A 47,906-nucleotide genomic window follows, 5' to 3' on the forward strand; every position below is an offset into this window, starting at 1 on the left:
ATTAGGCACGCCGCCAGCGTTCGTCCTGAGCCAGGATCAAACTCTCCATATAAGAGTAAGATTTAGCTCTGATAAAAATAAGATTAACGTTGACGTTTTTGTTCGTTCAGTTTTCAAAGAACAATCTGTTTTGCTTGCCGCTCATTAGGCGACTTAACTATCTTATCATAACCAAGTTAGTGAGTCAATAGTTTTTTTATTTCTTTTTTCTAGCTTGCTTGCTGTCTTGCAGCAACAGATATTAATATACCACCTATATGAGGGGTGCGCAATACATTTTCATTAAAAATATACACCGTTATTAAAGAAAAACTATTCTTATTTTTCCGCTTATGCTTAGCGTGTACACTTGCAGGCCAAGAGCTAATGTTTCTCTCTTAATAGTCCGCTCCTTCCCTTAAAACCCCACTTCCTTCTATAAATAAAAAAGGCTGGAGGCAGGCCCGGTTGATCGGGTCTGCCTCCAGCAGGAAAAAAATTTTCTCTATTAACGGTGGCGCATAAGCGGGAACAGCAGTACATCCCTGATGGAAGGGGAATTAGTCAGGAGCATGACAAGGCGGTCAATCCCGATTCCCAGTCCTCCTGTCGGCGGCATGCCGTATTCCAGTGCTTCAATGAAGTCATCATCCATCATATGTGCTTCATCATTTCCTTGCTCACGCTCTTTCAGCTGCGCTTCAAAGCGTTCGCGCTGGTCGATAGGATCATTCAGCTCTGTGAAGGCATTGGCATGCTCACGGGCAACAATGAACAATTCGAAGCGGTCAGTAAACCTCGGATCCTCTTCGTTCTTTTTCGCAAGAGGGGAGATTTCAACAGGATGTCCGTAGATGAATGTTGGCTGAATCAGCTTTTCTTCTACTTTCTGTTCAAAGAATTCATTGACGATATGGCCATATTCCATTGTGTCTTTGATTTCAACGTTATGTTCCTTCGCGAGGGCTTGGGCCTCTTCCTTGCTCATCTGTTTCCAAAAGTCTGCACCCGTATGCTCCTTGATCGCATCAACCATATGAAGTCTTGTCCATTCCGGCTTTAAATTCACTTCATAGTCACCGTACTGGACAGTCGTAGTACCAAGGACTTCTTCAGCTATATGGGCAACCAGGTTTTCGGTCAGGCTCATGATATCACGGTAATCTGCATATGCTTCGTAAAGCTCAATCATTGTGAACTCTGGATTATGCCTTGTAGAAACACCTTCATTACGGAATACGCGGCCGATTTCATACACTTTCTCCAGTCCGCCCACAATCAGGCGCTTTAAGTGCAGCTCGATTGCGATACGCATATAGAGTTCCATATCAAGAGCATTGTGATGGGTAATGAACGGACGGGCAGATGCTCCTCCGGCGATTGAGTGCATCATTGGCGTTTCCACTTCAAGATAGCCATGGCTGTCCAGGTAGCGGCGCATTGATTGGATGATGCGGCTTCTTGTAATGAAGGTCTTCTTGCTTTCCTGGCTCATGATCAGATCCAGGTAGCGCTGGCGGTATCTTTGCTCAACGTCCTTCAAACCATGGAATTTCTCAGGAAGCGGGCGCAATGACTTAGTCAGAAGCTCGAATGCTTCCACCTTAATGGAAAGCTCGCCAACCTTTGTCTTGAAAAGTGTGCCTGTTACGCCGACAAGGTCGCCAAGATCGGCACTGTTGAAGATTTCATAGCTTTCTTCCCCTACAGCATCCTGCCTTACATAAATCTGGATCTGGCCTTTAAGGTCCTGAATGTGCGCGAAGCCTGCCTTTCCTTTTCCGCGCTTTGTCATGATCCGCCCGGCAAGAGTGACAGAAATATTCTGTTCTTCAATTGCTTCTTTCTCCTGTTCGCCATACTCATCAATCAAATCCTGAGACTGGTGGGAACGGTCGAATCTTTTACCGAATGGATCCATTCCTTTTTCACGCAGGCTGTTCATTTTTTCCCTGCGGACTCTCATCAAGTCATTTAACTCTTCACGGCTTTCGCTCACGGAAATCATCTCCAATACTGATCTTTTTATGTAAACCCTCATACAGGAACATCAGGTTTGTTTTGTATACTTCTATTATTTTACACAATTGACGTGAAACAGACATCATAAATGCAGAAATAGCGAAAAACTGCCAGCAAACCACTGGCAGTTTCTAATTATAACAAAAGTGTTTCAGATAGAGAAGAAAATGATAGCATCTTAGCCTGCCTGTATTTCCTTGGCTTCTGCATCAAGAGCCAGCGCATTAAGAAGTGTTACAAGCTCTTCTCTTGTATTGCATTCATTGACGGCGTTGCGGGCCTTGCCGTTCCCTCTTATCCCCTTTAGATACCAGGCGGCATGCTTTCTCATTTCGCGCACAGCGATATACTCGCTCTTCAGGGCGATCAGGCGGTCGAGGTGAAGGATGCATACATCTATTTTTTCACGCACTGATGGTTCATCCATCAGCTGCCCCGTTTCCAGGTACTTAACGGTGCGGTAGATCATCCAGGGATTTCCGAGTGCAGCGCGTCCGATCATAACGCCGTCCACCCCTGTTTCGTCCAGCATTCTTTTCGCATCCTGCGGAGTCTGGACATCGCCGTTTCCAATCAGCGGTATGGAGATGTTCTGCTTCACTTCTTTAATGATATCCCAGTTTGCCTGGCCTTCATACATTTGTACACGTGTCCGGCCATGAAGCGCAACTGCCTTTCCTCCGGCACGCTCGACAGCCTGGGCATTGCGGACAGCATATATATGGTCATCATCCCAGCCCATCCGCATCTTGACGGTCACAGGCTTTGACACAGCTGCCGTTACAGCCGAAACCATTTCATAAATTTTATCAGGATCAAGCAGCCACTTGGCGCCGGCATCACATTTGGTGATCTTCGGAACCGGACAGCCCATATTGATATCAATGATATCAGCGTTTGTGTTTTCATCTACAAACTTGGCGGCTTCAACCAATGTATCTTTCTCTCCGCCAAAAATCTGCAGGCTTAAAGGCTTTTCCCGCTCATCTATATACAGCATGTTCATCGTCTTTTCATTTTTCATGACGATTCCTTTATCGCTGATCATTTCGGCACAGACGAGGCCTGCCCCGAATTCTTTAACGGTCAGGCGGAAGGCTGAGTTGCAGATTCCGGCCATCGGCGCCAGGACAACAGGATTCTTCATCTCAATGTCACCAATCTTAAGCATGTCGGTACCTCCTGTTTCTTTCAATCTCTATTAATCAATCTCCTGTGTCGGAGTTAATTCTTCAATGCTGATTTTCAATACATGCGCTACCTGGACGATGAAATCATCGGCGGGCATACGATTGCCCCTTTCAATTTCGCCAAGTACAGAGACTGAGACACCCAGCTCCTTCGCAAAGCTTTCCTGTGTAAAACCTTTTAATTTTCGAAAAGCCCGAATACGTCTTCCCCATTTTTCTGCTTCCATATTCGCACTCCTTCTTTATCAGGTATTTCCTCCAGCAATGCTTCAAGAGGCGTGTCCATCCCTGGAACATCCGTTCTCTCCCCGATTTCAGCAAGAGGAACAATGACAAATGCCCGTTCCTTCATTCGGGGATGGGGAATGATAAGGTCCTCTGTTATCATATTTTCGTGATTATACAGCAGAATGTCAAGGTCTATTGTGCGCGGTCCCCACCGGATTACCCTTTTTCTCCCAATATCCTGCTCGATGGACATGCATGCTTCCAGCAATTCATGCGGTGATCTGTCTGTATCTACAGCAATGACCATATTCAGGAATTCCCCTTGGTCTTTGTAGCCGACCGGATCTGTTTCATAAATAGATGAATAACTCGCCAATTCGATTCCGGAATGCTCTGAAAGCATTTGGATGGCTTCCTTGAGGTTTGCTGCTCTATCCCCCATATTGGAGCCCAATGCGATAAATGCCCTATTTTCCACGCTTATCGTCCCCTTGTGATTTCGACTGCTACAGAGTCATAGTGGCCAGGGATCGGAGGATCCGGCTTGATGACTTTGACGGTTACTATGCTGATTGCAGGAAACTGCCCCAGCATTTCAGCAGCTATTTTTTCAGCCAGCGCTTCTACGAGTTTGAATGGCTTTCCCTCAACAACCTCTTTGCAGACATGATAGATCTCTCCATAATTGATGGAATCCGCAAGATTATCGCTTTTACCCGCTTTCTCTAAATCTGTCTCTACAATTACATCAACAGCAAAACGCTGCCCAAGCTTTGTTTCTTCGGGAAAAACTCCATGATAGCCATAGAATTTCATATTATTTAAATATATTTTATCCATGCAGCTCTCCCTTTCCCATTAAGGCATCCATCATTTTCGCCATGCGGCTCATTTCCTTTACATCATGGATTCTGATGATCTGGCAGCCTTTTTGGATGCCATAGCAGACGGTTGCCCCTGTGCCTTCCACCCTTTCCTCCACAGGAAGGTCAAGGATGGTGCCAATAAAAGATTTCCTCGAAGTACCCAGGAGCACCGGATAACCGAGACTGGTGATGGTGTCAAGATTCCTCATCATCTCAAGATTGCAGGGCAGATTCTTCGCAAAACCGATTCCCGGGTCAAGAATGATGTTTTCCTCTTTGACGCCGGCATTCCTGGCAATCTGAATGCTTTCATACAGATCATTGAGCACATCTCGGACAAATACGGAATAATCCCTGTTTTCCCGGTTGTGCATCAAGATGATTGGGACCTCGAGCCCTGCTGCCGTTTCTGCCATCTTAGGATCCTTCTTCGCTCCCCACACATCGTTGATGATGTGGGCGCCCGCCTTGATGGCTTCTTCTGCCACAGCCGCCTTATAGGTATCGATCGAGATTGGCAGAGGCACTTCTTTCGCCACAGCCCTGATCACCGGAATTACCCGCTCAAGCTCTTCTTCTGCCGGAACCTCGTCAAAGCCCGGCCTTGTCGATTCCCCGCCAATATCAATGATATCAGCTCCATTAGCAGCCATCTCCAGGGCATGCTTTACTGCCTTGTCAGCATCAAAGTATTTTCCTCCATCAGAAAAAGAGTCGGGGGTGGCGTTCAAGATCCCCATCACTAGTGTTTTTTTGCCATAGTCCAGCTCATATGGCCCGCAATTTATGATTTGTCTGTTCATCTTTGTCCCTCCATTAGAAGTCCTTCTCGTCCCCATAGATGACTGCAGTATTTTCTGTATTCTTTATGGAGCATTCCGGCAAGCCTGCCGGCACCCCCTGGAAAAGGAACACCGGCAAAGCCTGCGGCAGGTGCAATCTCCTGAATTGAGTTAGTGACAAACACTTCGTCCGCTCGCATCATTTCCTCCGGCTGATAAAAGCCTTCCTGGACCTGCAGGCCGTTTTTTTCGGCAAGCAGCAGCACAAATTGCCTGGTGATGCCATTCAGGATGCCCGTTTCCAGGGATGGGGTATATAAGATATCCCCTTTCGTCCAGAAAAGATTGGAGACAACCCCTTCAGCCAGAAATCCTTCCTTCGTCAGGAAGACTCCTTCCTGTCCAGGTACATTCCCAAGCTCTCTTTTTGCAAGGATGTTGTTCATATAGTGGTGGGATTTCAGCCGTTCATCCCCCTCTGGCGTATTGCGCCTCATTTTGAGGAGCACCAGCTCTTTTTCCGCCATTTCCCCCGCTGGCGGCAGCGGCCGTGCAAAAAGGATTGTCTGGGGACTGCTGTAAACATCAGGGGGGAGGCCCAGTTCTTCAATGCCGGCAGATACATTCAGCCTTACATTGGCATTCCGGAAGCCATTCTGTTCCAGCACCATGCTGATTTTCCCGGCTATTTCTTCTCTTGAAAAAGCAGCCTCGATATGGAGGGTGCCGAGCCCCCGGTTCAGCCTTTCCAGATGATCATCCAGCAGAAACGGATGGCCATCATATACCCTGAATGTTTCGAAAAGCCCCATTCCGTAGAGAAAGCCATGGTCAAAAGGCGAAATCACCGCTTCTTCAGCGGAAACAAGCCGGTCGTTTATTAAAATGTACATACTTAAGCCCCAACCATCTTAGCCTTTTTATAATGGGCGATGAAATTGCTTAACAATATTTTTCCCGACTGTGTCATGATGGATTCGGGATGGAACTGGACACCTTCTGCACTCATGGTTTTATGGCGGATGGCCATGATTTCGCCTTCCTCCGTCCATGCTGAAATTTCAAAGCAGTCTGGCAGAGTTTCCTTTTTGACGATCAAAGAGTGATATCTGGTCGCCGGAAAAGGATTCGGCAAACCTGCAAAGATCGTTTTGCCATCATGGTAGATCTCCGAGGTTTTCCCATGCATCAGCCTTTCTGCCTGTACAACATCCCCGCCGAATGATTGGGCAAGAGACTGGTGGCCGAGACAGACGCCGAAAATTGGGACCTTCCCTGCAAAATGGGAGATTGCTTCCAGGCTGATCCCTGCTTCATTCGGACTGCAGGGACCAGGGGAAATCATTAGAAAAGAAGGACGGGCTGCTGCGATATCCTCAAGTGCCGCCTCATCATTTCTTTTGACAACAAGCTCTTCTCCCAGCTCCCCCAGATATTGAACTAGATTATAGGTAAACGAATCAAAGTTATCAATCATATAGATCATGTCACATGCTCCCCGCCATTCTCGGCCAGCTCCTTCGCCTTCCAGAGGGCCATCGCTTTTTTGAGTGATTCTTTATATTCATGCTTCGGGCTGGAGTCGATGACAATGCCGGCTCCTGCCTGTACATGGGCCTTCCCGTCTTTTACGAGCATCGTGCGGATGACGATATTCAGCTCCATATCCCCGTTGAAGCCGATCCATCCGATTGAACCTGTATACAATCCCCTTCTGACAGGCTCCAGCTCTTCAATGATCTCCATCGTCCTGATCTTCGGAGCCCCGGTAATCGTTCCGCCGGGAAAAACAGCATCTATGACATCATAGGGAGATTTGCCTTGTGCGAGGATTCCCCTGACATTGGAAACGATATGCATCACATGGGAGTACTTTTCAATGACCATGAATTCATTCACTTCCACTGAGCCGTATTCAGCAACACGGCCGAGGTCATTCCGCTCCAGGTCTACAAGCATGACATGCTCTGCCCGCTCCTTCTCGTTCTGGATCAGTTCCTCGGCAAGCCGCAGGTCCTCCGCTTCATCAGCCCCTCTTGATCTAGTACCCGCTATCGGCCGCGTGCTGATCTCCCGCCCTTTCTTCTTAACCAGCAGCTCAGGCGAACCGCTGACAATCTGGTAATCAGGCGTATGGATATAAGCCATATAAGGCGACGGGTTGAGCTGGCGGAGCTGATCGTACACATCAATCGCTTCGACGCCGATCGGCCTTGTCTGCCTTACCGACAGATTGACCTGGAATACATCCCCCTTGGAAATGTAATCCTGGATCCTGCTTACCGCTTCCTTGAATTCTTCTTCTTTCATTGATACTTCAAGATCTTCGCCAATCCGTGCCTTTTTCGGGACTTGGGGAGCAGGAACAGGGCCTGTCCAGCGGCTCGCCCAGTCATCCGCCCTTTTTTCAATAAGGCCGGCGTCAACAGAGGAATCATATAAAAACAGAAGCCAGAGTTCCTCCTCTTTATGATCAAAGACAAACCATTCCCTGAACAGGAAAAAATGGACATCAGGAAGTACAAGGTCGTCTTCTGACCAAACCGGGAGCTTTTCAACATATCTTGCATAGTCATAGCTGATATATCCGATAGCCCCTCCCTGGAAATCAGGCAGCTCTTCCAGCCTGTCAGCTTCATAGCGGCCCATATATTCCTTAAGGCAATGAAGCGGATTGCCTTCGAACAGCTCCGTGCCTGCTTGGGTTACAGCCTTAAGCTGCATGCCCCTGCCAGTCAAAATCACTTCCGGATCAAAGGCTGCCATGCTGTACCTTCCGCCCCGTCCGCTCTCCAAAAGGACATGATTCTCCTTGCCTGCAGATAAATGCCGGTAATGCTGATAAAACTCTGTATATGTATAAGCAGTTCTCCTGCTGCAGATTGACAGCTTCTTCAAACTGAACACTCCCATCCCAATAACTACTTTTCATCATACATGATTTGGAGCCGGCGGGACAGGTCCTCTGCTCTCTGCACAGGCAGGAACAAAAGCGCAAGCGCCTTGATCACCCCCGACAAGCATAAGACGAACCTCCCGGAAAGGCGTTCTTTGCCTTTTTGGGAGGTTTGGCTTATGACCTCGAGGGGGTAGGCGCAGAGCTGGACGCGGATCAAGAATTGATAATGATCCACAAGACTTACAATTTATAAATACCTAAAAAGAAAAAAAACAGCAGCCGGACGGCTGCTGCTCTTTGCATTCTCTATTCTTCGAACTGGTACAGCGGGGTGCTCAAATAGCGTTCCCCATTGCTTGGGATGATGGCAAGGACCTTTTTGCCTTTTCCGAGCTCTTTGGCAACCTTGAGGGCCGCATAGATGGCTGCGCCTGATGAGATTCCTCCCAGGATTCCCTCTTCCTTTGCCGCACGGCGGGCATATTCAAAGGCATCATCATTCGTCACCTTGATCACCCCGTCATATACTTCTGTATCGAGGATATCCGGAACAAACCCGGCGCCGATGCCCTGGATTTTATGAGGGCCCGGCTTCCCGCCGGAAAGGACCGGTGAATCTGCCGGCTCTACCGCGTAAATTTTAACAGAGCCAAACTTCTCCTTAAGCACCTCGCCGGCGCCTGTGATCGTTCCGCCTGTGCCGATCCCGGAGATAAAAGCATCCACCTGATCCATCTGTTCAGCAATTTCCTTTCCAGTTGTCCTTCTGTGGACCTCAGGATTGGCTTCGTTCTTGAATTGCTGAGGCATGAAATAGCCATGCTCCTTCGCCAGCTCTTCAGCCTTGCGAATCGCTCCTCCCATTCCCTCAGGCCCTGGAGTGAGTACAAGCTCTGCTCCATAAGCTCTAAGAAGGTTGCGGCGCTCCATACTCATTGTTTCAGGCATAACGAGGATGGCTTTATAGCCTTTGGCTGCTGCGACCATTGCCAGCCCGATCCCTGTGTTTCCGGATGTCGGCTCGATGAGCGTATCACCCGCTTTCAGGTTCCCGTCCTGTTCTGCGGCTTCAATCATGGCAAGGGCAATCCGGTCCTTTACGCTGCTGCCCGGATTCATATATTCAAGCTTCAAGTAAACATCAGCACTATTTTCATCTGTCAGGCGATTCAATTTGACGATCGGAGTCTGCCCGACTAATTCTGTAATTGAGTTTGCTACACGCACCATTTGCATCCGCTCCCTAATCCGAGTATTTTTATTGGTTTTATAAAAAACTTAACAGTGCAACAGGAAATTGTCAATCAATATGCAGTCAAATTGACCCTATTTTTTAGAATTTTCTTTTAATAGAGAAACCCTCAGATTCGCTATGTAGTATTATATACCCTCGTGCCTGCCTTTATGTTGAGGATAAACAAAAACGGACAGGCTGCCTGTCCGCTTTCATGCTATTGCTTTTCTTCCTGTTTATCATAGAAAGAGTCGACTTTGATTTCATTCCAGAAAGGTTTGGCCGAAGCAGGGGTGTCCATCTGCTCAAGAGCGAGCTGCCGGCGGATCTGGTTTTTCACATCCTTGAAAGCATAATTACGGCCATCCAGATGCTCATGCAGCAGAATTACTGCATACCCGTCCTCCACTTCAACCGGCTCACTCCATTCCCCTTCTTTCAGCTTTGCCGCTTCATCAATGAAATCCTGTGAAAAGCGCTCATCTTCTTCGCTGATGAATCCTGTTTCCCCGCCCTGGTTGGCGGTGAACTCATCGATCGACCTCTCCATGGCCAGCACCGGAAAGCTGGAGCCATTTTTAAGCTCTTTTATCGTCTGTTCAGCTTCTTTTTTTGTTTTGACAACAATTTGGGAAATATGATAGGAATCAGGAACCTGGAAAAGACTCTTGTTTTGGTCATAATAGTCCTTCATTTCCTCTTCGGTCACCACAACATCCCTTGTCAGCAGTTCCTCCAGGAGCAGGCTGTATCTAATCTGCTCCTTCCACTTGCTTTCATCAAGCTGCTGCAGCCGGTTGCCCTGATACATGGTTTTGACAAGTGTGAGCTCCCTTTCGACCGCTTCCTTTGAGACTTCAACATTGTATTTTTCCGCCATGGCCGCGATCACCTTCTGGTCGATCAGGTCATTCAGCACTTCCTTGCCATAGCGCTGCTCCATTTCGTTCAGCCATTCTTCTCTCGTAATTTTATCTTTTCCGACCTCAGCCACTGTTTCCCCGCTGCCGGCAAACAGCACAGCAGGCCTGATAGTCAATAACAGGATAAAAATGATGTTCAAAACGAACAGGCTGGCAATAATCAGCCAAAGATGCTTTTTTTTCACAGTTTCCTCCCCCAGAAAACAGCTTTATACCGCTTCGCTTTTTAATGCCTCCAGCTCTTCTTTTGAGTAATGATATTTTTCATTGCAGAAATGGCATTGGGCTTCTGCTTCGCCGTCTGTATCGATCATATCCTGGATTTCATCCCTGCCAAGGCTGATGATGCTCGTTGCAAACCGCTCCTTGGAGCAGGTGCATTCAAAGGATACTGGCATCTTCTCCAGAATCTTGACATTTTCCTCTCCAAGAATTTCATTCAAGAGCTCTTCCGGTGTAAGGCCTTTTTCAATCAGCTTAGACACAGGAGGAATTTCCTTCAGCCTGTTCTCAATTCTTGTAATTGTCTCTTCATCTGTTCCTGGAAGAAGCTGCAGGATGAATCCGCCCGAAGCAAGGATCGTATTGTCCGGATTTACAAGAACGCCGACCCCGACAGAGGAAGGAAGCTGCTCAGACATAGCAAAATAATAAGTGAAATCTTCTCCAAGCTCACCCGAAACAATTGGCACCTGTCCTGTGAAATGCTCTCTCATCCCGATGTCCTTAACGACAGTCAGCATGCCATCAGTGCCGACAGCCCTGCGGACGTCCAGCTTTCCCTGCTCATTCAAGTCAAAATGGGTCTGCGGGTGCGTCACATAGCCGCGCACCTCTCCCTTAGAATTGCTGTCCACAAGGATCGGGCCAAGCGGGCCGCCGCCTTCAATCTTGATGGTCAGCTTTTCCTCGCCTTTAAGCATCGCTCCCATCATCACACCAGCGGTCATTGCCCTGCCAAGAGCGGCAGAGGCCGTCGGCCATGTGTAATGCCTTCTTTGCGCCTCTCCCACCGTATCTGTACTCCGCGCAGCGTACGCACGCACCTGTCCATTAAAGGCAAGCGCCTTAATTAAATAATCTTCCATCTTGTACTCCTTTCAAAGCTGTATTTCCTATTTCTTTATACTTTCCCTATTTCGTTTATAAATTAACTGTAATCCTTTTAATGTTAAAAACGGGTCGACAATGTCAATCATATTTGATTCCTGGGCAATCAGATTGGCAAGCCCTCCTGTGGCAATGACCAGCGGATTTTCATCGCTCTGGTCCTTCATCCTCTTCACGATGCCCTCTACTTGTCCAACATATCCGTAGACAATGCCGGACTGCATGGCAGCCACCGTATTCTTGCCGACAATATGTTCAGGACGGGCAATTTCTATCCTCGGAAGCTTGGCTGCCTTTGAATACAATGCCTCAGTCGAAATATTGACGCCTGGTGCAATTGCTCCTCCCATATACTGCTTATCAGCATTAATATAGCAGTAGGTTGTCGCAGTCCCAAAATCGACGATGATAAGCGGCCCGCCATACTCGTGAATGGCTGCAACTGCATTGACGATCCTGTCAGCGCCCACCTCGCGCGGATTTTCATACTTGATATTAAGTCCGGTCTTAATGCCAGGGCCAACGACAAGCGGCTTATGCTGAAAGTACTTCTGGCACATTCTCTCAAGCGCAAACATGATCGGCGGCACAACCGAAGAAATAATGATGCCATCTATGTTAGAAAACGAGAGATTCACATGCTCAAAAAGAGATTTCACGATCATCCCATATTCATCTTCTGTTTTATTCCGGTTCGTCTCTATTCTCCAATGGTGCTTTAGCTCTTCGCCATCATATACACCAAGCACAATATTTGTATTTCCCACGTCAAATACAAAGATCAACATTCTCACCACTTTTATAATTTTTCTAACACAAACACACTGCCAACATCATATCACAACTCCTGCCGAATCGTAATAGAAAAAGACCTGCACCCTGTCCTTGCCCGCCAGGAGATCCTGTATGCCTGAAAACAGACGCTGCTGCTGAGCCTGTGCCCAATTAAAGATGCCCTTATTGTTTCCCAAAAAGCAAAAAGCTGACTCAGGCGGCCAGATTAGGGCTTTCCTGAGTCAGCTTCTTTGTCGATTAGAGGTCGCGCTTTTCGTCAGCGCTGCCGGTTGAGCCGGCATCATCCTTCGGTGCAACCGGATCGTTTGAATCTGCCGGATGGATTTCCTTCACGGCATCTTCATCTTTCTTGATGTTGATATTAACCTTCACATCATCTGTGCTTGCGTCGATCACTTTGCGGTCAGGCAGCTTGCCATTGTCCACAAGGCTCTTGATTTGTTCAGCATCAAGAGTTTCAACTTCCAGAAGTGTGTTGGCAATCAAGTCAAGCTTATCGCGATTTTCTGTAAGGACTTTTCTTGCTTTTTCATAACACTCTTTAATGATACGCTGGATTTCCAGGTCGATTTCGTAGGCAATCGCATCAGAGTAATTCTGCTCGTTGTTGAAATCCCTGCCAAGGAAAACTTGGCCCTGGGACTGTCCGAACTGAAGCGGTCCGAGCTTATCGCTCATTCCGAATTCAGTCACCATTCTCCTGGCAATGCCGGTTGCGCGCTGGAAGTCATTGTGCGCGCCTGTGCTGACTTCGCCAAAGACAATCTCTTCGGCAACACGTCCGCCCAGGAGGCCGACGATCTTATCCAGAAGCTCCGGCTTCGTCATGAAGTATCGGTCTTCCTTCGGCAGCATGACGGCATATCCGCCAGCCTGGCCGCGTGGAACGATGGTTACCTTATGGACCATTTCAGCCTCATCCAGCATGACACCGATCACAGTATGCCCAGCTTCATGGAATGCCACGATATTTCTTTCCTTCTTGGAAATGACGCGGCTTTTCTTGGCAGGACCGGCTATGACTCTGTCCGTTGCCTCATCAATATCGGTCATATCGACTTTTTTCTTATTCTGGCGTGCCGCGACAAGGGCAGCCTCGTTCAATAAGTTTTCAAGGTCGGCGCCTGAGAAGCCTGGCGTCCTTGCTGCAATGGCCTTCAGATTGACAGACTCATCAAGAGGCTTATTGCGGGCGTGTACCTTCAGTACTGCTTCACGTCCATTAACGTCCGGACGGTCAACAGTGATCTGGCGGTCAAATCGTCCCGGACGCAGAAGGGCCGGGTCAAGAATATCCGGACGGTTCGTTGCGGCTACGATGATGATTCCTTCGTTAGCCCCGAATCCATCCATTTCAACAAGCAACTGGTTCAGCGTCTGTTCACGCTCGTCATGGCCTCCGCCAAGTCCGGCGCCGCGCTGGCGTCCAACTGCATCAATCTCATCAATAAATATAATACACGGTGCATTTTTCTTAGCGTTCTCAAACAGGTCACGCACACGGGATGCACCGACACCGACAAACATCTCAACGAAATCGGAACCGCTGATCGAGAAGAACGGTACGCCCGCTTCACCGGCAACAGCACGCGCCAGCAGGGTTTTACCGGTACCCGGAGGTCCGACCAGAAGCACCCCTTTAGGGATTCGGGCCCCAAGATCCGCGAATTTGCGTGGATCCTTCAGGAACTCGACGACTTCTACAAGTTCTTGCTTTTCTTCATCCGCACCAGCAACATCCTTGAAGCGGACTTTCTTTTTCTCTTCACTGTAAAGCTTGGCTTTGCTCTTGCCGAAGTTCATTACCCGGCTGCCGCCGCCCTGTGCTTGATTAAGCAGGAAGAAGAACAGGATGAAAATGATGATGAACGGAATGATGCTAGTGAAGAATGTCACCCAGCCGCTTGTTTCCTTGGCAGGCTGTACATCCACCTTCGCATTGGCTGCCGCCTCATCTATGCGGTCCAGCAGATTGTCGCTGTTCCAGACATAAGTGATAAAGAATTTATCTTCATCATAGCCTTCCAGCTTGCCCCGCACCTCAAACACTCCGCGCTCAGGCTGCATCGAAAGCTCTGTTACCTCGCCGCTGTCCAGGTAACCGACGAATTCGTCATAGGATATATGGTCTGTCGGCTCATTGTTGCCATTAAAGAAGCTGACAACGCCTATAATGACTAAAAAGATTAATAAATAAAAGATGGTATTCCGGAAGATCCGATTCATCCCTTACCTCCTCCCACGGTAAACAAACTATATTGTATAGTATCATAGTAAATCATGCCAATTCAAGAAATTACACTTTTGAAAACCGGGCTGGTCCATGCATTTAGCAAGGCTTGTCATAAACCTCTCACATATAGGATTGCTTAATCGTTGTTTGTGTATACTTCAGGCTTCAAAACCCCTATATATGGAAGGTTGCGGTATCTTTCCGCATAGTCAAGGCCATAGCCAACCACGAATTCATCCGGAACGATGAAACCTACATAATCAGCTTTGATGTCTGCCTTTCTGCCGGTCGGTTTGTCCAGAAGAGTGACAATCTTGATGCTTTTTGCTTTCCTGTAGCGGAACAGTTCAACCAGATAGCTTAGCGTCAGGCCGCTGTCGATGATGTCTTCAATGATCAGGATGTCCCTGCCTTCCACTGAAGTATCCAGGTCTTTCAGGATCTTGACTTCTCCGGAAGAAACTGTTGAATTGCCGTAGCTGGAAACGTCCATAAAGTCCATCTCAAGATACGTATCGATGCGCTTCAAAAGGTCTCCCATGAAAGGCATTGCCCCTTTCAGCACGCCGATTGCCAAAGGATAGCGGTCCATATATTCCTCAGTCAGCTGCTGGGCAAGCTCTTTGGTCTTTGCCTGGAGTTCCTCTTCGGAAATTAGTACTTTTTCAATATCGTTTTTCATGAATAGTGTGCCCCCTAGAAGATCAATGCTTTATATATGTTAAAAAAATATTCCTGGTGTCAGGACCTGCAGGCAGTTCATAAGCGGATTTGCTCAATCCGGGGATCCAGAGGATTTCCCCGCTGCTGTCAGTCACGATGGGCCAGCTGTCCCGTTCATGCAAAGGGATTTTCCTGTCGATAAAAATAGATTTCACTTTTTTCGTCCCGTTCATTCCTTTTATCGTCATTCTGTCACCGGCTTCGCGGGTGCGGACAATAAGCGGAAAACGCACATTATCCCTGCTGATTTCAAAGCAATTCAGATCTGCCGTTCCCCTATCATCTCCGCTCTCTCCTGCCAGTAGGGCACCGGCGCTCGGAAGCTCGATTTTTCCGGGCTGATTTATCTCAAAACGATAGGCTTGCACCTCAGAGTGGCTGTACCTGAAATGGCAAAAGCCGTATGATCGCACAATTTTTAAGCCGTTTGGGAAATCAAGTGAACCGGAAGGATGAGGATTGTTCAATATTGAAAATATCTTCTCAATATGTAAGGCGGATAATGATGCAGGCCTCTCTTGATAGAGATAGTTTAATATTAGTTGAATACCTCTCCTTTGTAAAGGCATTGGCATTAGCAGGAAGCGTTCTGCATCAATCGTGATTTCAGCATCTTCCTTCTTCTTCATTACTGTATTCATTTCCCGGGCCGTTAATTCCTGAAGGAGCTGTTCATCACCGCGCAGCTCTTCGCTGAAACGCTGAAAATGAACATGGGCCTGAGGGTTTTCCGATTTCAGGAATGGCAGGACGTTGTTCCTGAACCGGTTTCGGCTGTAAACGTCCTTTTCATTGCTCGGATCTCTTCGGGGGTCCAGCTCATTTCTTAAACAATACTCTTCAATCTCTCCTCGCTCAAGGCACAGGAAAGGACGGATGATCTCCCCTCCGCCAAACGGACGGGAGAAAGGGATCCCTGATCTTGCTTCCCCTGTACTGCCTCTTGTCAGCCGCATCAGGATGGTTTCCACCTGATCATCCCCATGATGGCCGAGTGCCAGGTATGATGCCCCTGATGCCTTCATGGCCTCTTCAAAAAAGCGGTACCGGCATTCGCGCGCCGCAGTCTGGGAGCTTTTACCGGATTCCTTCATATAAGCCGATACATCCTGCCTCCTCATCTCAAACGGAATGTTCCGCTCTTCACAAAAGGACTGGACAAATCGGGCTTCCTGATAGGATTCCTCCCCCCTGAACATATGGTCAAAATGAATGGCCGCAGGTTCAATCCCCCACACCTCCCGCTTTTTCCACAGCAAGTGGAGCAGCGCCAGGGAATCGGGGCCTCCGGACACGCCTACAAGCACCTTTTTGCCTTCGAGCCGTACACCATGATGCCGAAGGAACGCTTCGGCTTTTGCATCAAGCATAATAAATTCTTCCTTACCTGAAAAATCTATAGTCCCTTATACCCCTGGTGAGGGGTGAATAACCTTATTGAAGGAAACTACTATATTAAGAATAGCATCTTTGCCTGCAATCTCCAAAGCATAACCCTGATGGAATGCATATCGCATCCAGGGTGCCTGGGCCAGCTCCATTATGTACGCATTCAGAAGCGAAAAGTTTCAAGATTTTCATTAGACCAGCTGTCCATAAATATAAACAAAATAAAGGACCGAGATGACAAAGACAATGAGCACCGTTTCAAGGAAACCGCCTTTTTTCTTCTGATCCTTTGCGCCCTGCCTTGTCCGTGAGGGGCCGGGCCCGGGACCCGCGGCCTGGTTCTGGGCAGCACTCCGCCGGGCCGTGCGGCTTTCAGGCTGTCCTCCTGCAGGCATAGCAAGGAGCTCTTTCCTCATTTCAGAGGCAGATGCATACCTCCCCTCCAGTGCCTTCAGGAGCATTAGCTCATACTTCATCAGCTCTTTGTTCTGCCTGATCATGTCCCTGAGCTGGCTGATGCCCCCTGTTGTCTTATTGAACCGCTTTGGATAATAAAGATTGATCAGCACCATCGCAGCAGCGAATAAGTCATACTGAGGATCTGCCTTCCTTGTACCAAGCCCCCAATATCCGCGGTCGTAAAACTCGGTAAACTCCTTTATTGCCCTCCCATTGATGGTTGTACCGCCCACATCAATGCAGCGTATCCTCGGAGGAGGGGATGTCACAATCAGGTTCTCCGGCTTCAGATCGCCAAACACCCAGCCGCTCTGGTGAAGCTTTTCCAGATCGCTGAGCAGCTGGGAAAGAAGCACTTCTGTCCAGGAAGGCCCTTTTTGCCGGATAAACCCAAGCAGATCCGGTCCGTTTATGTATTCCATTGCATAAAAGGAAATCCGTACATCCTTCCTCTCCCAGTCATCGACATCAAGCAAAGAAGGCCCAAGGGCAGAACCCTGGACCTTGGCAAAGGATTTGAGCACATTTACTTCAGAGGTAACGGACATCCCATTATCACTCATCTTTAAGGCAACCTGCTGATTCCGGCACTGGGCGAGATAGACGATCCCATTCGCCCCGCTGCCAAGCTCCCTTATGATCGTATACCGGTTGCGATGCCATTTCCCTTCGATAATCGTCCCAGGGCTTACTTTACATAGACTCTTCAAAGTATTGTTCATCATCACGGGAAAGCAGGCTCCTTAGTGAACGTTTTTTCTTGAAATAGCTTAAAGCTTCACGGATTGCAGGCCCGGTGGGGGTGATGCCTCCTGTTGAAAGCTTTGAAAATATGCTTGTCAGTGATTCGAGCCTCGGCGTCCAATCCAGCAGTTTTTCGACATCATTCCTTTTCCCGGGAAATACAAAAACTGCAAAACGGTTATCTCCTGAACGGGCATTCAAGCTCAAGGACAAATCAAGAAGCGCTTCCTTGACCGTCGGGAGTTTATGCTTCATGCTCGCACTTGTATCGACGAGGACCAGCACCTCAAGCTCGACTGTTTCCCCGAGCTCATCGACAACCTCCATGACCTCTCCCCTTTTTTCCGGCGGAAGGTCTTCAACTGTCTGGGAGCCGCCCAAGATTTGCTGAAGCTCTTTATTCACCACACCCTGGAGCGTCTGGGTCATTGCCTTCCTCGTCACCATCTGCACCGTCTGCGATAACGCCTGCGAGTAGACGACCTGGCTGACTCCGCCCCCGGAGAGCGCAATCCCTTCAATTTCATTCATGCCCCGCTCATCAATGACATCCTTCTCCATCACTCCGATGACATTTACCGTAATGCCCTGTTCTTTCGCCAAAGCTGACATGGCCACAGGATCCTCCCCCTGATTGGAGCAGCCGTCTGTGATAAGCAGAATCTGTTTCAGTGTTCCGGTCTTCATAAAATCTCCCCTCCTGTTCCTTATTGGTACCATTTTCGACGGAACAGGACGGAAATATACATGTTACCGGGAAGGGAGGGACAAAATAATCAGTTGGCTTTCTGACGGAGCTTCTGGACCGGGATGGATGCCCATTTTGGCGTATTATGCTTGATTTTGGATACTACCACTGTCATATCATCCTCGATCAGGCCTGAACGCGACCTGATGACCTCTTCCATGATCAGGTCGGCGATCTCCTGCGGATCCTCTGTTTTCAGCTCATGAATCTTCCGCTTCATCCACAGATCATAGTTTTCCACATGCTTAGGACCTTCAAATACACCATCGCTCATCATGATCAGAAGGTCGCCTGCCTTCAGCTGCTCGCTGACTACATCCACCTCGAATTCCTGCAGTATTCCCATCGGCAGATTGCTTGCCTGGATTTTGAGAACCTTGCCGCCTCTTTTAATGAAGCTGGGCGTTGAACCGATTTTCAGGAATTTGGCCGCTGCATTTTGAAGATCGACCATCGCCAGGTCTAAGGTTGAGAAAATTTCATCTGTCGTCCGCAATGAGAGCACAGAGTTGACCGACTTAATCGCCACCTTCTCCTCTATCCCTGACTGGAGAATTTTTTGAAGCAGCTGGAGGGTTTCCTTGCTCTCAATATGCGCCCTTTCGCCGTTCCCCATCCCGTCGCTGATGGCAATGGCATATTTACCCCCTCCAAGCTCGATGGTCGAATAGCTGTCACCAGAAATCAGCCCTCCATCCTTTGCCGCATGGGCCACCCCGGTTTCAACTGCATAGGCCTTAGCCGAGCGGAATGTCACGTAGCAGCTGCCGCTTCCAAATGTGGAACACTCCTCTGAATTGACAAGAATGGTTTCTCCCAATATATCTGACAGCATAGGGGCTATCAGCTTTTCACACTCGCCATGCCCCCTGCAGTAGGGAATCGTCATATCAATGTCGACATTCCCCTGCTCCAGGCTGTAAATCTCCACCTGTTCGATCTGAATGCCAAACCCCTGGAGGGCGTCCAGGATGGCCTCTTCCTGCTTATGATGATTTTCCCGCTCACGCTGGATCTCTTTCGCAAAATCGCCCATCACCTCTGACACGCCAAGCAGCTGGTCAGCCACAAGTCTCCTGCTTTCCTGAACCTGCTTTTTGAGCTTCAGATTTGCCTGATAAAACGTCAGCTCCTGATGCATCGTCTCCAATACCTTTTTTGAGCGGGTGCAGTGTTTTTCCCACTCCCTTGTCAGCCTTCCGGAAACGGTCCCCTGCTGGCCATCCATTTCATGCATAATTTCCTTCATATATTCATAGGTTGTATCAAAGTTCCTTGCCCAGCAATGGTCTTTCTTGAAACAGGTCTGGCATGTCTTCTCCGTGACATTGCTCAGGAAATAATCCATCTCCCTTTCCTCCCCATCCCAGTCGATGGGATCAGCATGGGAAGAAAAACTTTTGGACAGAGCCTGAAATACATTCGAGAATTGGGCAACGCGCTGGGCGGTGACGTCCCGCATCTTCCGCATATACTGCTGCTGCTCAGCCGCATACTCAGGGGTCCCCGGTATATGTCTGGCCAGCTTTCCGGTCAGCGCCTGCGGGGTCAGGAAAAATAAGACCGTTGCTGCACCAGTCTCCAGAACGGTTTTCAGCAAGGTACCGGTTCCCTCCCCATACATCCCGATTAATAAGGTGGCAATCAGAAGACCGCATGCCACGCCAAGCTTCCTCCCTTCCTTCAGCAAGCCGCCCAGGAGGCCGGAAAAAGCAAGCAGACTCATATGGTAAAAACTTGAAACATTTGCCAGGCTGAAAATCAATCCGGTCACCACCCCGACTGTTGACCCGACCGTTGCCCCTGCAACAAATGCAAATAATAGAACCAGATACCTGGATAATATATGTTCAACTGACAGGTCATACACCGACCAGCCGATTGTTCCGGTCATGACTGAGGCAAGCATGATGATCAGGCAGACAATTTCCTCAGTCTTAAGCGACTGCCTTCTTTTTGAGATGCTGAGCAGCGGGAGGCTCTGCAGGAAAATCAGAGTGAGGATAAAGCCGAGGCTTGCTTCGACGGCTGCCATCATCGCATCATAGAGTGCCAGCTGTCCTGAGACAATATAGGCTTCTGCAATCTTCCCGATCGCCAATATGAAAAATGTATATACCGGCAGGGCCCTTACTTCATTTTTCAGCCACTTTTTCGAAACCCGGAAGGCGAAGAGGAACATAAAGCAGATCCCAAACACTGATGCTGCATTCATCATAGATAAGGTGAACGCACCGGCAGTAAGCCCAATCAGCGCCAGCGGTGCTTTATCCCTTTTGATCAGATAGACCGCTGCAAAGAATGGCAGGCTGAAGGGTGTCAGTTTCGCCAGGATAAGCGCCCTTCCCAAGAGAAATCCGATCAATAGAAGAATATAGCCCTTTTTGATAAAAAAGCTCTCTATCTTCATCTGGAACTTGTGAAGGCCTTTTGCCAATTCGAGCTTCGATCCGTTGAAATCCACTTCACCAGCAGGATCCATTACCGTATGTTCTGCCTTTTCCATTCATTCCACTCCCCGTATTTGTATCGTTGCTGATTATTATAAAATTGGTTATGCATAAAAGTTTGTCAAAAGAGGAGACAAGCCCATGTTTTTCTTTCGACGGCTTTCCGCCTAATAACAAAAAAGCAAACAATATAATGGAAGATAATCCCGTAATACCAGTTTGCATTTTGAATATTCACACAAAGTTAGGATGAGAAAGCCTTTAAAGCGGGGATTTTCCTGACAAAAAAAATTGGCGAACCTAAAAAAAGGTGAGCCGACATTTTTCTTTTAAAATATTATTGACACCAGGGTCAATCCTTTGTATTATATTCCTTGTGCTTATATTATGGCGGTGTAGCTCAGCTGGCTAGAGCGTACGGTTCATACCCGTGAGGTCGGGGGTTCGATCCCCTCCGCCGCTATCCTTATCTTTAATACGGCCCCTTGGTCAAGCGGTTAAGACACCGCCCTTTCACGGCGGTAACACGGGTTCGAATCCCGTAGGGGTCATACATGAAATGCGGAGGGTGCTTGTTCAGCCCCTCATCTAAAAAACACCTGCTCCTATACGGAGCAGGTGTTTTTGTATGCATGGATTCAGCCCCAAAAAAAGACAAGCCCCTCGGCCTGTCATAGTCATGCAATATATAGAAAAAATCAGCAGCAAGTTATCCTCGTTTAGCGCCTCTTCCTCCGCGTTTGGATTCCGTATTGCGTTTTAGTGAGGCCAATCGATCTTCACTGTCTTTGAGGAACTTGGCCATTTTGGACTCAAAGTTCTCTCTTGGCGGACGGCTGTCATTGGATCTTCCATGGCGCGGACGCTGGGATCCGGAATATCCGCCCCGTGATTCACGGCGTTCAGGCCTGTCAGTTCTTTCAGGTCTGGCCGGTCTCTCTGGCCTGTCTATTGCTTTCTTGATGGATAAGCCGATCTTTCCATCCTTCTCCACATTAATGACTTTAACCTCTACCTGGTCACCGACCTTCAGGTGATCATTAATATCCTTAACATAGTTATCTGCGACCTCACTAATGTGGACAAGACCGGTTGAACCTTCCGGCAGTTCTACGAACGCACCGAAATTAGTAATGCCGGTTACCTTTCCTTGTAACTTGCTGCCTACTTCGATTGACATAAAAAGATTTTGCCTCCTTAAAGATTAAAAGAATTAAACTTACTTTATATTATACAGAATTTCAAAAAAGAGTGTCAATAAGACTGCTACTCGGATGTTTTTTCCTTTTCCTTCTTACTGCCCTTGTCCTCAGGCAGATTAAAGATGATTTCGTCCTTTTCGGAAAGGAAATAATTCTTCCTCGCTAGCTTGGCTATATATTCATCATCATTCAGTTTGACGATTTCTTCTTCAAGGAGTACCTCATTCTTTTTAAGGGAGGCAAGCTTCTTTTCAAATTTCTCTTTTTCGAGGGCCTTTTCTTCAAGAGCAGAGGATTGCGTGACGAGTGTAGAGATCATCAATACGGCGATGGCTGCAGCGCCAATGAAAAAGACGGTCAGCCTGCGGATAAGCAGGACTCTCTTCCTGGCTGTGCTGATCTCTGTATTCTCTTGCTGTTTGGCATAGTTTGTCTCGATTTTTGCTACTTTGCGTTTCCTGATGGCACTCACTCTCGCAGCCCCTCCTTGCTCATTTATTTATTTTTCCATCTGGTTAATAAGCTGTTTAAGTTATTCTTGAATGCGTGTATATTTCCTGCCAATTTATTATATAACTTCTCGACGCTATTTTTAATCTTTTTCGGCAAAATAAACCAAAAAAGTGACCAAATCCATTTGACAGGGCTTAAAACCGCCTTTAAAAGGGTCCAAATGATCCGAAGTGCCAGCTTCAAAAGGGCCAGTATGCCTTTTCCGAGCAGCACAATTAGGGAAATAATACCCATTATAATCGATTGGATCGGTTTATAAACCAAAAGATGCGCCATTCTGACAAAAAAGCGGAATATCGCTGCAATTGCTTCTATCAAAGTTTCAAGCAGACGGAGAAAACCCTGCTTCAGCAGGCTCTGGTATGCGGCAAACCCGCAGAACAGGGCAATAAAGATATAGAACCTCAGCTCCCCCTGATTGATGATGAACAATACATAAAAGACAGCAAGTCCCTGCAGGCTCCAAAATAAAAAATCATTAATGAAGACAATCCAGCTTTTTCTTTTGGCGCGGCGCAGGAAACGGTTATATGTATCGAGCGACGCGCCGAACGCGCTTCCCATGCCAATCATGGCAAGCATGGTAAGAAACTGCGCAGATAGGGTCATCGGAATATCTTGCTAAAGAACCCTTTAGCTTTTTCCCCTTGCTGTTCATCCATATATACGAGGTCAAAGACTTTCCCTTTAATGGATACGATCCCTTTCTCCACGTCCAGATTCTTCATCTGGAGATTCTGGCCGCGGATGGCCAGGAAGCCCATGACTGTCTCCAAAAGGAACTCTTCATTATCAAAGCTTTCAACCTGCTTGACGCCAGTAATATCCAGAAGCTTACGGCCCCTCATGATGACATCATGATCAGGAGCATTGCTTTTGCCTGTGTTTGATTCATAGTATTGGCTCATCCTCATCCCCCACAATCGCATAGTACAACCTTTTGTACATGTGTATGAGGGAGGGGGGGCTTTTAGAACAATCCAGTCAGGTCAGGCTATTATACAATACCTGTTTCCCCGCCGGTGCTGTCTTAAACATTAATTTTCCTGCTGGCCGGTGCGTTCTTCCTTCAGGATGGTGTACATCTCAGCTGCTTCTTCCTTGCGGCTTGTTTCCTGGAGGCGCTCGATCTTCGCTGTTACAATCCGCTGCCCGAGCCTGACCGTCAGCTCATCGCCCACCTTTACTGTTGAGCTTGCCTTCCCCTGCTGTCCGTTGATCAGGATCCTCCCCTGGTCAGCTACTTCCTTTGCCAGCGTTCTTCTTTTAATCAGTCTTGATACCTTCAAAAATTTATCCAGTCTCATTCTTGTCTCCCCCTTTATAGTCCTTGCTGTTTCGCTTCATCCCAGAAGCGGTCCAGCTCTTCCAGGCTGTATCCGCTGAAGTCCCGGCCGCTCTCCCTTACCTTATCTTCAATATACTTAAAACGCCTGATGAACTTCTGATTGGTCGTGAAGACCGCCTGCTCTGGATCGATCTTGCAGAATCTCGCGATATTCACGAGCGCAAACAGGATATCGCCGAACTCCTTCGCCGCTTCTTCTGACCGCGGATCCCGGTTCATTTCCTCTTCGAACTCAGACAGCTCTTCTTTAACCTTCTCCCATGCAGGCCCGATTTCCTGCCAATCAAAGCCTGCGCCGGCTGCTTTCTTTTGGATATCTGCTGCCTGGAGCAGCTGCGGCATCGATTTGACAATCCCGCTCAAGAGCGACTCAGGCGCAGCCCCTTTTTCTTCAGCCTTGATTTCCTGCCAGTTCTTCAGCACCTGCTCTTCTGTTTCCGCTGAAGCCTCGCCAAATACATGGGGATGCCTGCGGATCATTTTTTCACTGATGCCCTGGATGACGTCATCCATGGAGAAATAGCCGTCATCTTCCCCGATCTGTGCGTGCAGCACCACCTGCAGGAGGACATCACCCAGCTCCTCGATCATATGGTCGATGTCTTCATTATCTATCGCTTCAATAAGCTCATATGCTTCCTCGATCAAATACTTTCTGAGCGATTGGTGGGTCTGCTTGAGATCCCATGGACAGCCGTCCGGCCCCCTCAATGCGGCAATGATTTCCCTGAACTTGCTGAATTCCCTGTAGAGGAGGGTTTCATCCTTTACAGGCGGCACATAGACTGAAGTGAGATTATTGATTTCCGCTTCCCTGTCAAGCTCAAACAGAGGCACCTTCCTGATGCTCTCCCTGCTGCTCCCCGCTGCCGTGGCAATATAAATCTCATAATCATACGGAAGCATTTCCATCAGTGTCAGCTTCACATTGCTCGCCACGTAGGTATCATATACCTGCCCGATGATCATATGATGCTTCAGCATTACTTCATCCTTTTCCAGGTCAGTGGCATCCAGCAGCTGGAAGCCTTCGATTGGATCTATTTTCAGAGCCTGGAACAGGGCGTCCAAAAAGCTCTGGCCTCCGCCGATCACGATATCAATTCCCAGCACAGGGCCTTTCTCAAGCAAAATCTGAACCGTTTTCTCTGCAACCAGCGGATGGCCCGGCACAGCATAGACAACATCCCCATCTGCTGCTTCCGCCAGGAGGATTTCGCAAATCTCCTCATATACGTCTTCAAAGCGGCTGTGCTTTTCATATACATGATCAAATGAATGAAATGCCATCCCTTCATCCTGCAGCTCCCGGATCACCGGATGGTCCTCTGTCCTTAGATACACCTTCCCCTCAGCCTGAAGGGCTTTATAAACGCCAAAGGGCAGCTGTTCAAGATCTCCCGCCCCAAGGCCGTAAACCGTAATCTTATTCATATCAAATCATCTCCTGTTCCTGCCGGGCAGCAAATAGCCCAGTTTGCTTCCAAAAGGCAGCATACTGATTTCTTCTTTTCTAAAAGTCTCTCCTTTTAAAGCTAAAAGCATGAATACAATCCCGCCTGTTGCAGCTGCGCTTAAGGCAATAAGGCCGGCCGCAAGGCGCCCTTCCCCGGCTAAAAATCCCGCAGCCATCAGATAGCCCTTCAGATAAAGCAGCATGACTGCGGCAGCGGTTCCGAGACCCAGGATGAAGCGGCCTGGCACTAAAGGCTGCCGCAATAGGAAGCGGAGCCTGGCGAGCAGGACAAGCAGCACGATGGCAAGCGCTGCACACGCAGCAATAGCCGCTCCCATCGTCCCTTCAGCCGGCACAAGCAGAATGTTAAGGACATATTTTATCCCGAAGCCTCCGAGCATCACCGCAGCCGGGAAAAAGGTGTGGCCCAGCCCCTGCAGGATTGCTGCCAGGGTCATGATGATCGAAGCAAAGAATATGAACAGACTCAGCACTGAGAGCACCTCTGATCCTTCTGCATTCTCAAATAGCATGATATTGACCGGCTTGATAATGGCCCATAATCCGAAGGCCGCACCTGTCCCGAAGAGCAGGCTGACACGGAGGGCAAGACCTGCCTTTTCAGCAAGGAACTGCTGATTATTTTTCAGTTTTTCAGCAGTGATGAGCGGCACAAGCGAAAGCGACATTGATGTGGCGATAACAGTTCCAAGCTGTATGAGCGGCTGGCCCCTGTCATAAATCCCTTTCAGCTTTTTTGCTTCTTCAGCATCCAGCCCTCCCGATACAAGGAGGGAATACAAATTCAGGGAATCCGCGAGCTGAAGAAGTATGAGCAGCATGGAAGCCGCACTGATGGCTGCACCCTGGAGAGCGATGGTTTTCATTGTCATCAGGACCGCTTTTCTACTCAGTCCAAAAATCGCTGCCCCAGCTGCTTCCTTTTTTATCCCGCGCCAGAAAAAAGCGGACAGGATAGCTGCAGAAGCAATGCCCCCTGTCACTGAACCGAAAACAGCCCCGCTGCCGGCCGTATATAGTGATGCCCCTTTTTTCATGAGGATGAATGCAGCAGCCAATATGGTCGCCACACGGATGGCCTGCTCTCCTACCTGTGAAACAGCAGTCGGCAGCATGTCGCCCCGGCCCTGGAAATACCCCCTGAGGAGAGCTGTAGCCGGCAGCAGAAGGAATACTGGGGAAAGAGTCCTTAAAAGGATACCCAGCCTTGGATCCCCCATTTGCGACGCAATCCAATCTGCCCCGGCAAACATAATCAGGAAAGCAGCAAGACCAATGGCCAAAAGGAAAAGGCCAGAGGCTGCCAGCAGCTGCAGAGCTTCTTTCCTGCTCTTTGCCTGCTCGGCATAAAGCTTTGAAATAACGACCGGAAAACCATATGTAGACAGCACGATGGCAATCCCATAAAAGGGATAAACCTGCTGGTAAATGTAAAAGCCGACATCCCCTACGATATTCTGGAAGGGGACTCTGTAAACTGCGCTCAATACCTTCGTAATCAAAGCGGCAGCTGTAAGGATCAGGGCTCCTTTGAACAGATCTCCTGATTGATTAGCGGGCTTCATTGCCCATCTCCTTCCAATAATGAATTCGAAAAGTATTATAGCATAACTATTGGCCGCAGGATGGGATGATAACGCATTAACCTTGTTTCGTTGCCCGTCTGTCATAAAACAAATAGCTTTGAAGCATTTTTATTCATTTTTCCCATAGAAAAAAGGCAGCCAGGCTGCCCCTTTCTGTCATCTCTATAAGATTCAGTATTGATATTAGGACTCCATCTGCCTTGCCAAGAATCCAGCTGCCGTTTCTACAGCCTTCTGCTCTACATCACCAAGTGAATCTTCCTTCGCATAAATGATGACTGCCCCTATCGGATCGCCATTGGCAATGATCGGACCGATTGTATAAGCAGAGAGGCTTTCCTCGTTCCCATCTGCAAGGGCATACTCGCCTTGAGTGTTGACGAGGACGGAAGTTCTGTCTTCCATTGTTTTTTCCAGCAGATCACTGATGTTTTTGTTTAGATAATCCTTTTTGGATCCGCCTGCCGTTGCGATAAATGTATCCCTGTCACAAATCAGGACAGGGTTTCCAAGGCTGTCATACAAGGCTTCTGCATATTCTTTTGCAAAATCGCTTAATTCGCTGATTGGCGAATACTTCTTTAAAATGACTTCACCATCGCGGTCTACAAATATTTCCAGGGGGTCACCTTCACGAATTCGCAGTGTCCTGCGGATTTCCTTCGGGATTACAACACGACCCAAATCATCGATACGACGAACTATACCAGTTGCTTTCATCCTGCGTTGCCTCACTTTCATCTGATGATTTTTAGCAGGAGAAGATTTCTGCTTCCTTTTGTTGAAAACTTCTCCATGTTTGAACTTAGTATCTTTCATATGGAAAGTTCTATACACTTGCAAGTATCTTTTCTCTCGGGTGATAACATTTCCTTAATAGGATAAACATTCCAGTATAAAAATCCTTACCATTTGAAATACCCTTGTCTACTCTAATTAAACACTTTTCTCATTTCATTTAGGTGACAGGAACTTTTCCATTACTTTACGATATTGGATTTTGCTGCTTCTTTTTGGCCTTATCTATCCCAAGAATCATATCATAGGCCGTATTAAGCCATTTGTCTGCACTGTATCCTTTTGTCTGGATGACCATCTTCAGCTTTTTGCCTTCCATGCCAAGTCCGACCATCCGTCCATGCCTGGTGCTTTCCTGGAAGATTCTCTGTCCGTCAATCAGAGAGCTTGCCTCCTCTGACAGGAGGATCAGCACTTCCGTCTTGGACTGTTTGATGAGCTCTACCCCGGCCTCCTGCGCATGGACCTTCATCTCGGCGACCTGGAAAAGATAAGCGACCTCTTCCGGATAGTCCCCGAATCTGTCTGTCATTTCTTCCTTCAGCCCTTCGATCTCATCCATCGAGTCGATGCCGCGGAACCTTTTATACATTTCAATCTTCTGATTCCCGTCTGCAAGGTATGCATCAGGAATGTAGGCATCGATTTCCAGATCGATTTCCACAGAAGGCTTTTTAAATGTTTCCGGATTTTCCTTCCGTTCTTCTATAGCCTCTTTAAGCATCTGGGAATACAGGTCAAAGCCGACAGAATCGATGAATCCGTGCTGCTGTGAGCCGAGCAGATTGCCTGCACCCCTGATAGAAAGGTCGCGCATCGCAATCTTAAAGCCTGACCCCAGCTCTGTGAACTCCTTGATGGCCTGGAGGCGCTTTTCTGCCACTTCAGTCAGCACTTTATCCTTCCGGTAGGTGAAATAAGCATAGGCAACCCTGTTTGAGCGGCCAACCCGTCCCCTCAGCTGGTACAGCTGGGAGAGCCCCATCCTGTCTGCATCAAATACGATCAAGGTGTTCACATTCGGGATATCGACTCCCGTTTCAATAATGGTTGTGCTGACAAGGACGTCCGCTTCGCCTTCAAGGAAACTCAGCATAACAGATTCGAGCTCATTTTCCGTCATTTGGCCATGGGCTGCGACCACCTTGGCATCCGGGACAAGCATAGAGATTTCCTCTGCCTTCCGTTCGATATCCTCAACCCGGTTATACAGGAAATATACCTGGCCTCCCCGCGCCATCTCCCGTTCGATGGCTTCACGGACAAGTCCGCCATTGTATTCCATTACATAGGTCTGGACCGGGAACCTGTTTTCCGGCGGCGTCTCGATGACAGACAAGTCTCTTACACCGAGCATCGACATATGCAGGGTCCGCGGAATCGGTGTCGCAGTCAATGTAAGGACATCGACATTTGTTTTAAGCTGTTTGATCTTTTCTTTATGGGTGACGCCGAACCGCTGCTCTTCATCAATGATGAGCAGCCCCAGGTCTTTATAAATGATTTCCTTTGAGAGCAGGCGATGGGTGCCGACAACAATATCAACGGTGCCGTTTTTGAGGCCCTTGACTGTCTCGGTCTGCTGCTTCTTTGTCCTGAAGCGGCTTAAGAGCCCGATCTCAACAGGATATTCCTGAAATCTTTCTCTCATTGTCTGGTAATGCTGCTGGGCGAGGATTGTCGTCGGCACGAGGATTGCCACCTGTTTGCCGTCCGCAATCGCCTTAAAGGCAGCTCTGATCGCCACCTCAGTCTTTCCGTACCCCACATCGCCGCACAGCAGGCGGTCCATCGGCCGCTCTTTTTCCATATCCAGCTTGATCTCATGGATGGACCTCAGCTGATCCTCTGTTTCCTGATAGGGGAAGGACAACTCGAATTCGCGCTGCATGTCCCCGTCAGGAGAGAAGGCATAGCCCTTCGACGCTTCCCTTTCGGCGTACAGCTTGATCAGATCATCCGCTATATCCTGGACAGAGCTTTCAACCTTCTTCTTGACACGCTTCCAGTCATTGCCGCCAAGCTTATAGATCTTCGGTTCCTTGCCTTCAGACCCGACATATTTCTGAACCAGGTCGATCTGATCGACCGGCACATACAGCTGATCGCTTCCTGAATAGCGGATATTCAGATAATCCTTATGAAGGCCATTGATTTCAAGTGTTTCAATGCCCAGGTATTTGCCGATACCGTGGTTCACATGGACAACATAATCGCCGATTTTAAGCTCTGAATAGCTTTTAATCCTTTCAGCATTCGAAAGCTTCTGCCTGCGCGGCGACCGCTTCGCTGTTTTCTTGTTAAAAAGCTCTTCTTCAGTGATGACGGCCATTTTCTGGATCGGCAGCTCAAAGCCTGTCTGCAGGCTCCCTTCAGTGATCTGGAACTTGCCCTTCAGCACCTCTTTATCCGGCTCGATGACAGCAGCCTCAATTTCATAGTCGGCCAAAACGCTTTGAAGCTTCTTGACCCGGTCCATGTCAGGGCCCAGGAACAAAACAGAGAACCCGCTCTTCTTCCAGCGCTCCAGCTCGCTTTTCAGCACATTCAGCTGGCCGTGGAAGTTCTGCATCTGTCTGCAGGAGACATTGATGATATTCTGAGGATTTGTATTCGGGACATGCCTCAAGAACAGGGACATATAGACAATCGGCTGATAGGACCTGCCGATGAATTCCTTCAGGCTGTGGGAAGTTTTGACGTCATGGACGATTTTTCCTTCGCCAAGCAGGCTTGTATACCATTCCGCCTCCTCTTTCTCAAGGGACTCATTCATCTCCTGAACCCTGCTGATTTCATCGATAAAAATAAGTCCATCCTGGGGAAGGTAATCTAGCAAACTATTATTGGATTCATAAGCATAGGAGAGGTATTTGAACATCTGCTCAGGTCTTTGCCTGTTCCGGAGCTGCTCCAGTTCATACCCGATATTCTGGGCCAGCAGCTCTTTTGCCTTTTCATCCTTCAGCATTTTCAGGCTGGCTGAAAGCCCTTTTTCCAGCTTTTGATATACCCTGTCATAATGCTCATCCTCAAAAGGATTCTCGGTCGCAGGGCCAATATGGACCTGCTTCAGCTTTTCTTTCGAGCGCTGGTCTTCAAGGGAAAAAGAACGGATGCTGTCAATTTCAGTATCAAACAGCTCAATCCTGATCGGATCCGCTTCAGTCAGCGGATAGATATCCAGGATGCCGCCCCTGACGCTGAATTCTCCCGGAGAAGACACCATATCGGTGCGGCTGTAGCCCATTTTGACAAACTCAAGAAGCTGTTCCTCTATTTCTATATCATCGCCAAGCTTTAATATCAGCTGGCGCTTCTTCCAGAGGGAAGGAGGCGGAAGCACCTTCCTCATCCCGGCCATAGGGATAATGACAATTCCGGTGCCCTTTCCGCTCCAGTGGTTGAGCGCGTCGATTCTCTGCGCCCTCAGCTCGGGGCTTGCGATGCTCAGCTCCGCTGCGATCAATTCATTGGCAGGATAAAGAAATACATCATCCTCGCCTATAAGATTGACAATATCATCATATAATTTCTGTGCTTGTAAAAGATTGTGAGTTACAACCAGCATAGGTTTCTTTGTCTGCTCATATATAGAGGCAAGGAAAAGCGTCCGTGCCGAGCCGGTCAATCCGGCCACCAGCTGCTCTTTCAGTCCCCCGTTCACTCCGGTGATGACAGTTTTGATATCATCCTGCCGGGTGAAAAGCTGTTTTAATCCTAGCATGGCAACCCCTCCTCTCGTCCTTAGTCGTTATGTGTGCATATGGAAACAGAAAAACGCTTTGGAGTGTTCGTCCAAAGCTTTTTAATGAATAAGGTAATCGTTCTGATGGTAGTCAGGATTTCTTTCCAATGATTCCTGGCAATCCTCGCAGATCGATTTTATGTGTATATCCCCGGATGATCCGTAGGAGATCATATCCTGCCGTTCTTCTTCATTCAATTTATGGAAACCGAGGCTTTCTGCGTGCATTGACAAGTTATCCAGCGTTCCCATCTTCATGCCGCAATGACGGCAATGATAATGAAGTGCCATGCCTGTCCCTCCCTGTCTAACAATTGTTATTGCTAGTATTGCCCCGGGAGGAAATCTTATTCATTTACAGCCTGCCGCAGAAAACGCTAATTTAACTTTATCATATGTAAGGCCAAATGAAATAATGAAAAGCTAAGATTGGTTATATTGATTCATAACCTCAAGGAAAGGCTTTCTGATCCAGTCTATGCAGGCATCCGCCGAGCGGTCTGCTGCCTCATCCATGACCTTCTGCTCTTCTGCTGTAAAACGGCCGAGCACATAATCAGTCACTTTCATTCCGCCTTCAGGGCGTCCGATTCCAACGCGGATGCGGCTGAATTCCTGTGTGCCTGTGTGCGCGATGGTTGATTTGATGCCATTATGGCCGCCTGCGCTGCCCTTCTGCCTGAGGCGGATTTTCCCCGGCGGCAAATCAAGGTCATCATAGATGACGGCCAGATCTTCTGTATCGATATCATAATAATCCATAAGCGGCCTGATCGATTCTCCAGACAGATTCATATATGTAAGCGGCTTAAGAAGGAATACCTTTTCTCCATCGACGCGTCCCATGCCAAACACACCCTTAAACTTTGCCTGGTCCATAGGGATATTCAGCTTTCCGGACAGTCTGTCAATAACATCAAAGCCGATGTTATGCCTTGTTTTCTCATATTCTTTCCCGGGGTTCCCCAACCCTACAAACAATTTCATTTCGTTCCCTCCAAATGGAAAAGCGCAAGCGCCTTGCTCCCCCCCCCCCGACAAGCAAAAGACTTGTAATCTCGAGGTGGCAGGTGCTGCTGCCAGACAGTAATCAAAGTTGAAAAAAATCAGATTTTTATTTTTCTTGCCTTATAAGAAAAGGTCTGACCAGAGCGGGCCAGACCCCTTATTGTTTATTCTTCGTTTGCTTCAGTTTCCCGGCCTTCCTGATTCTCAGGGATGCCAGGCTCCTGCTCTTCGCCTGTGCTTATTTCCTGTTCCTGCCTTGGCGCAAGGATGGAAGCAATGACTGTTTCATCATCCGTGTTGATCGTGAAGCCGCGGCCCGCTTTAATATCGGCAGCCGTAATGCTTTCTCCGACCTGGAGATCTGCTATGTTTACTTCTACGCTCTGCGGAATGTCATTCGGCTTGGCCGATACAGATAACTCATGGACAGGCTGCTGAAGGACTCCGCCGTCTTTGACGCCTGCAGCATCGCCGACCAGCTCGATCCTTACTTCCGCCGTGATTTCCTGCGACATATCAACCGCCCTGAAGTCCAGGTGGGTGATTTCATTTTTCAAAGGGTCCGCCTGATAGTCGCTCAGCACCACATCGTGCCTGGTGCCTTCTACATCAAGAGAAAAAACAGCATTCCTGCCTGTTTCCCGGATTGTTTTGATAAAATCAGGGCCATTCAGGTAAATTGCCTTGCTTTCGATCTTATTCCCATAAACAACACCAGGAATATTCCCCTCATTGCGCAGCTGTGTCAGATTGGAATTGCGGAATTCTTTTCGTTCTTTAGCTTGAAGTACAGTGCTCATAAAAAAACGTCCCCTTCCTCAATTTAAGGTGTAATGAAAATGAACCATGCAAATGGACTGCATACTTATCTTTTTAAAAATGCCCTAATTGGAGATGTTTTAAACACAATTGCCTGCAAGCTGTTTTTATAACTTGAGTATAGCATAAAAGGCTTGCCCTGCGGCAAGCCTCTTGTACTGCTGGATTAATCGAACAGAGTGCTGACAGATTGCTCCTCGTGGACGCGGATGATCGCTTCCCCGATAAGAGGGGCTACAGACAGCTCCCTGACTTTTGCGATTTTCTTTTCTTCAGGCAAAGCAATGGAGTTTGTGACAGCCAGTTCTTTAATATTTGAGTTCTGGATCCGCTCGATCGCCGGCCCTGACAATACAGGATGCGTACAGCAAGCATAGACTTCCTTCGCGCCATTTTCAATCAGGGCATTCGCAGCAAGGGTAATCGTGCCGGCCGTATCGATGATGTCATCGATAAGGATGGCGATCTTGCCGTCGATATTTCCAACGATATTCATGACTTCCGCCACATTCGGCTTAGGGCGGCGTTTGTCGATGATGGCAATCGGAGCCTTCAGGCGCTCAGCAAGCTTGCGGGCCCGGGTTACACCGCCATGGTCCGGGGAGACGATGACAATATCGCCATCCAGCTCCTTGTTCCCGAAATAATCGGCCAGAATCGGCACACCCATCAAATGGTCGATCGGGATATCGAAGAAGCCCTGGATTTGCGGCGCATGAAGATCCAGTGTGATGACACGCGTCGCCCCTGCCGTTTCCAGCAGGTTGGCTGCAAGCTTGGCAGTGATCGGTTCACGCGCTCTCGCCTTGCGGTCCTGGCGGGCATAGCCGTAGTAAGGCATAACAATGTTGATTGTCTTGGCAGATGCCCTCTTCAGCGCATCAATCATGATCAGCAGCTCCATCAAGTGCTCGTTTACAGGAGAGCTTGTGGACTGGATCACGAATACATCACAGCCCCTGATGCTTTCCTCGATATTAATCTGGATTTCTCCATCACTAAAACGTGTAACAGAGCACTTTCCAAGCTCCACTCCGATAACCTTTGCAATTTCCGATGCCAGATCACGATTTGAATTCAGGGAAAACACCTTCAAGTTTGGATCTAAATACTGGTTCGACATGTTAACCTCCATTAGCTTTTTATCACTTTTATTTCTTGTTATTAAGCTTGCTCACATAATCTTCTTTATTCGTCTGCCTTGCACGGGCCACTGCCAGCGCTTCGCCAGGTACATCTTCCGTGATGGTGGAGCCGGCCGCTACATAAGCGCCTTTTCCAACCGTCACCGGTGCAACCAGATTGGAGTTGCAGCCAATGAATGCACCGTCTTCGATTTTTGTCAGGAATTTATTTTTCCCATCATAATTGACTGTGATTGAGCCGCAGCCGAGGTTCACATCGCTTCCGACTTCCGCATCCCCAATATAGCTGAGGTGGGATGCCTTGCTTCCCTTGCCGAAAACAGACTTCTTAATTTCAACAAAATTGCCGATCTTCACTTCATCATGAATATCTGACTGAGGACGTATATGGGCAAACGGCCCGATTGCTACATCACTGCCGATGCTGCTGTCATGGGCGACAGAATGCCTGATAACAGTAGTGTCCCCAATTTTACAATTCTTGATTTCCGTGTTGGGGCCGATTACGCATTCAGAGCCGATCACCGCAGCCCCCTGGATGACTGTTCCTGGATAGATGACGGTATCCTGGCCGATCACAGCTTCAGGACTGATATACGTCTGTTCAGGATCGATCAGCGACACACCGTTTCTCATATGCTTCTCATTAATGCGCCTTTTCATGATGCGTTCTGCCTGAGAAAGCGCAACACGGTCATTGACGCCCAGAGACTCGTCGAAATCGCCTGTTGCAAAGGCCGATACCGTCTCACCTTCATTTTTCAGGATTTCAATGACATCAGGCAGGTAATACTCCCCTTGTACATTGTCATTGCTGACATTGTTCAGGGCGCGGAAAAGCGACGCGTTATCAAAGCAGTATGTACCTGTGTTGATTTCCTTGATATTTCTCTCCAGCTCTGTCGCATCCTTATGCTCGACGATTTTCTCGACATGTCCTTCTTCATTCCGTACAATTCTTCCATATCCTGCAGGATCAGGAGCAATGGCAGTAAGGATTGTTGCTTTAGCACGAGTTTCCTCATGATGGCGGAAGAGCGACTCCATTGTTTCTGCCTTGATGAGGGGAGTATCCCCGCATACAACGATGGTCACGCCCTCTTTTCCTTCAAGGGCATCCTTAGCCTGCATGACAGCATGGGCTGTGCCGAGCTGTTCCTCCTGAAGCGCATAGCTGCTTGCATCTCCCAGCTGGGATTTGACAAGCTCTGCGCCATGTCCAATGATGGTGACTATTTTTTCTATATGAAGATTCGATACTTGATCCACAACATGCTGAACCATTGGTTTGCCGCAAACGGGATGAAGCACTTTATAAAGCTTTGACTTCATGCGTGTCCCTTGGCCTGCGGCTAAAATTACCGCGAAACGTGTAGACATTTACAGGCCTCCAATTTACCTTTTTATCCATTAAGAATATATCTCAAAAAGCCTTTCATTTCAAGGAATGTTGCCAAAGTACATTTTTTTGTCATAAGGAAGATTTTCTGGGAAGGAAATTATTTGAGCAGGATGGTTTACACAGAGGACTTATCGGGGAAAGGCAATAATAAGGACAGGCGGTAAAAATGGCCGTAAAAAAGAGCCTGACTAATGAAGTAGGCCCTCGTTGCAATTATACTTAAGAAGCTCCGGCTTCTTCAAATTCAACTTCTAATTCGCCTAAGCGGTGATATTCTGCCAAAACAGCTTCTTGGATCTTGCCGCGTGTTCCGGAATTGATCGGGTGAGCGATATCACGGAACTCTCCATCAGGTGTACGTTTGCTTGGCATTGCCACAAATAGGCCATTATTGCCGTCAATGACACGGATATCATGAACAACAAACTCATGGTCTAAAGTAATTGAAGCAATTGCTCTCATCCGTCCATCTGTATTTACACGGCGCAATCTTACGTCAGTTACCTCCATTTGGTTCACCACCTTTACTAGTAAATAAATTCTAATTTTATTAATTCAACATAATTTCCAATTCTCCTTCTTAAATGGGAATTTTTTTTGGGATTTTTCCCATCGTCTGGGGAAAAGGAAGGAAAAGGAGGCGCTTACAGCAAACAAAGACCCTCTTCCAGCAGTACAAACCGCCCAAATTAACAGGTAATTCAGAAAATATTTTCTGATAAAAAAAAGCCCCCGTTTACTTAACGAGCGCTATTACTTCAATTTCGACCAGTGCATCCTTCGGCAGCCTTGCCACTTCCACACAGGAACGGGCCGGCTTGTGCTCTCCAAAATATTCTCCATACACTTCGTTGATCTCCGCAAAGTCATTCATATCTTTGATAAATACCGTTGCCTTTACGACCGTTTCCAGCGAAGCACCTGCTTCCTTCAGTACAGCCTGGAGGTTCTTGAATACCTGGTGTGTCTGCACCCTGACATCCCCATCCACCATGGTTCCGCCGGCGGTCAATGGAATCTGGCCGGAGCTGTAAAACATATTGTTTACGACAATTCCCTGTGAGTATGGTCCGATTGCAGCCGGAGCCATCTCTGTCTGAACTTTTTTCATGGCTTTTCCCCACCTTTATCCGTTCTTATGCCTGAAATAGTTTCCCTCTGTCACATTGATCTTCTTTTCTTTGACATCCACATCTGCAAGCTGGACAAGAGACAAATATTCATCAACAAGGCGCTCTTCAGCTTTTTCTGCTTCCACCAGGACAGCGATTCCGGCAACATGCGCCTTGAATTCCTCCAGCATACTGATCATGCCGTTGACCGTACCGCCTGCTTTCATGAAATCATCGACAATCAGCACCTTTGATCCTTCTTCCAGGCTCCTTTTTGAAAGCACCATCGTCTGGATGCGCTTGGCTGATCCTGAGACATAGTTGATGCTCACAGTCGATCCTTCTGTCACCCTGCTGTCTCTCCTGACGATCACGACCGGCACATTCAAATATGCCCCGACAGCATAGGCAAGCGGGATCCCTTTTGTTGCCACGGTCATGACCACATCGATGTCAGCATCGGCAAAAGCGGAGGCAAAGACTCTTCCCGCCTTCTGGACAATCGCCGGATCGCCGAGGATGTCTGTCATATACAGATAGCCCCCCGGCAGGAGCCTTTCCGGGCTGGCGATAACCTCACAAAGCCCGCTAATAAAAGGGCGTGCCTCATCGTCGCTTACCTTTACAGAGTATTTCACTCCCCCGGCTGCCCCCGGCACCGTCTGAAGGGTGCCGATTCCCCGCTGTTCGAATGTCTCTTTTATAATGGCCAGGTCTTCGCTGATCGAGGATTTGGCAGAGCCGTACCGTTCGGCAAAGAAAGTGAGGGACACCAGCTGCCGGGGATGCTCCAGCAGATAATTCGTCATGTCTATTAAGCGCTCGCTGCGACGAAACTTCATAATTACGAAACCTCCGGAATCCGAATAATTAACGATAATATACCACTAATATACGGATTTAATCAAGCTTATGCTGATCCCCCAGCATTCGTACCGCAAAAACCTGATCACAAAAACCTTTCAGGCCGTTATAAATCCGGTGCATTCTCGAATCATGGTGAACAAGGCCGAATACGGTTGGCCCGGACCCGCTCATTAGCACTGCATCCGCTCCGAACCTTTTCATCTGATCTTTGATCTGTGCGACCTCGGGATAAAGATTGAGTGTCACGTCTTCCAGTACATTCCCGACATTCCCGCACACAGCGCTGTAATCGCCTTCCTTGATTGCCCCGACCATGCCCGCTGTATTCGGATGGCTGATCCCTTTCAGGTCAAGGCGCCTGTATACATCCGCAGTCGATACCCCGATGAATGGCTTCGCCAGAATCACCCAGCATGTCGGCGGTGCGGGCAGATGTCTGATCATTTCTCCCCGCCCCGTTGCCAGCGCAGTGCCGCCATAGACACAGAAAGATACATCTGAGCCTATTTCCGCTCCGATCTCTGCAAGCTCATCCAGGGAAAGACCAAGCCCCCACAGCTTATTCAGGCCTCTCAGGGCCGCAGCTGCGTCGCTGCTGCCGCCGGCAAGACCTGCCGCGACCGGAATGGTCTTTTCTATCGTGATGGCCACTCCCTGTTTTACCTTGAACCGCTCCTTCAGCAGGGATGCCGCCTGGTACGCGAGATTCCGCTGGTCATCAGGCACAAACCGGTTATGGGAAATGATCCTGATTTCGTCTTTTTTCAATTCAGTCAATTCAAGGCGGTCGGCAAGATCGATCGTTGTCATGATCATCTCCACCTCATGGTAGCCATCCGGCCGTTTATACAATACATCCAGCGATAAATTGATCTTAGCCGGCGCCTTTACTAAAAGCTTCAAAATACCCACCTACTTCTGCTCATTTCAACGTCTCAGTTTTTGTCCTATTTTACCACAAAACAGGGCTTGTAAGACGTTCGAATCAGACATTCTTCAACAAATAAGTTATTTTACCATGCGACCGGGAAAGAGAAAAGGCAAAATGAGCTGTCTGGAAGGGCCTCGAGAGCCCCATCGACGCAAAAAACCCGGGGTTTCCCCCCGGGCCCGCAAATGCAGCTGTTTGGTTTCAGGCTTGAAGCAGTAAACATCATTTTTTACTGAAGGAGGCTCTGCTGTGCTTTTTCTATCGCCAGCTTGACCATATTGCCGGCATCCTTTGCGCGGATGCCTCCCCAGCCTTCCTTCTGGACAACATCATAGAAGCCGAGCTCTTTCGCCAGTTCTTCCTTGAAGCCCTCTGACATGACGCCATTTCTTCTGCTCAATGCAACATCCCCTTTTTAAGCATTGCGGTATTTTTATTGTAGGCGGCTTCAGGCCCGCCCATGCAAACCTATATTTGACTGTTTCTGCTGGAGCAAAGAACAAAAGTGCAAGCGCCTTGATCACACCCTAAAGGAACGCAGACTAAAAACGCCACATCCTGTGCAACGTCTGCATGACCCCCATCCTGGGGGCCTCAAGATGAACCTCCCGGAAAGGCGTTCTTTGCCTTTTTGGGAGGTTTGGCTTGTGACCTCGGCGCAGCTGCTGGACAATAATCCACAAGGCTTACAATTTATAATTTCCTAAACAATTAAAAAGCAGGGGCGGCAAAAATCGTTTTGCCGCCCCTGCTTTTTAGAAATGGATATATATCAGCTTAAAGCCATATGTCCTGATGCGTCTTCGTAGAAGGTAATTTGAACCGTTTCTGTTAAAACATCTGCATAACTGTAAGATACGCGTTCGAATGCATTTTCATCCTGATCAAGTTCAATCACAAATACAGAGGGATATGTTTCTGCCAGTACGCCTGAACGTTCAATCGTTTTCCTGCGCCCGCCATTGGCTTTAAGCAAAAGCCTTTTCCCTAAATTTGAATCAAGAGCCTTTTTTATGTCCGTTAATGTTTTTGCCATTCGGTCCACCTCACTATGTAAAGTATATCACACTGACACAGTAGAGTCAAATAAAAACATAAATTATAACAGTCTTTAAAAAAGATTGTCAATATATTTTCATCTACTTTTTATCCTATTTTTCAACATTTTTATCATTCCCTAAAATAAGCGAATTATGTGCCAAATATGAATAACCCAGGAAAACCTTGCTCCATATAGTCTTGCAAGCATAAAATCAAGGCCTGCAGCAGCCTGTCCTTGCCGGCTGCAAAAAAAAATAAGCCCGCTCTTATGCCGGCTTATTTCCCTTATTCTGCTCCTTTATTAAACGGCATGCCCGTCCGGAGCACACCCTTTGTTTCTATCCCTCCGAGCCCCTTTTCGCCTGTCAGTGTGTTTCGGAGAACATCCCATACATTGATCCTTTCCATAAAAGGCGTGAAGCTGATCTTGGCCACAATATAGACAGGATCGAGGGCATGGATGTTCACACGGGAGGGAGAGCTTGCAAAATTGGCCCCTGCGTGGATCAGGGATTCAAAATGCGACTGGCAGGCGCCGGCAAATATGACCAGCTGATCCAGGTGGGGAATCTTTCTCCGCGCCTCCCTGACCGTCTGGACAAAATGCTTGGAATGGCGGTAAGCATTTATATCGGTTACCTTGCCTTTGGCCTTTGAATAGGCATCATGCCCTGTAATGACCAGGATATCCGGCCTGTAATAGTCGATGAGCTGCCCGATTTTACCCGGCATCTCCTTTTCATTGCAGTGGATCCCGGTTACCGGGACACCGATCTTCTCATATAGGGAAAGGCATTTCTTTAAATAGGACGGATCACCATCCAGATGAAGCACCCTGCCCGGGATCTGAAAGTAATTGAACGGCTTGCTGTATGCGCCGGTTACTTCGTATTCCTGCTTCTGCTTCAGGAGGCTCACATCCTGCCTGAACAGATTATAAGACTGTTCCTCAAGGGACTGATACTGCCTCGACATCTTCATCCGCTCTGACTGGTTGATGACAATCAGGTCTTCATAAGGGGCATCCGCTATCAGCCTGATGTCCTCTCCATACAGAACCGCAAGCTTCCGGCCTTCTTCTTCACGTATATCGATCACCCGAAACATGATGTCACAGTTATAAGAAACCCTTCCTACAACATCCATAAGGTTAATGCTCACTGGCATCACTCCATTAAGCTCCTGTGCCGAGCTGGTCTAATCGCTTCTGGTTCTTTCATAAACTATGCAAAAGCCCCTGCACATGTGCCTTCCTGGTTGTATGGCCGGCAGTAAGCAAAGAACAAAAGCGCAAGCGCCTTGATCACCTTAAGGAACGCAGACTAAGAACACCACGTCCTGTGGCAGCGTCTGCATGACCCCCTTCCTGGGGACCTCAAGACGAACCTCCCGGAAAGGCGTTCTTTGCCTTTTTGGGAGGACCTCGGCGCAGCTGCTGGACGTTGATCAAGAATTGATATTTATCCTCAAGACTTACAATCCTATACAATAAAAAGAAGCCCGGAGATTTCCGGGCTTCCTGCTCATTAATTTTTAAAATAGGGATAAAGTTCATCACTCAGGCGGCCAAACTCCTCAATTGAAAGGGTCTCTCCGCGCCTGGAAGGCTCGATGCCTGCTGCCTCCAATGCAGCAAGGACCGCCTCCTTCTTCTGCTTTCCTTCATGCAGCTGGCTTGTCAGGTTGTTGAGGATGGTCTTCCTTCTCTGTGCAAAGCTTGCCTTTGTCACCTGGAAAAAGAATGCCTCGTCCTTCACCAGAACTGGAGGCTGCTCCCTCCTCGTCAGCCTGATCACGGCTGAGTCGACATTCGGCTGCGGCACAAATACCGTCTTCGGAACGATCATGACCGTTTCCGCTTCTGTATAATACTGGACGGCAATCGAGAGCGAGCCGTAGTCCTTTGAGCCCGGCTTGGCCGAAATGCGGTCAGCCACTTCCTTCTGGAGCATACAGACGATCCCGCGGATCGGCAGCTTTTCCTCCAGAAGCTTCATGATGATCGGCGTCGTCACATAATACGGGAGATTGGCGACCACCATCACATCCTGGCCCGGTGCAAACCTTTCCTCAATCGTGGTTTTAACATCAGCCTTCAGGACATCCTGATGGATCACTTCCGCATTCGGGTAAGGTGCGAGCGTTTCCTTCAGAATCGGAAGAAGTCTCTGGTCGATTTCAAAGGCGACTACTTTTTCGCTCCGCTTGGCCAGCTGCTCTGTGAGCGCCCCGATCCCTGGACCGATTTCAATCGCCCCTGAGCCTTCCCTCAGCTCGGCATGGTCGACGATCCGATTCAGTATATTGGTGTCTATCAGGAAATTCTGCCCCAGGCTCTTTTTAAAGCTGAAACCGTATTTTTCAAGTATGGCACGTGTCCTAATTGGTGTTGCGATATCTTTATGCATGGCGCTCCTCCTGGTCGATCGCTTCAATGGCAGATGCAAAGTCTTCTTTCGGGACCTGGAACATCATCAGTCTCTTATGAAGCTGTTTTCCGTTAGTATACCCGATCTTAAGAAGCCTTCCCAGCTTCTCCCTGCGCTCCCTCGCGCTGTTCCCGCCGATGAGGCCGGCCAGGATCAAATCCTCCTGGGTAATTTCCTCCCGGGCTGTTTCCTGCATGGTCTGGGCATCCTGGAGGGCTTTCCTGATCGTCTCAGGGGAAGCATGCTCGACCCCTAAGCCTCTTCCCGACTTCGGCAGGGCATCTGTTTTGTCTATGAAAGCATGCTTGCAGCCAGGCACATGGCGGGTGATGGCATCACGGATCTTCTGGCCCGGGAAATCCGGGTCCGTCAGAACGATGACACCCCTCTTGCTTTGGGCATGCTTGATTTTTTCCAATGTCGCCGCATTAATGGCTGAACCGTTCGTTTCAATCGTGTCAGCATTGACCGCCCTTTTTATGGCTGTCGTATCATCCTTGCCTTCCACTACAATGATTTCTTTAATCTTCATTGGTCCTCCAAAATTAAAATGAAAAATTTGATAAAAACTTGAAACATTTTTGTAATCTGAATCGTCTAATAGTATGAACAGCAATAAAGACAATCCATCTGTGTTTTATTATATATTACCGAATCGCCAGGAAAAAATCATTCGGCATTGCCGTACTCCGCTAAACCAACAAAAAAACAGGAGAATTCCTTCCCCTGCATAAATCGTTTAGTCTAATATTTTGATTTTAACCGTCTTTCTTCCCCAACGGTATGCATCCGACTTGGAAGCAAAGAATACATCGATTTTATTTCCCTTAATGGCAGAGCCGGTATCGGCTGCCACTGCATAGCCATATCCTTCGACATAGACTTTCGTGCCAAGCGGGATCACGCGCGGATCCACGGCAATGACTTTTATGCCGGGGTTGGACTTAAGATTGATTCCTGTAGCGGTTATGCCTGAGCATCCGCTGCAGCTTGGAGTATAAGCAGTAGAAGATACATACATCTCCCTGCCGGACTCGCTTGAGCCCGTTCCGCGGGAAACAGCAACCCTCTGCGCCATGACCTTTGTGCCGACAGCAACAATCTTATCCTTTTTCTCTTTTACTTTCTTTTCACTTAGCAATTTTCTGGATGTTTCTTTCCCGTTTTCCAAAACAACTTCATACTGCCTTGATAAAAGACCTTCCTGCCCGTGGGAGACAACCTTTTCCTTCCCCTTGGCAAGGCTGGCGTCCTTCTTTGTAACCACGGCATAACTAATTGGTTCTTCCACTACATCGGTGACTTTTTCAACTCGAATGACATTGACAATGGCATTTTCCTTGACTGTCTCTTCTAGCTTTGGTTCAACACGGTCCATATTGTTTAGTGTAATTCCCTGCTGCGATAAAAAGTCAGCGACCGTAGTCGAAGTTGACCACATTTGTTGTTTCTTGCCGCCCTCAATGAGCGTCAACGCAAAAGCTTTTTCCACTTCTATCTTTAAATCGTCCTTAATTTTCTCTTCCGGCTTCGGATTGACTTTGTCATGCTCTGAAAGTGCGATATTCTGCTCCTTTAAAAGCCCGCCCACCGTATCTGCCGTTGTCCAAATCGTTTTCTTCCCGCTGCTGTCTGTCAGTTGAACCTGTTTGGCCGGCTCCCATACTACCTCTAAGCCGTCCTTTACCTTTGTGCTTCCCGAGGGAAACAGATAGTCTTCTGAGCGAAGGGATATTTCTAGATCATCGAATATATCTTGAACTGTATCTGCATGTGTTTTGATGATTTTGTCCTGGCCATTCATGGAAACTGCTACTGTTTTTTTCGTGGTTTCATAAATCATGAACCCGGCAGCTGCTGAAAAAACTATTAAACTAGCAACCATGACGGTCAATTTTTTCTTACTCAAAGACTTGGAAAACAGGTTTTTCATGGTCTCAATCGCGATGAAAAACGCCTCCTTTTCTCTTCGGAGTGATTATATAGAGTATCTTGCCGGCTGTCAACTCAAACACTTTTCTCTCATTTTGCTTCGTTTCCTGGGCGGGAGGGGGAAAACGTATTTCCTATTATGCAAAAAAATCAAGAGAAAGGAAAGAGAGACTTATCGACATGGTTATCCTATGATGAAAAGGAGGCGTGTAGAACTTTTAAGAATTGGACCTAATAGGGACAAGCTCCCCCAGGAATCGACAAAATCGCTTAGCGGCTGATGCCGAATAATCTTTTTGCATTTTCTGTTGTAGCTTCTGCCACTTCTTCAAACGCCAGCCCTTTCAGTTCCGCAATCTGCTCAGCCACCAGCTTAACGTAGGCAGGCTCATTCCTTTTGCCGCGGTAAGGATGCGGTGCAAGATAAGGGCAGTCAGTTTCAATCAATAGCTTTTCAAGCGGGACCGCCTCTGCGACTTCCTTCGGTTTTTTCGCATTTTTAAAGGTTACTGGCCCTCCAAGAGAAATGTAGAAATTCATATCCAGGCATTCCTTTGCCACCTCGACACTGCCGCTGTAGCAATGCATGATGCCGCCGACCTCGCCCGCTCCCTCTTCCCTCAGGATTTCCACAACATCAGCCGTTGCGTCCCGATTATGGATGACGATCGGCAGCTTAACTTTCTTCGCCAGTCTGATCTGCTTTCTGAATACATCCTTTTGGACATCCTTCGGCGATTTATCCCAATGATAGTCAAGCCCCATCTCCCCGATTGCCACTACTTTCGGATGGGCAGCCAGCTCTTCAATCCAGGCCAGATCCTCATCAGTCATATCAATAGCATCAACAGGATGCCAGCCGACACATGTAAAAATGAAATCATAGGCTTCTGCCAGCTCCATTGCCCTTGTGATTGTTGGGCGGTCAAAGCCGACAACCACCATATGGGAGACACCTTCCGCCTGTGCCCTCCCGATCACTTCTTCCAAATCTTCCTCAAACTGCTCAGCATTCAAATGGACATGTGTGTCGAATAACATAGAAAAACTCCTTACTAAAGAAAATATTATATTTACATCTCTATTATTTCATTTATGTTACAGATTATCTTTCCTATCCTTAAATGAAAGAAAACATAGGGCTGTCCGACGCTTATGAAACGCAAACATCCCTATGTCCATTCTACTGCTTATTTTACACGCGCTCCGTTTGGCAGCGACTCGGCGATGGTCGCAAGGGACAGCGCTCCGTCCTCGCTTCCAGCCAGGATCATGCCTTCTGATAGCTCGCCCCTCAGCTTAACCGGCTTAAGATTGGTCACACAGACAACCTTGCGGCCGACAAGCTCTTCCGGCTTATAGAATTTTGCAATCCCGGAGACAACCTGCCTCTTTTCATAGCCAAGATCAAGCTGAAGCTTCAGAAGCTTATCCGCTTTTTTGACCGGCTCAGCAGAAATGACTTCAGCTACCCGCAGGTCCAGCTTCATGAAATCATCGATTGTAATTTCCTCGCTGTCCGGCTTTTCAGGAACTTTCTTCTCTTCTGCTGCAGGAGCTGGTGCGCTTCCCTGCATTTTTTCTTTGATATATTCAACTTCTTCTTTCATATCAAGCCTTGGGAAAATCGGGTCTCCTTTGACTACCTTCGTATTCTCCGGAATCAGGCCGAATGTCTCGAGGCTCTCCCAGGCTGTCAGCTCTTCCGTGTTCACATTCAGCTGATTGAAGATTCCATCCGGCGTGCGTGTCAGGAAAGGCTTCAGCAATACGCCGGTCCTTCTAAGGGACTCAGCCAGGTGGAACATTACATTGCCCAGCTCTTCCTTGCGTGCTTCGTCCTTCGCAAGCACCCATGGCTGTGTTTCATCTATATATTTGTTCGTCCTGCTCACAAGCTGCCATACAGATGAAAGGGCTACAGAGAATTCCATCTTTTCCATCGCTTCTTCATACTTGGCGACTGTCTCTTTGTTCATGTCCAGCAGCTGCTTATCAAACTCGCCTTCAGATCCTTTATAGGCAGGTATGGTCCCGTCAAAATATTTCTCGATCATCGCTACTGTACGGTTAAGCAGATTACCCAGGTCGTTTGCCAGGTCGAAATTAACCCTCTCAACAAATCCTTCCGGTGTAAAAACGCCATCAGCACCGAACGGCACTTCGCGAAGGAGGTAATAGCGGAGAGAATCCAATCCGTAACGGTCGATCAATGTAACAGGATCGACGACATTCCCTTTGGATTTGGACATTTTCCCATCCTTCATTAAAAGCCAGCCATGGGCAAATACCTTTTTAGGCAGCGGCAGATCCAGCGCCATCAGCATAATCGGCCAGTAAATCGTATGGAAGCGGACAATTTCCTTGCCGACCAGATGGACATCCGCTGGCCAATAGTTCAGATACTTGGAGTCATCTTCTGTTCCGTAGCCAAGGGCCGTAATATAGTTGGAAAGCGCATCAATCCATACATATACTACATGCTTTGGATTGTCCGGCACTTTTACGCCCCAATCAAAGGTGGTCCTTGAAACAGCCAGGTCCTCAAGTCCAGGCTTGATGAAATTGTTGATCATCTCATTCTTGCGTGATTCAGGCTGGATGAAATGCGGGTTTTCTTCATAATACTTAAGCAGCCTGTCTGCGTATTTGCTCACCTTGAAGAAATAGGACTCTTCCTTCACTTTATTGACAGGGCGTCCGCAGTCAGGACAGTTGCCGTCAACCAGCTGACGCTCTGTGAAGTATGATTCACAAGGTGTACAGTACCACCCTTCATATTCTCCCAAATAAATATCACCCTGCTCAAGCAGGCGGGCGAAAATCTTTTCAACAACCTGTTTGTGGCGATCCTGGGTCGTGCGGATAAAATCATCATAAGAGATATCAAGCTTGCTCCACAGGTCCTTGATGCCATTGACGATCTCATCGACATACTCCTGCGGTGTTACGCCCTTTTCTTCCGCTTTCTGCTGGATTTTCTGTCCATGTTCATCCGTACCGGTCAAATACATAACATCATAGCCGCGCAGGCGCTTATAGCGGGCCATCGCATCGCCGGCCACTGTTGTATAGGCATGGCCGATATGCAGATTCCCGCTCGGATAATAGATCGGGGTTGTAAGATAAAAGGTCTTCAATTTTCCTTCCATTGGTTTCCCTCCTGTTAATGTTCAGCAAAGTAAGAGCAAGCAAAAAACACAAGCTCGTCCATCTATTTGATATGGCATCTCAGGCCCTGAATGCAAAAAATCCCGCCCTTTCCAGGACGAGAGCGAAAATCAGCCTAGCATGCCCGCAATCAAGCAAATTCACTATGTTTTCTATACTCGTCAGCATAGCCTCTTATACCCTCAAAATATACCTAAAAATATCAAATAGTGCAACTAAGAAAAGCGAAGGGCGCTTGCTCAGAGCCGGCAAGCATAAGACGCACAAGAATAAAAGGCGTTCTTTGCCTTTAATTCTTGTGTGGCTTATGACTCGAGGCTCTAGCGCCCGGAGCTGGACAAATCGAAAAGCGGAGGCGACTGTTTAGGTGCGACAAGCATAAGACGCTTTGGAATTGAAGGCGTTCTTTGCCTTCGGTTCCATAGTGGCTTATGACTCGAGCACCTAGGAGCCGGAGCTGGACAAATCGAAAAGCAGAGGCGACTGTTTAGGTGCGACAAGCATAAGACGCTTTGGAATTGAAGGCGTTCTTTGCCTTCGGTTCCATAGTGGCTTATGACTCGAGCACCTAGGAGCCGGAGCTGGACAAATCGAAAAGCAGAG

At 48.1% G+C, this 47,906-nt stretch carries 45 protein-coding genes and 2 tRNA genes; 2 read left to right on the forward strand and 45 right to left on the reverse strand.

The annotated features are described in order from the left end of the window. Positions 1-487: 487 nt before the first annotated feature. The 19 genes from lysS to spoIIE form a co-directional block, all read right to left on the reverse strand. Positions 488-1,945 carry a lysine--tRNA ligase gene (lysS, locus tag ACQCVH_RS24685; RefSeq protein ID WP_426838317.1) on the reverse strand — a complete coding sequence of 486 codons (1,458 nt, stop codon included), beginning with the start codon at positions 1,943-1,945 and terminating at the stop codon, positions 488-490. A gap of 234 nt (positions 1,946-2,179) precedes the next feature. Continuing rightward, positions 2,180-3,172: a tRNA dihydrouridine synthase DusB gene (gene dusB, locus ACQCVH_RS24690; protein ID WP_426838277.1), complete on the reverse strand. Its 993-nt coding sequence runs from the start codon at positions 3,170-3,172 to the stop codon at positions 2,180-2,182. A gap of 30 nt (positions 3,173-3,202) precedes the next feature. Next, positions 3,203-3,418 (reverse strand): helix-turn-helix domain-containing protein, encoded by a 216-nt coding sequence (locus ACQCVH_RS24695; protein WP_009796137.1) that lies wholly within the window; start codon positions 3,416-3,418, stop codon positions 3,203-3,205. After that, complete coding sequence (gene folK / locus ACQCVH_RS24700; protein ID WP_426838279.1) at positions 3,370-3,897, reverse strand: 2-amino-4-hydroxy-6-hydroxymethyldihydropteridine diphosphokinase; 528 nt, start codon at positions 3,895-3,897, stop codon at positions 3,370-3,372. The genes ACQCVH_RS24695 and folK overlap by 49 nt, the downstream gene beginning before the upstream one ends. A 2-nt stretch (positions 3,898-3,899) precedes the next feature. Continuing rightward, positions 3,900-4,259 carry a dihydroneopterin aldolase gene (gene folB / locus ACQCVH_RS24705; RefSeq protein ID WP_426838281.1) on the reverse strand — a complete coding sequence of 120 codons (360 nt, stop codon included), beginning with the start codon at positions 4,257-4,259 and terminating at the stop codon, positions 3,900-3,902. Then, positions 4,252-5,088 (reverse strand): dihydropteroate synthase, encoded by an 837-nt coding sequence (gene folP, locus ACQCVH_RS24710; RefSeq protein WP_426838282.1) that lies wholly within the window; start codon positions 5,086-5,088, stop codon positions 4,252-4,254. The genes folB and folP overlap by 8 nt, the downstream gene beginning before the upstream one ends. Next, positions 5,085-5,960 (reverse strand): aminodeoxychorismate lyase, encoded by an 876-nt coding sequence (pabC, locus tag ACQCVH_RS24715; RefSeq protein ID WP_426838283.1) that lies wholly within the window; start codon positions 5,958-5,960, stop codon positions 5,085-5,087. Before pabC ends, folP begins: the two co-directional genes overlap by 4 nt. Before the next feature lie 2 nt (positions 5,961-5,962). After that, on the reverse strand, positions 5,963-6,553 hold the full coding sequence (pabA, locus tag ACQCVH_RS24720; protein WP_426838285.1) for an aminodeoxychorismate/anthranilate synthase component II: 591 nt from the start codon (positions 6,551-6,553) through the stop codon (positions 5,963-5,965). Further along, positions 6,550-7,965 carry an aminodeoxychorismate synthase, component I gene (pabB, locus tag ACQCVH_RS24725; RefSeq protein WP_426838287.1) on the reverse strand — a complete coding sequence of 472 codons (1,416 nt, stop codon included), beginning with the start codon at positions 7,963-7,965 and terminating at the stop codon, positions 6,550-6,552. Before pabB ends, pabA begins: the two co-directional genes overlap by 4 nt. 307 nt (positions 7,966-8,272) lie before the next feature. Beyond that, positions 8,273-9,196 (reverse strand): cysteine synthase A, encoded by a 924-nt coding sequence (gene cysK / locus ACQCVH_RS24730; protein ID WP_257989203.1) that lies wholly within the window; start codon positions 9,194-9,196, stop codon positions 8,273-8,275. 221 nt (positions 9,197-9,417) lie between these two features. Then, positions 9,418-10,308: a peptidyl-prolyl cis-trans isomerase gene (locus ACQCVH_RS24735; RefSeq protein ID WP_426838289.1), complete on the reverse strand. Its 891-nt coding sequence runs from the start codon at positions 10,306-10,308 to the stop codon at positions 9,418-9,420. Positions 10,309-10,332: 24 nt separating this feature from the next. Then, positions 10,333-11,211 carry an Hsp33 family molecular chaperone HslO gene (gene hslO / locus ACQCVH_RS24740; RefSeq protein WP_224906403.1) on the reverse strand — a complete coding sequence of 293 codons (879 nt, stop codon included), beginning with the start codon at positions 11,209-11,211 and terminating at the stop codon, positions 10,333-10,335. Positions 11,212-11,238: 27 nt separating this feature from the next. Further along, positions 11,239-12,018 carry a type III pantothenate kinase gene (locus tag ACQCVH_RS24745; RefSeq protein WP_224906485.1) on the reverse strand — a complete coding sequence of 260 codons (780 nt, stop codon included), beginning with the start codon at positions 12,016-12,018 and terminating at the stop codon, positions 11,239-11,241. Between the two features lie 247 nt (positions 12,019-12,265). Continuing rightward, the gene (ftsH, locus tag ACQCVH_RS24750; RefSeq protein ID WP_426838290.1) at positions 12,266-14,254 is read right to left on the reverse strand and encodes an ATP-dependent zinc metalloprotease FtsH; all 1,989 of its coding nucleotides are present in this window, start codon (positions 14,252-14,254) and stop codon (positions 12,266-12,268) included. Positions 14,255-14,397: 143 nt separating this feature from the next. After that, positions 14,398-14,943, reverse strand: coding sequence for a hypoxanthine phosphoribosyltransferase (gene hpt / locus ACQCVH_RS24755; RefSeq protein WP_009796150.1), 546 nt, complete (start codon positions 14,941-14,943; stop codon positions 14,398-14,400). Positions 14,944-14,965: 22 nt separating this feature from the next. Beyond that, positions 14,966-16,354, reverse strand: a complete 1,389-nt coding sequence (tilS, locus tag ACQCVH_RS24760; RefSeq protein WP_426838291.1) for a tRNA lysidine(34) synthetase TilS — start codon at positions 16,352-16,354, stop codon at positions 14,966-14,968. A 210-nt stretch (positions 16,355-16,564) separates the two neighbouring features. After that, complete coding sequence (locus ACQCVH_RS24765) at positions 16,565-17,557, reverse strand: serine/threonine protein kinase (protein WP_426838292.1); 993 nt, start codon at positions 17,555-17,557, stop codon at positions 16,565-16,567. Continuing rightward, positions 17,526-18,263, reverse strand: coding sequence for a VWA domain-containing protein (locus ACQCVH_RS24770; protein ID WP_426838293.1), 738 nt, complete (start codon positions 18,261-18,263; stop codon positions 17,526-17,528). Before ACQCVH_RS24770 ends, ACQCVH_RS24765 begins: the two co-directional genes overlap by 32 nt. Before the next feature lie 89 nt (positions 18,264-18,352). Next, the gene (gene spoIIE, locus ACQCVH_RS24775; RefSeq protein WP_426838294.1) at positions 18,353-20,830 is read right to left on the reverse strand and encodes a stage II sporulation protein E; all 2,478 of its coding nucleotides are present in this window, start codon (positions 20,828-20,830) and stop codon (positions 18,353-18,355) included. A 333-nt stretch (positions 20,831-21,163) separates the two neighbouring features. On the opposite strand from spoIIE, the gene ACQCVH_RS24780 reads away from it, so the two are divergent. Both ACQCVH_RS24780 and ACQCVH_RS24785 read left to right on the forward strand, forming a co-directional pair. Next, positions 21,164-21,237: transfer RNA gene (locus tag ACQCVH_RS24780), tRNA-Met, on the forward strand. A 16-nt stretch (positions 21,238-21,253) separates the two neighbouring features. Beyond that, a tRNA-Glu gene (locus tag ACQCVH_RS24785) sits at positions 21,254-21,325 on the forward strand. A 158-nt stretch (positions 21,326-21,483) separates the two neighbouring features. On the opposite strand, the gene ACQCVH_RS24790 is transcribed toward ACQCVH_RS24785, so the two are convergent. The 26 genes from ACQCVH_RS24790 to metG all read right to left on the reverse strand — a co-directional run bounded on the left by ACQCVH_RS24790 (position 21,484) and on the right by metG (position 47,284). Further along, positions 21,484-21,954 (reverse strand): S1 domain-containing RNA-binding protein, encoded by a 471-nt coding sequence (locus ACQCVH_RS24790; protein ID WP_224906423.1) that lies wholly within the window; start codon positions 21,952-21,954, stop codon positions 21,484-21,486. An 86-nt stretch (positions 21,955-22,040) separates the two neighbouring features. After that, complete coding sequence (locus ACQCVH_RS24795; protein WP_426838295.1) at positions 22,041-22,448, reverse strand: FtsB family cell division protein; 408 nt, start codon at positions 22,446-22,448, stop codon at positions 22,041-22,043. A gap of 23 nt (positions 22,449-22,471) precedes the next feature. Beyond that, complete coding sequence (gene yabQ / locus ACQCVH_RS24800; RefSeq protein WP_426838296.1) at positions 22,472-23,098, reverse strand: spore cortex biosynthesis protein YabQ; 627 nt, start codon at positions 23,096-23,098, stop codon at positions 22,472-22,474. Continuing rightward, positions 23,095-23,397, reverse strand: a complete 303-nt coding sequence (gene yabP, locus ACQCVH_RS24805) for a sporulation protein YabP (RefSeq protein WP_022543208.1) — start codon at positions 23,395-23,397, stop codon at positions 23,095-23,097. The genes yabQ and yabP overlap by 4 nt, the downstream gene beginning before the upstream one ends. Positions 23,398-23,526: 129 nt before the next feature. Beyond that, on the reverse strand, positions 23,527-23,796 hold the full coding sequence (locus ACQCVH_RS24810) for an RNA-binding S4 domain-containing protein (protein WP_009796160.1): 270 nt from the start codon (positions 23,794-23,796) through the stop codon (positions 23,527-23,529). Positions 23,797-23,810: 14 nt separating this feature from the next. Beyond that, positions 23,811-25,271, reverse strand: coding sequence for a bifunctional methyltransferase/pyrophosphohydrolase YabN (gene yabN / locus ACQCVH_RS24815; RefSeq protein WP_426838297.1), 1,461 nt, complete (start codon positions 25,269-25,271; stop codon positions 23,811-23,813). A 6-nt stretch (positions 25,272-25,277) separates the two neighbouring features. Further along, positions 25,278-26,879 (reverse strand): putative polysaccharide biosynthesis protein, encoded by a 1,602-nt coding sequence (locus tag ACQCVH_RS24820; protein ID WP_426838298.1) that lies wholly within the window; start codon positions 26,877-26,879, stop codon positions 25,278-25,280. 204 nt (positions 26,880-27,083) lie between these two features. Beyond that, entirely contained in the window at positions 27,084-27,620 is a 537-nt protein-coding gene (gene spoVT / locus ACQCVH_RS24825; RefSeq protein ID WP_009796163.1) for a stage V sporulation protein T, read from the reverse strand. Between the two features lie 265 nt (positions 27,621-27,885). After that, the gene (mfd, locus tag ACQCVH_RS24830) at positions 27,886-31,425 is read right to left on the reverse strand and encodes a transcription-repair coupling factor (protein ID WP_426838299.1); all 3,540 of its coding nucleotides are present in this window, start codon (positions 31,423-31,425) and stop codon (positions 27,886-27,888) included. A gap of 81 nt (positions 31,426-31,506) precedes the next feature. Next, a complete protein-coding gene (fin, locus tag ACQCVH_RS24835) occupies positions 31,507-31,737 on the reverse strand; it encodes an anti-sigma-F factor Fin (RefSeq protein WP_426838300.1) in 231 nt (76 codons plus the stop codon). Between the two features lie 132 nt (positions 31,738-31,869). Next, complete coding sequence (gene pth, locus ACQCVH_RS24840; protein WP_257989192.1) at positions 31,870-32,433, reverse strand: aminoacyl-tRNA hydrolase; 564 nt, start codon at positions 32,431-32,433, stop codon at positions 31,870-31,872. Between the two features lie 185 nt (positions 32,434-32,618). Further along, entirely contained in the window at positions 32,619-33,254 is a 636-nt protein-coding gene (locus ACQCVH_RS24845; RefSeq protein ID WP_426838301.1) for a 50S ribosomal protein L25/general stress protein Ctc, read from the reverse strand. A gap of 185 nt (positions 33,255-33,439) precedes the next feature. Then, positions 33,440-34,396, reverse strand: coding sequence for a ribose-phosphate diphosphokinase (locus tag ACQCVH_RS24850; protein ID WP_257989190.1), 957 nt, complete (start codon positions 34,394-34,396; stop codon positions 33,440-33,442). 28 nt (positions 34,397-34,424) lie between these two features. Next, on the reverse strand, positions 34,425-35,798 hold the full coding sequence (gene glmU, locus ACQCVH_RS24855) for a bifunctional UDP-N-acetylglucosamine diphosphorylase/glucosamine-1-phosphate N-acetyltransferase GlmU (protein WP_426838302.1): 1,374 nt from the start codon (positions 35,796-35,798) through the stop codon (positions 34,425-34,427). Positions 35,799-36,039: 241 nt separating this feature from the next. Next, the gene (gene spoVG, locus ACQCVH_RS24860; RefSeq protein ID WP_009336662.1) at positions 36,040-36,330 is read right to left on the reverse strand and encodes a septation regulator SpoVG; all 291 of its coding nucleotides are present in this window, start codon (positions 36,328-36,330) and stop codon (positions 36,040-36,042) included. A 226-nt stretch (positions 36,331-36,556) separates the two neighbouring features. After that, positions 36,557-36,931, reverse strand: coding sequence for a 2-iminobutanoate/2-iminopropanoate deaminase (ridA, locus tag ACQCVH_RS24865; protein WP_426838303.1), 375 nt, complete (start codon positions 36,929-36,931; stop codon positions 36,557-36,559). 15 nt (positions 36,932-36,946) lie between these two features. Next, a complete protein-coding gene (gene purR / locus ACQCVH_RS24870; protein ID WP_426838304.1) occupies positions 36,947-37,774 on the reverse strand; it encodes a pur operon repressor in 828 nt (275 codons plus the stop codon). A 58-nt stretch (positions 37,775-37,832) separates the two neighbouring features. Continuing rightward, a complete protein-coding gene (ispE, locus tag ACQCVH_RS24875) occupies positions 37,833-38,702 on the reverse strand; it encodes a 4-(cytidine 5'-diphospho)-2-C-methyl-D-erythritol kinase (RefSeq protein WP_426838305.1) in 870 nt (289 codons plus the stop codon). Between the two features lie 257 nt (positions 38,703-38,959). Next, entirely contained in the window at positions 38,960-39,130 is a 171-nt protein-coding gene (locus ACQCVH_RS24880) for a small, acid-soluble spore protein, alpha/beta type (RefSeq protein WP_224906449.1), read from the reverse strand. Between the two features lie 372 nt (positions 39,131-39,502). Continuing rightward, a complete protein-coding gene (veg, locus tag ACQCVH_RS24885; protein ID WP_009796178.1) occupies positions 39,503-39,766 on the reverse strand; it encodes a biofilm formation stimulator Veg in 264 nt (87 codons plus the stop codon). 290 nt (positions 39,767-40,056) lie between these two features. Next, entirely contained in the window at positions 40,057-40,932 is an 876-nt protein-coding gene (yabG, locus tag ACQCVH_RS24890; RefSeq protein WP_426838306.1) for a sporulation peptidase YabG, read from the reverse strand. A gap of 365 nt (positions 40,933-41,297) precedes the next feature. Further along, positions 41,298-42,179: a 16S rRNA (adenine(1518)-N(6)/adenine(1519)-N(6))-dimethyltransferase RsmA gene (gene rsmA / locus ACQCVH_RS24895; RefSeq protein ID WP_426838307.1), complete on the reverse strand. Its 882-nt coding sequence runs from the start codon at positions 42,177-42,179 to the stop codon at positions 41,298-41,300. Beyond that, positions 42,172-42,732 (reverse strand): ribonuclease M5, encoded by a 561-nt coding sequence (rnmV, locus tag ACQCVH_RS24900; protein ID WP_426838309.1) that lies wholly within the window; start codon positions 42,730-42,732, stop codon positions 42,172-42,174. Before rnmV ends, rsmA begins: the two co-directional genes overlap by 8 nt. Before the next feature lie 207 nt (positions 42,733-42,939). Next, on the reverse strand, positions 42,940-44,133 hold the full coding sequence (locus ACQCVH_RS24905) for a ubiquitin-like domain-containing protein (protein ID WP_426838311.1): 1,194 nt from the start codon (positions 44,131-44,133) through the stop codon (positions 42,940-42,942). Between the two features lie 269 nt (positions 44,134-44,402). Then, positions 44,403-45,173, reverse strand: a complete 771-nt coding sequence (locus tag ACQCVH_RS24910; RefSeq protein ID WP_426838313.1) for a TatD family hydrolase — start codon at positions 45,171-45,173, stop codon at positions 44,403-44,405. A 149-nt stretch (positions 45,174-45,322) separates the two neighbouring features. Next, complete coding sequence (gene metG, locus ACQCVH_RS24915; RefSeq protein WP_426838315.1) at positions 45,323-47,284, reverse strand: methionine--tRNA ligase; 1,962 nt, start codon at positions 47,282-47,284, stop codon at positions 45,323-45,325. Between the last annotated feature and the right edge of the window lie 622 nt (positions 47,285-47,906).

Source organism: Bacillus infantis, from assembly GCF_050107595.1.
Taxonomy (GTDB): domain Bacteria; phylum Bacillota; class Bacilli; order Bacillales; family Cytobacillaceae; genus Bacillus_AB; species Bacillus_AB infantis_C.

Excerpts from the sequence above, each read along its gene's own strand:
- lysS (WP_426838317.1), bottom strand. The coding sequence starts at position 1,945 with ATGAGAGTCCGCAGGGAAAAAATGAACAGCCTGCGTGAAAAAGGAATG.
- dusB (WP_426838277.1), bottom strand. The coding sequence starts at position 3,172 with ATGCTTAAGATTGGTGACATTGAGATGAAGAATCCTGTTGTCCTGGCG.
- ACQCVH_RS24695 (WP_009796137.1), bottom strand. The coding sequence starts at position 3,418 with ATGGAAGCAGAAAAATGGGGAAGACGTATTCGGGCTTTTCGAAAATTA.
- folB (WP_426838281.1), bottom strand. The coding sequence starts at position 4,259 with ATGGATAAAATATATTTAAATAATATGAAATTCTATGGCTATCATGGA.
- folP (WP_426838282.1), bottom strand. The coding sequence starts at position 5,088 with ATGAACAGACAAATCATAAATTGCGGGCCATATGAGCTGGACTATGGC.
- pabC (WP_426838283.1), bottom strand. The coding sequence starts at position 5,960 with ATGTACATTTTAATAAACGACCGGCTTGTTTCCGCTGAAGAAGCGGTG.
- pabA (WP_426838285.1), bottom strand. The coding sequence starts at position 6,553 with ATGATCTATATGATTGATAACTTTGATTCGTTTACCTATAATCTAGTT.
- cysK (WP_257989203.1), bottom strand. The coding sequence starts at position 9,196 with ATGGTGCGTGTAGCAAACTCAATTACAGAATTAGTCGGGCAGACTCCG.
- hslO (WP_224906403.1), bottom strand. The coding sequence starts at position 11,211 with ATGGAAGATTATTTAATTAAGGCGCTTGCCTTTAATGGACAGGTGCGT.
- ftsH (WP_426838290.1), bottom strand. The coding sequence starts at position 14,254 with ATGAATCGGATCTTCCGGAATACCATCTTTTATTTATTAATCTTTTTA.
- hpt (WP_009796150.1), bottom strand. The coding sequence starts at position 14,943 with ATGAAAAACGATATTGAAAAAGTACTAATTTCCGAAGAGGAACTCCAG.
- tilS (WP_426838291.1), bottom strand. The coding sequence starts at position 16,354 with ATGCTTGATGCAAAAGCCGAAGCGTTCCTTCGGCATCATGGTGTACGG.
- ACQCVH_RS24765 (WP_426838292.1), bottom strand. The coding sequence starts at position 17,557 with ATGATGAACAATACTTTGAAGAGTCTATGTAAAGTAAGCCCTGGGACG.
- ACQCVH_RS24770 (WP_426838293.1), bottom strand. The coding sequence starts at position 18,263 with ATGAAGACCGGAACACTGAAACAGATTCTGCTTATCACAGACGGCTGC.
- spoIIE (WP_426838294.1), bottom strand. The coding sequence starts at position 20,830 with ATGGAAAAGGCAGAACATACGGTAATGGATCCTGCTGGTGAAGTGGAT.
- ACQCVH_RS24790 (WP_224906423.1), bottom strand. The coding sequence starts at position 21,954 with ATGTCAATCGAAGTAGGCAGCAAGTTACAAGGAAAGGTAACCGGCATT.
- yabQ (WP_426838296.1), bottom strand. The coding sequence starts at position 23,098 with ATGACCCTATCTGCGCAGTTTCTTACCATGCTTGCCATGATTGGCATG.
- yabP (WP_022543208.1), bottom strand. The coding sequence starts at position 23,397 with ATGAGCCAATACTATGAATCAAACACAGGCAAAAGCAATGCTCCTGAT.
- ACQCVH_RS24810 (WP_009796160.1), bottom strand. The coding sequence starts at position 23,796 with ATGAGACTGGATAAATTTTTGAAGGTATCAAGACTGATTAAAAGAAGA.
- yabN (WP_426838297.1), bottom strand. The coding sequence starts at position 25,271 with ATGAATAAGATTACGGTTTACGGCCTTGGGGCGGGAGATCTTGAACAG.
- ACQCVH_RS24820 (WP_426838298.1), bottom strand. The coding sequence starts at position 26,879 with ATGAAGCCCGCTAATCAATCAGGAGATCTGTTCAAAGGAGCCCTGATC.
- spoVT (WP_009796163.1), bottom strand. The coding sequence starts at position 27,620 with ATGAAAGCAACTGGTATAGTTCGTCGTATCGATGATTTGGGTCGTGTT.
- mfd (WP_426838299.1), bottom strand. The coding sequence starts at position 31,425 with ATGCTAGGATTAAAACAGCTTTTCACCCGGCAGGATGATATCAAAACT.
- fin (WP_426838300.1), bottom strand. The coding sequence starts at position 31,737 with ATGGCACTTCATTATCATTGCCGTCATTGCGGCATGAAGATGGGAACG.
- pth (WP_257989192.1), bottom strand. The coding sequence starts at position 32,433 with ATGAAATTGTTTGTAGGGTTGGGGAACCCCGGGAAAGAATATGAGAAA.
- ACQCVH_RS24845 (WP_426838301.1), bottom strand. The coding sequence starts at position 33,254 with ATGAGCACTGTACTTCAAGCTAAAGAACGAAAAGAATTCCGCAATTCC.
- ACQCVH_RS24850 (WP_257989190.1), bottom strand. The coding sequence starts at position 34,396 with ATGTCGAACCAGTATTTAGATCCAAACTTGAAGGTGTTTTCCCTGAAT.
- glmU (WP_426838302.1), bottom strand. The coding sequence starts at position 35,798 with ATGTCTACACGTTTCGCGGTAATTTTAGCCGCAGGCCAAGGGACACGC.
- spoVG (WP_009336662.1), bottom strand. The coding sequence starts at position 36,330 with ATGGAGGTAACTGACGTAAGATTGCGCCGTGTAAATACAGATGGACGG.
- ridA (WP_426838303.1), bottom strand. The coding sequence starts at position 36,931 with ATGAAAAAAGTTCAGACAGAGATGGCTCCGGCTGCAATCGGACCATAC.
- purR (WP_426838304.1), bottom strand. The coding sequence starts at position 37,774 with ATGAAGTTTCGTCGCAGCGAGCGCTTAATAGACATGACGAATTATCTG.
- veg (WP_009796178.1), bottom strand. The coding sequence starts at position 39,766 with ATGGCAAAAACATTAACGGACATAAAAAAGGCTCTTGATTCAAATTTA.
- rsmA (WP_426838307.1), bottom strand. The coding sequence starts at position 42,179 with ATGCATAAAGATATCGCAACACCAATTAGGACACGTGCCATACTTGAA.
- rnmV (WP_426838309.1), bottom strand. The coding sequence starts at position 42,732 with ATGAAGATTAAAGAAATCATTGTAGTGGAAGGCAAGGATGATACGACA.
- ACQCVH_RS24905 (WP_426838311.1), bottom strand. The coding sequence starts at position 44,133 with ATGAAAAACCTGTTTTCCAAGTCTTTGAGTAAGAAAAAATTGACCGTC.
- ACQCVH_RS24910 (WP_426838313.1), bottom strand. The coding sequence starts at position 45,173 with ATGTTATTCGACACACATGTCCATTTGAATGCTGAGCAGTTTGAGGAA.
- metG (WP_426838315.1), bottom strand. The coding sequence starts at position 47,284 with ATGGAAGGAAAATTGAAGACCTTTTATCTTACAACCCCGATCTATTAT.